The organism is Planktotalea sp. (assembly GCF_049680325.1).
Classification (GTDB): domain Bacteria; phylum Pseudomonadota; class Alphaproteobacteria; order Rhodobacterales; family Rhodobacteraceae; genus Planktotalea.
The window spans coordinates 1-42329 of record NZ_JBAUHO010000270.1 but is presented as its reverse complement, the minus strand read 5'-3'; the positions used below and the strand labels follow the sequence as shown (position 1 = coordinate 42329).

The following is a 42329-nucleotide window of genomic DNA, read 5'->3' as shown; positions in this document are numbered from 1 at the left end:
GAAGGCTGCGAGCTGAATTGGAAGATCAACACGAAGCAACTTCAATGATTTCATGATGTAAGCAAAACCAGCCCTATCAAAGGCCTTTGCTGCAAGGGCATGCAAACAGGCTTGATCTTGCCGAACTGTCAATGCGTTGCGCGAATTCATGCCGATGCATCCCAATCGAGCAAATCAGGAAAAGCCATTTCGGCAGCGCGTCGGTCAATGATGAGCATTGCCTCGTAGCTGGCAGGATCAAAAGGATCGTCATGGGGCAGCACTTCGCGGCCGAACAACCAGCTTAGGCGACCTGCATCCAGATTACCGCGCTCAAAGGGTTGATCGCCGAAGTTTTCCCACAAAGCCGCCATAAAACCCGCATCAGCACGCCTGTCCGCAGGCCTGCGATCCGCGTTGCGTTCGCGGCGGGTTAGCGGCGTGGCCCCTTTGGGGTTCGCGCGGCGCACAGTGAATTGAAAATCAGTCCCAGGGAGGCGGCCAGGAAAGCCGCGATGTTTCAGCATATACTCTAGCGCCATGATGCACCCCCGGTCCGGTGCGAACGCTGCTGAGATGAGGCAGGCGCGAACGCCTGCCCCGCAAGTAAGTTACTTGTACTTACCTGTGTATGTTGGCTCGATAGAGATCGGCGCGGGATCAACCACGACAAACTCTTCAACCGGTGCTTTACGTGCGCAAGCGGATGCTGCGAACGCGACGCCAAGAACGGCGAGCAATTTGATGCTTTTGGACATAATAATCTCCTGTCACAATTGCGATTCAAGTCTGCAAGACAACCTTGCAGCCCTGTCCCTCTCGAGGTGTAGGTCCATTGGGGGAACCTGTTGCTCACTTTACGGGACCGCGGGTGAAAAAGATATCCACAGGCAAGCAAGTGCGGCGGTTGTGACTCAGAAGCCTCAAAAGGCTCGATGCATGAGCTTTGGCTCGCAACATATTGTGGTTTCATCAAAACATCTCCAACATGCAGGTATCATTTTGGACGCTAAAAGCCTCAAAAACCTGCTCGACATCAGCATTCATGACACCGAAATCCACAGGCTCTGCAGATAACGAGATAACAATTTGTGTGGGCGTCGGCCCGTCCTTGAGCAAGGTTTTCAAGCCGAACTCGCTGCAGAGCATCTCTAGATCTGTTCCCAGCGCTTCAAAACTGGGCCGCGTAAGCGGGCTGGCCAGATCGGGTGCTAGAAAACGTAAGCGCACGATATCACTGTCCAGATCGACACGCTTTTCAAGCAGGGTGATCGCCTGACCGGACGGGACCTCCACACTCAACTGCGCGGCCAACGGCGTCGCACCAAGCACAACAAGCGTGAGTGCGCATATCGCTTTGATCGGCTTGCCCATCACAGACCTTGCCCTTTACTGGCCCAGTTGATCCACCGCGCGCGGCGGCTGGTATCACCCAGAATTTCCGCAATCCTATGCTCGAGCGTGGGAGCGATGGGTTTGCTGGCCTGTCCACCAGCAGTCACAACAAGGCCAACGTCGCCCCGTTCCACACGAACAACAGGCGAAAACCCCCGAACATTCTGTAGCGCGCGCCACATGTCCTGACGGATTTGCCGCGCAAGGCGCGAAGGGGACACCGCTGGAAACTCGGCGCGCGCAGAGACATCAAAACGCGCAGGAAGGCGACGGGCAACTGTCATGCAGTCGCCGTCCTGTTCTGTATGCCAGTTGTTCTGGGTCATGCGCGAACGCCTATCTATGCAACACACTGCGGGATCGTGATTAAAGCGGAATGTTGTCGTGCTTTTTCCACGGGTTTTCCAAACGCTTGCCACGCAAAGACGCAAAGGCACGGCTCACACGCTTGCGCGTGCTTTGCGGTTGGATCACCTCGTCGATAAAGCCGCGCTCGGCCGCGACAAACGGGTTGGCAAAGCGCGCTTCATAATTCGCCGTATGCTGGGCAATCTTGTCTGCATCGCCCAAATCTGCACGGTGAATAATCTCTGTTGCGCCTTTGGCACCCATCACAGCAATCTCCGCTGTTGGCCATGCATAGTTGAAATCACCGCGCAGGTGCTTGGACGCCATCACATCATAAGCACCGCCATAGGCTTTGCGGGTAATGACAGTGACCTTCGGAACTGTCGCCTCACCATAAGCAAAGAGCAGCTTCGCACCGTGCTTGATAACGCCGCCGTACTCTTGGGATGTGCCAGGCAGAAAGCCGGGAACGTCGACCAGCGTCAGGATCGGAATTTCAAACGCATCACAGAAGCGCACAAAACGCGCGGCCTTGCGCGAGCTGTCGATATCAAGGCATCCCGCCAGAACCATCGGCTGGTTGGCCACAACGCCCACTGTCTGCCCCTCAAGGCGAATAAAGCAGGTGATGATGTTCTTGGCGAAGTCTTCCTGAATTTCGTAGAAATCGCCTTCGTCCGCAACCTTGGTGATAAGTTCTTTCATATCGTAGGGCGCGTTCGCATTGTCGGGAATCAAGGTATCCAAGGACTGCTCGATCCGGCCCGGCTCATCAAAGAAGGGGCGCACAGGTGGCTTTTCGCGGTTATTGAGCGGAAGGAAGTCGACGAGGCGGCGCACTTCTGCCAGCGCTTCGACGTCATTTTCGAACGCGCCATCTGCGACAGAGGATTTCTTGGTGTGCGTAGAAGCACCGCCAAGTTCCTCAGCGGTCACGACCTCGTTGGTGACGGTTTTTACGACGTCTGGACCAGTGACAAACATGTAAGAGCTGTCTTTGACCATGAAGATAAAATCGGTGATCGCTGGTGAGTACACAGCGCCGCCCGCGCAGGGGCCCATAATGACGCTGATCTGTGGAACAACGCCCGAAGCCATGATGTTGCGCTGGAAAATGTCGGCATAGCCTGCAAGCGCATCAACGCCTTCCTGAATACGCGCGCCGCCTGAATCGTTCAGGCCAATGATCGGTGCACCGTTCTGGATCGCCATATCCTGGATCTTGCAGATCTTTTGCGCATGCGTCGCGGAGACTGATCCACCCAGAACCGTGAAATCCTGCGAGAACACATAGACCATACGGCCATTGATTGTGCCCCACCCAGTAATGACACCGTCGCCTGCTGGCTTGTTCTGCTCCATCCCGAAATCGGTGCAGCGGTGCGCGACGAACATGTCGAATTCTTCAAAACTGCCCTCATCCAAAAGCAGCTCGATCCGCTCGCGCGCGGTAAGTTTGCCCTTCGCGTGCTGCGCGTCGATACGCTTTTGACCACCACCAAGACGCGCCGTTTCACGGCGACCTTCGAGTTCGTGCAGAATGTCTTTCATCGCAGGTCCCTTCATTGCGCTCTTCAAGCGCTCTTATGTGCTGTCAGCTTTACACCTGCGATATCCTTTGCACGTGGAGAAAAAAAGCGAATTTTGGCAAATTTGCAAAGTCTGTGACAACACAAGCTTGCGAATAGCAAATCTGCTAACATCACTCCATTCAGCGCCGTGCCGTCACGTCGCATTCAGCCACCCTGTGCTAAGCGGGCTTCACAGGTTATAGAAGACCCTATGAGCACGAAGTATACGTCGCGGTTCCTGGATCGCAGCACCCCACCACATGTCTTAACCCTTATTTTACTGGCTGGCCTCTCCGCCTTGGCCATGAACGTGTTCCTGCCCTCGCTCCCGAATATGGCCGCTTACTTCGAGACCGAATACTGGGTATTGCAGATGTCGGTGGCTGTTTATTTCACTGTAAATGCAGTGCTGCAGATCATTGTTGGACCTATTTCGGACAACCTTGGCCGCAGGCCGGTGATCCTTTGGGGCCTTGGCCTGTTCGTCGTTGCGACGATTGGTTGCATCTATTCCCCCAATGCGACGGTCTTTTTGGCCTTTCGCATGTGTCAGGCGGTGATTGTCACCGCAATGGTGCTAAGCCGTGCAATCGTTCGCGACGTTGTGCCCGCAAATGAAGCCGCTTCGCTTATCGGATATGTGGCGATGGGCATGGCCATCGTGCCGATGATTGGCCCGATGCTTGGCGGCGTGCTCGAGCAACACTTCGGCTGGCAGGCCTCGTTTGTCCTTATGCTTGTCTGCGGAATTGGTCTGTTCTGGATCTGCTATCTGGATTTAGGAGAAACCAAACGCGCAACAGGCGAGACATTGAAAGAGCAGTTCGGCCATTATCCGGAACTTTTTTCATCGCCGCGGTTCTGGGGATATTCACTCGCATCGGGCCTGTCTTCGGGCGCATTCTTTGCCTATCTGGGCGGCGCACCCTATGTGGGCACCGAAATCTTCAAGCTGTCGCCATCGACGCTTGGCCTCTACTTCGGCGCGCCCGCGCTTGGATATTTTTTCGGGAACTTCTTTTCCGGACGATATTCGACAAGCGTTGGCATCAATAACATGGTCCTCATCGGCTCGATCCTTTGCACGATCGGAACGCTTGTTTCACTACTGGTCTTCGGGCTTGGCCTTGGCAGCCCCCTTACCTTTTTTGGCATCATGACCATTGTTGGCACCGGTAACGGCATGACAATTCCTAACGCGACCTCTGGCATGTTGTCGGTTCGCCCGCATCTGGCGGGCACGGCGTCCGGCCTTGGCGGTGCGATCATGATCGGCCTTGGCGCTGTCTTTTCCGGGTTGGCTGGCATCATCCTAACCGGCAGTGACAGCGCAATCCCGCTGCTTTGGTTGATGGTGTTTTGCGCCTTTGGCGGCCTTGTTGCGTCCCTGCTGGTTATTCGCCGCGCAAGGATGCTTGGCGTATAATCCTTGCCCGACCAGCTTTGCAAAGCTAGCATGAAGTAAATGCAAAGCTGCAAAGGGGCGCGCCGTGGCACTTCAGAAAATCTATGCTGGCTCGAAGCTGCGAGAGCTGCGCGGTCAAGTTGCTCTGACGCAAAAAGATTTCTCGGCCAAGCTCGGTGTTTCTTTGCCCTATCTGAACCAGATGGAAAACAACAAGCGACCGTTGTCGACCACGGTTGTTTTGGCTTTGGCGCAGGAATTCGGCTTTGACGTCACCGAACTTAGTTCTGGCGACGCAGAACGCTTGGTCACCGATATGCGCGAAGCGCTTGCCGACCCTGTCCTGGACGCGGTCGAGCCACCGCTCGCCGATCTGCGCCTTACGGCCTCCAACGCCCCAGCGCTTGCCCGCGCGTTTCTGGAACTCCACCGCGCCTATCGTCAAACCCATGAACGCCTTGCCTCGCTTGACGAGGCATTGGGGCGCGAGGACGGGCAATTGCAGCCCAGCCCTTGGGAGGACGTGCGCGACTTTTTTCACTATTGCGACAATTACATAGACGCGGTGGACCGCGCCGCAGAACACTTTGCCCAAACGGGCCCTGCCGAGGCCTCTATCCGCGAACGTGCGTTGGCGACGTTTCGCAAACACGGCATCGAAGTGCGCTTTGCACCCGTGGACGCATTGCGCCATTATGACCCTGAAACCAATATCTTAACCATATCGGCCCATGCGGCCCCGGCCACCCAATGCTTTCAAATGCTCATGCAGCTTGCGCTGATAACGCAAGAAAAGCTGTTAGAGGCCACATTGGATCTGGCCCGCTTTCAAACTGTGGAAGCGCGCGGCATCGCCAAGATCGGGCTGGCCAATTATTATGCGGGCGCTGCGCTTATGCCCTACGGATCGTTTCTGGAGGCCGCGCGCGAGACGCGGCACGATCTGGAACGGCTTTCGATCCTGTTTGGTGCCTCGATCGAGCAGGTCGCGCATCGCCTATCAACGCTGCAACGATCCGGTGCAAAGGGCATTCCTTTCTTCTTTGTGCGCGTCGATCAGGCAGGCTCTATCACCAAGCGCCACAGTGCAACACGTTTGCAATTCGCCCGTTTCGGCGGTGCTTGCCCACTTTGGAATGTACACCGCGCCTTTGAAACACCGGGTCGCTTTGTGCGCCAACTGGCAGAAACACCAGACGGTGTGCGCTACATTTCGCTTGCGCGTGATGTGCTCAAACCCGGCGGTTCCTTCGGTGCTCCAGTGCGTCGTTTTGCTATCGCTTTGGGATGCGAAGTCACCCACGCCAGCCAGTTGGTTTATGCCGATAGTCTGGACGTCTCCAATGCCTCCGCCTACGAGCCTATTGGCATTTCATGCCGCATTTGCGAGCGCACAAGCTGTCATCAACGCTCGGTTCCACCGCTTGAGAGGCGCCTGCGCATCGACAGCAATCGACGCGGTATACTGCCTTATGAGGTCGGTTAATGCGTGCGTTTTTATTGGCCTTTGCACTTTGTTTACCGCTTCCCAGCCACGCAGGCTTGCTTGATCTTCTCCCCCTGAAGCGGATCGAGCGGAAAATGATCTATCCGCTGTCTGCTGTGGAAGTTGATCCAGCCGCGCTCGGGCTTTTGCACAGTCGCGCGCATTCTGTGGATCGCGATGGGCGCAAGCTGGTGGTTTGGAGCATTGAGGCGACGCGTAGCAATGCGCCGACAGTGCTTTATTTTCATGGCAATGCTGGAAATCTGGCGAACCGCGCAAGTCGCTTCGCGATGATACAGGCACAGGGTTTCAATGTCATTGCCATGTCCTATCCCGGCTCGTCTGGCAGCGAAGGCGTGCCGTCAGAGGCGATGATAACGAGCGATGCCTTGCACGTTTATCAAAACGCGGCCAGCCTGCTGAAAGGCACCCAACCGCGTAGATTGATTGTTTACGGTGAAAGCCTTGGTAGCGCGCTTGCAGTGGCATTGCTGGCAAACCTAGCGCCAAGTGAACGTCCGGGCGGCATCATTCTAGAGGCACCTTTCACCTCTACCCCAGATATGGCACGCGCCATGACGGACGTTCCCGACAACCTTATTTCGCGCATACAGGATCGCTGGGACACGCTGGCGCGCGCATCGGCCCTGACCGTTCCGCTTTTGGTGATCCATGGCAGCGCCGATGAGGTCACCCCGCCCGCAATGGGCCGCGCGGTTTTTGCGGCGGCCCCCGTTGGCGATAAAGATTTCCTATTTGTGCAGGGCGCGTCCCATAGCGGGACATGGCGTACTGACACGACGTCGCGGATATGGCGCTTTATCGGCGCTTACGCAGCGCCCTAGGAATTCAGATAGCTGGCGATCTCGTCCTTCAGCACCGAACGCTTTTTGCGCATCTCGACCTCTGCAAGTTGCTCGATCGGCTCCACATTGGTTTCGGCGCGATGAACGGCGCGGTTGACCTCGTGATAGGCTTCAAACAGTTTAGCAAAATGGGCGTCGGATACTTTCAGCTCGCTCATTTTTGCAACGTGCTCTGGAAACTCCTCGGCCAGTTCATGGGGGGTATGGGACATGTCAGATTCTCCTGTTGATCGTTGTCACAGGCACTCTGCACAGATCCACGCCCCGTCCGCATTGACACGCATCAAGTCCGCCGGATTATCTGCGCGCTTTTCGCCATCCCTGCGCGCGCGCTTCCTGTTCTGAGCAAAACCAGCGCTCGCCTTTGGCTATGTTGATCCCCGTGCGTTCATAGTCGCGCTGGCCCGGAACGTGGAAAATTTGGCCACTCTTGGTGATATTCCCTTTGATGACGCAGTTCTTGTTTACCGGAATGCGCCCCTTTGCACTGGTTGCGCGATATTGTGCAGGGTTCTGAACACGGCCCGAATGCAGGCCACGATCATTGATCGCAGCGCCCTTTTCATCCAGATCGTAGGCCATCGAATATTCGCGGTAAGCGAATGCCAAGCCGCGCGAAACGATCTGCTGGCCCACATCGCGCCCCTCGACCTCGCAGCGCGCCACGACACGATCATAACGATCGACATCAACCTCACGGCACCGCGCGCGTTTGCCATCATACATCACCGCAACTTGCGCTGTCACCCATGCCCCGCAGGCCCAATTTGCGCCCTGTTCCGTCTCGCAGGTTTGTTTGCCTTCCGGCGCGTCGATCCCGTGCAGTCGCACACGCACACCAGCGACATCAAATGTATCGCCATCAATGACCCTGACACGCCCACTGACATCCGCCGCAACAGGCACCGCAACGGCAAGCATCGATACAAGTAAACAAAACCTTAACATAGGTCCGAATATGAGCGCCTGCCGACTGCCCTTCAATCCAATTCGTTAACAAAGGTTAACAAAAAGCATCGCCTGCCCTTCTTTGGTCCGAAAATGCCAGCGGCGTGCGGCGCAGGTTTTATCGCTGGGACGTTTCCCAATCAGGATGCAGCCACGGGCGATCATTGCTTCGTGCCAGCATATCGCGCCCAAGAATATGATCCGAGGCCTTTTCGCCGACCATAATGGAGGGCGCATTCAGATTGCCGTTGGTGATACGTGGAAAGATCGAACTGTCCGCCACCCGAAGCCCCTCAACGCCGATGACACGGCACTCGGGATCGACCACTGCCATCGGATCGCTCGCCTTGCCCATCTTGCACGTCCCGCAAGGGTGATAAGCGCTTTCGGCATGTTCGGCGATAAACGCATCAAGCTCGGCATCGCTTTGCACATCTGCGCCGGGTTGGATTTCGTGCTTCACAAAAGGCTTGAAAACCTTTTGCGCAAATATCTCGCGGGTGAGACGAATACAGGTGCGAAAATCTTCCCAATCTTCTGGCGTGCTCATGTAATTGAACACAATCTTGGGGGGCACCGCAGGGTCCGCGCTGCGCAGGCTGACAGAGCCACGCGAGGGGCTGCGCATGGGGCCGACATGCGCTTGGAAACCGTGCCCTTCTGCTGCGGCTTTTCCGTCATAGCGCACCGCAATGGGTAAGAAATGATACTGGATATCAGGGTATTCCACCCCTGCTTTGGAGCGAATAAATGCAGCGCTTTCAAACTGGTTAGACGCGCCAAGGCCCGTTTTAGTAAAGAGCCACTGCGCCCCGATCCGCGCTTTGGAAAGCAGGTTCCAGTACCGATACAGCGTGATCGGCTTGGCCGCGGCCATCTGGATATAAAGCTCCAGATGATCTTGCAGGTTCTGCCCGACGCCCGCGCGATCCGCGATGACTTCGATACCATGCTGAGCAAGATGCGCGGCAGGGCCGATGCCCGACAGCATCAACAGTTTGGGCGAATTGATCGAACTGGCCGCAACGATCACTTCGCGCGCCGCGTTTATTACAGTGCCGCCCGCAATTTGCACGCCCGTCGCGCGCCCGTCTTCGATGACAATTTTTTCTGCCAAACCACTGACGAGTTTGCATTTTCCCGTCTTCTGCGCAGGCCTTAGATAAGCGTTGGCCGCCGACCATCGCCGGCCGTTGTAAACGGTCTGCTCCATCGGGCCGAAGCCTTCCTGCTTTTCTCCGTTGTAATCATCGGTGGTTTCATAGCCCGCTTGCTTGCCTGCTTTGACAAAGGCTTTGAACAACGGATTGGCGCGCGGGCCACGGCCAACATGCAAAGGCCCCGAGCGCCCGCGCCACGCCTTGTCTCCGCCATGCCCGCCGCTGCGCCAGTTTTCCATGCGTTTGTAATAGGGCAGCACATCCGCATAGGACCACCCTTCCGCACCGCTTTCGGCCCAATGATCGAAATCCTTGGCATGACCGCGCACATAAACCATTCCGTTGATCGAAGATGATCCGCCAATCACTTTGCCGCGCGGCGTCGCAAGGCGGCGATTGTTCAAATGCGGTTCTGGTTCGGACGAAAACCCCCAATCGTAACGCGACATGTTCATCGGGTAACTCAAGGCCGCTGGCATCTGGATGAACGGCCCCGCATCGGTGCCGCCGAATTCAATGACGATCACCGAATGACCCGCCTCAGAAAGACGGTAAGCCATGGCGCAGCCCGCAGAGCCCGCACCGACAATAACGTAGTCAGCTTGCATCAACGTAGCCCAAATCTTCTTGAAAGGGCCTCACAAAGAGGCATCTAGAAAGGGGCATCGACTGCTCCCATACGCACGTAAACGGATTTCAACTGGCTATAGTGGTTGATTGCGGCCTTTGAGTTTTCGCGCCCCACGCCAGATTGTTTGGAACCGCCAAAGGGGGCTTCCACGGGCGCGTCATTATAGGAGTTGATGAAGCATGATCCCGCCTCCATCTGCGCGATCACGCGGTGGCCACGCGCAAGGTCTTGGGTGAAGACACCCGCAGACAGGCCGAACTCGGTCGCATTGGCGCGGGTGATTGCGTCTTCTTCAGTGTCGAAATCAAGGACTGACATGACAGGGCCGAAAATTTCTTCCTGCGCGACTGTCATGCCATCGGTAACATCTGCGAAAACAGTTGGTTCCAGGAAAAAACCGTCACGATCAAGGCGCTTGCCGCCACAGACGAGACGCGCACCTTCGGCCTGACCCTTTTCGATATAGCCCTGCACAATCTTCATCTGGTTTTCGGACACCATAGGACCGAAATTCGTCGCCTCATCCAACGGATCGCCCATGACAACGGTTTGCAACCGTTCGTGCAATCGTTTCAAGAAGGCTTCTTTGATGCCCTTTTGCACAAACACGCGGGTGCCGTTCGAGCAGACCTGACCGGAGCTGTAGAAATTCGCAAGGATCGCGCCGCCAACGGCGTCTTCCAGGCTGGCGTCATCAAAGATAATCAGCGGAGACTTTCCGCCAAGTTCCATCGTGACGTGCTTGATCCCTTGCGCCGCTGCCGCATAAACCTTGCGGCCCGTAGGAACAGAACCGGTAAGCGAAACCTTATCCACACGCGGATCAGTGACCAAGGGCGCGCCAACGGCACCGGTACCCTGGATGACATTATATAGACCGGCCGGAAGACCCGCCTCATGCAGGATTTCCGCGATTTTCAATGCGCAAAGCGGCGTGGTTTCGGAGGGTTTGAACACCATCGCATTGCCGCAGGCCAGTGCGGGCGCGCCCTTCCAACAGGCAATTTGCGTCGGATAATTCCACGCACCGATACCGACGCACAGGCCCAACGCCTCGCGGCGGGTGTAGACCCAATCCTCGCCCAACTGGATGTGTTCGCCCGTCAAGCTGCCCGCAAGGCCACCGAAATACTCCAATGCATCCGCGCCAGAGGTCGCATCGACATAAAGCGTTTCAGACAAAGGTTTGCCTGTGTCATAGGTTTCCAGAACCGAAAGGTCATGGTTTCGCTCACGGATGATATCCGCCGCACGGCGCAGAATACGACCACGTTCGGTGCCAGACTTTGCCGCCCATGCCTTTTGCGCGGCTTTGGCTGTGGTGATCGCCAGTTCGATGATCGCGGGCGTGGCTTCATGCACAAGCGCGATTTGCGCGCCTGTCGCAGGGTAGATCACGGGGATTTCTGCGCCTGCCGTGTCTTCGACATACTGTCCGTTGATAAAGTGGCTGGCGGTCGGCTGTGTTGGATAGGGCATATTCGCCTCCGGCGGGAGTTTAAGGGCAAAATGAAGTTAGCTTACTCCCCTCGCGGGAAACGCTGGCTTTCTTCGAGAATGTTCAGATCCATATGATTGCGCATGTAGCGCTCGGATGCTTTTTGTAGCGGTTGGTAGTCCCATGGAAAATAATCGCCATTGCGCAGCGCCTCATAAACAACCCAGCGGCGCGCTTGCGAGCGGCGAACGTCTGCGTCGAAACGCTCAAGATCCCAACGGGCCTCGGATTTTGCGCGCAGGGTTTGCACGGTGCCTTGGTGATCGGGGTGATCTGCCAGATTGTCCAGTTCATGCGGGTCGGTTGCCAGATCGAAAAGCTGATCGGGATCAAGCGCACAGCGCGTGTATTTCCATTTACCATAACGCAGGCAGACAAGCGGTGCATAGGAGGCCTCGGCAGCATATTCCATCGCAACTGGCGCAGTGCGCTCTACACCCTGCCCCATAGGTTTCAAAGACATGCCTTCGGTCCACGGCATGACCTCGTCCATGCTTACCCCTGCTAAATCACAGAGCGTCGGGCAGACGTCGATATTGCTTACAGGTGTTTCAATCAGACCCGGGGCCATGTCGGGACTTGCGATCATCAAAGGCACGCGCGCAGAGCCCTCGTAGAAGGACATTTTGAACCACAAGCCGCGCTCGCCCAACATATCGCCGTGATCGGACACGAAGAGGATCGTGGCTTCCTGGCGGGTCGTTTCCAGCGCCTCAAGCACCTCGCCCACCTTGTCATCAAGGTAGGAGATATTGGCAAAATAGGCGCGGCGCGAACGGCGGATATCCTCATCAGCAATGTTGAAATTATCGCGATCATTGGCATCAAGGATGCGCTTGGAATGGGCGTCTTGCTGCGCGTAGGGGATCGGGCCAATCTCTGGCATCAGATGATCGCAATCCTCGTAAAGATCCCAATATTTGCGCCGCGCGACATAGGGGTCATGCGGGTGCGTAAAGCTGATCGTAACGCACCAGGGGCGGTCGTCCTTGCCGCGTGCCAGATCATAGATCTTGCGGGTCGCATTATAGGCAACTTCATCATCATATTCGAGCTGGTTGGTGATCTCGGCCACCCCAGCGCCCGTGACAGACCCCATGTTGTGATACCACCAGTCGATCCGCTCACCCGGCTTGCGGTAGTCCGGGGTCCAGCCGAAATCGGGCGGGTAGATATCTGTGGTCAACCGTTCCTCAAACCCGTGCAACTGGTCCGGTCCGACGAAGTGCATCTTGCCAGACAGGCACGTGTGATAGCCCGCGCGGCGCAGGTGATGTGCATAGGTCGGGATCGACGATGCAAACTCTGCCGCGTTATCATAAACCCCGGTGGCGGACGGCAACTGACCGGACATGTAAGCAGCCCGCCCCGGCGCGCATAGCGGGCTGGCGGTATAAGCATTCTTGAAACGGGTCGAACGCGCGGCCAGCTTTTTCAGGTTGGGGGCATGGAGCCAATCAGCAGGACCATCAGGAAAGAAGGTGCCATTCAACTGATCGACCATGAAGATAAGAATATTCGGCCTGCTCATGTGACGTAACTTTCCAATTCGAGGGCGAGATAGCTCAAAACCTGACGGGCCGCTTCGCTTTGGTCTGGCACGGATTTGACCAAACTCTGTCGCAAATAGACCCCATCGATAAGCGCTGCGATCCGCGAAGACACTTCGCCTGCGCGCGAACCGATCAGGGGGCGTAATGCAAAAACAAGATTGGAACGCAAACGCGCCTGATAAATGCCAAGCAATCGCTTGGCTTCGGGGACTGTTTGGGCCAAGACATAGAAATTCAACCAAGCCGCGATCACTTCGGGGCGAAAATTAGAGCTGGAAAAAGACGCGCGTACAATCGCCTCGACCCTACTCTCGGAGCTAACGGCCATGACAAGTGCACCGCGGACCTCTGCGCTATAGACTGTTAATGTATGGCGCATCGCCGCGAGAAAAATCTGCTCTTTGCCGCCAAAATAATGATGAGCCAAAGCAGACGACATGCCTGCCCGCTTGGCAATCGCGCCAACGGTGACATCTAATGTCCCATGTGCGCCGATCTCCGCAATCGTGGCTTTCACCAAAGCGGCGCGGCGTATAGGCTCCATACCAAGCTTTGGCATTGCGACTCCGATATTCTTCTTGCCGAGCGACGCTAATTCGTTTTTTATTGATCCGTCAATCAATAAAAACACCACCAACTGGGAGAAGACTCCGATGAGCTTCAAAACAACGATTTCAGCGCTGGCCCTTCTGGCCGCATCCCCCGCATTCGCTGATTGCGGCAAAGTCACATTTGCGGACGTCGGCTGGACCGACATCACCGCAACGACCGCTGCGACCTCCACTATCCTGCAAGCATTGGGATATGAGACAGACACCAAACTTCTGTCTGTACCCGTAACATACACCTCCATGGCGCAGGGCGACATCGATGTTTTCCTTGGCAACTGGATGCCAACCATGGAGGCCGACATCGCCCCCTACCGCGAAGCGGGCACAGTGGACACCGTGCGCGAAAACCTTGAGGGCGCGAAATACACGTTGGCCGTGAACAAAGCCGCCATGGACCTTGGCATCAAAAGCTTTGCAGACATCGCCGCGCATAAAGACGCACTTGATGGCAAGATCTACGGCATTGAGCCGGGCAATGATGGCAACCGTTTGATCCAGTCGATGATTGACGGCAACTCTTTCGGGCTTGAGGGCTTTGAAGTTGCAGAAAGCTCAGAGCAAGGCATGCTTGCGCAGGTCGCGCGTTTGACCAAGAAAGAAGAACCGATTGTCTTCCTTGGCTGGGAACCCCACCCGATGAACGCCAATTTCGACATGGGTTACCTGACGGGCGGCGATGAGTTCTTCGGCCCCGACCTTGGCGGCGCGACGATCTACACCAACACCCGCGCAGGCTATGTGGCTGAATGCGGCAATGTTGGCACGTTTCTTGGCAACCTCAAGTTCTCGCTCGCGATGGAGAACGAAATCATGGGCGCGATCCTGAATGACGGGGACGACGCCGATGACGCTGCGGCGGCATGGCTCAAGGCCAACCCGGACGCCTATATGGCATGGCTGGACGGCGTGACCACCAAAGACGGCGGCGATGCCATTGCGGCGGTCAAGGCTGCGCTGGGCATGTAAGCTCGAAATCTTGAGCGCCCCAAAGCTAAATTGGGGCGCTTTTCTATTTCGGGAGGCCCCTAATGCTTGACTGGCTTACAGATCATAAAATCCCCATTGGCAAGACAGCAAAGACAGTCTTTGACTGGCTGCAAGAGGTGGGCGAGCCGTTCTTTGACTGGCTCGCAACCGTTCTTGAGGGGTTGATCGACGCTATTCTCTGGGTGCTGCAAACCCCCCATCCGCTGATCGTGATCGCCGCCTTTGCGGGCCTGACCTACGCGCTGCAACGCTCGTGGAAGACCGCATTGTTTATCGCGCTCGGCTTTCTGTTCATCCTCAATCAGGACTACTGGGAAGAAACCACCGAAAGCCTCACGCTCGTTTTGTCGGCCTGCGTCGTCTGTATGGCTGTGGGCGTCCCCATCGGGATCGCCGCCGCGCACCGCCCACGCCTGTTCCGCGCGATGCGCCCTGTGCTGGATCTGATGCAAACGCTGCCCACCTTCGTCTATCTTATCCCGGCCATTGTCTTCTTTGGCATCGGCATGGTGCCGGGTCTCATCGCGACTGTGATCTTCGTTCTGCCTGCGCCGATCCGCCTGACACATCTTGGCGTTTCTTCGACCCCGACGCCGCTACTCGAAGCGGCCCAAGCCTTTGGCGCAACGCCGCGCCAAACGCTACTCAAAGTCGAACTCCCCTACGCACTGCCGCAGATCATGGCAGGGCTGAACCAAACCATCATGCTCTCGCTTTCAATGGTCGTCATCGCCGCGCTTGTCGGTGCGGATGGTCTTGGCGTTCCAGTTGTGCGCGCCCTTAACCAGGTAAACACGGCGCTTGGATTTGAAAGCGGGTTTGTCATCGTCGTGGTCGCCATCATGCTTGATCGCATGCTGCGCGTGGAGCGTTAAAAATGGGTACAGCAGTCACCTTCGATGCCGTCAATATCGTGTTCGGCGACAAACCCGAAGCCGCGCTACCGCTAATGGACGCGGGACAGGACCGCGCGGACATTCAACAAAGCACCGGTCAGGTGCTCGGCGTGCATGACTGCTCGCTTGAGGTGCTGGAAGGCGAAATCCTTGTTCTCATGGGCCTCTCGGGTTCGGGCAAATCCACGCTTTTGCGCGCAGTGAACGGGCTAAACCCGGTCTGTCGCGGCACGGTACATGTGCGCGGTAAAGACGGCATGCTCGATGTCACCAACGCCAGTGCGGCCGATCTGCGCCGCATCCGCCAGGAAAGCGTTGCGATGGTCTTTCAACAATTCGGCCTACTGCCATGGCGCACAGTGCGAGAGAATGTCGGACTGGGTCTTGAGCTGTCAGGAATGGGCAAAAAAGAACGCCGGATCAAAGTTGATGCACAACTTGAACTGGTGGGCTTAAGCGACTGGTCTGAAAGGAAAGTTGGCGATCTTTCCGGTGGAATGCAACAGCGTGTCGGCCTTGCGCGCGCCTTCGCAACCGAGGCTCCGATCCTGCTGATGGACGAGCCGTTCTCGGCGCTTGATCCTCTGATCCGCACCCACCTTCAGGACGAGCTGCTCGAACTTCAAGCCAAGCTTGGCCGCACGATCATTTTCGTTTCCCATGACCTTGATGAAGCGTTCAAAATTGGCGGGCGCATCGCCATTATGGAAGGCGGACGCATCGTGCAATGCGGCACTCCGCAAGAAATTTTCACCAACCCAGCAACCGATTACGTGGCCGAATTCGTTGCACACATGAACCCGCTTGGCGTGCTTTGCGCGCGTGATGTCATGGAAACCGACCCTGTGGGTAAACCGAAAATATCTGTAACATCAGATGCTTCAATTCAGGAAGTCATGCAACACTTTGAGAATGGCGAATCCATTGTCGGCGTCACCCATAAGGCTAGCGCCATAGGCCAGATCACTTCGGCTTCAGTTATGAAAAAGCTTCTTGATCCAAGGGCCTAACGCCTTCGCTTCATTTTGCCAGTAAACTCATCCGGCCCGTCAAAACGCGCTAGACTTTGGTTTCATTCGCAGTCGGGGTAATCACGCCGCGTTTCAGCATCGCTTCGCGCCATGTGATGAAAGAAACGGACCCAAGGATCACGAAGCCCCCTACGACCACCCAGATATCCACATCTTCGCCGAATGCGAAATAACCCAGCGACACCGCCCAAACCAGTTGCAGGAAAGTGACCGGTTGCGTCACGGTCAAGGGCGCAGAGGCAAATGCCAGCGTCATCGTGTAATGCCCCGCCGTCGCAAAGCAGGCGACCGCGAAAAGCATTGCAACCTCATGCCATGTCGGCGGTATCCATACTGCATAGGCCAATGGCGCAAGTCCAATAGTGACGGTGATCGACAACATCGCAACGACGATGGAGGCAGGCACAGCATCCGCCAGCAGCTTTGCAGTCAGGTAGGACACGCAAAACACCAAAGCAGCGGCGAGCATGGCAAAATGCCCGACGCTCAATTCGCGAAAGCCGGGGCGCAGAATAATGACGGCCCCAACCAGCGCACAGAGCACCGCAATCAAACGGCGCATCGCCAGCTTTTCACCAAGGAACAATGCGGCTGCAATGGTTACGTAGACAGGCGTCAGGTAGTTCATCGCAGTGACTTCCGCGATGGAAATTTGCGTCATGGAAAAGAACCAAAGCGTGACGCCGAAGGTATGAAATCCACCACGCACTGCAAACAACCGCCAAACGCGCGGCTCTAGACGCGTCCGTCTCAACGCGCCGAAAATAGGTATCAGAAAAATCAGGCCAAGAGAGTAGCGCAGAAATGCAGCCTCCGCCGCGGGAATGCGTGGCCCGTTAATCTTGACCAAAGCTGTCACAGCGACAAAACAAAGCCCCGTTACAACCATCCAAAAGACGCCGACGATCGGGCGCTGCGCTGTTTTTTCCATGTTCCTGTCAGATCAAACCCTTAGGCGTAGCGCAAGCCTCAGAATAGAAGTGACGCAGCGATGGCCCACATGGTGAGGGCAATTATTGCATCCAGCACGCGCCAAGCCATAGGCATCGCAAAGAACGGGCTAAGCAATCTCGCGCCAAATCCGAGCAGAGCAAAGAACGCAAAACTTGCCAGTGCGGCACCCGCTCCGAAGGCGAGCCGATCTTCGTATTGCGCAGAGATGGAGCCGATCAGGACGACCGTATCGAGATAGACATGCGGGTTTAACCACGTGATTGCGAGCAATGTCAGAAGCGTTTTGGATAAGGGTGCCGCGCCTTGCCCTTCGCCCTCTAACGCGTTCCCGCCGCGCCATGCTGAAAGCGCATTTTGCAAACCGTACCACAGCAAGAATGCCGCCCCGCCATAGCGCATCGCGGTTTCGAACCATGGGACAGCCTGCGCCAGAGCCCCGAAACCAGCCACCCCGCAAATAATCAATATCGCATCCGAGATCGCGCAGGTGAGCACGATAGGCAAAACATGTTCGCGGCGCAGGCCGTGTTTGAGCACGAACGCATTCTGCGCGCCTATGGCAAGGATCAGCGAAAAGCTAAGGGCAAAGCCGGGCAGAAAGGATGCAAAGAAAGGGGACATTTGTATTTCCTAGTCATGAAGTCCCATTGCTTTAAAGCTACGTTTCGAACAAGGCTAGTTAAAGAAGCCAAGCTGGCATAAGTATTGCCTATGCATACAGTGGCCGATCACACACGCGCGCTTGGCGCAGACCTAAAAACAGGCAGTCCAGATTGCGTAGCCCGGTTCCTGAGCAACGCAGATTGCTCAAGGCCATTGCGATCAAACACAGCAAGACCGGTTGATGCCGTGCAAGCGTCATTTACCGTCCCGATCTACCAGATTGATTTCAGCATGAGTCCCACTTGATATGACCCAGTTCACACTCAATCCACTTGTGCTGCCGAATGGAAGTTCAATCCAGCGCGCGCACGTTGTTCCGGCCAAGTATCGTTTAGATGGCTTTGACCAGACTTATGATTTTCATACAATTGCCTATGATGTGATCTGGATGGAACGCCAGAAATCGTTGCTATTGATCTGTCCAAAACTTCTAAATCTTGAACGGCTTTTAACCACCTCTAAAATAACAGCTTCTGGTCAAGTCATTAAGAGCATACGTATTCGTCGTTATCGACGTCACGATGAAGTGTGGCTAAGCCTGCCGACACGCCCCGAGCAGATCTCGATTGAGTTGGATCAGTTCACAATTCGCGCTAATGTCAGTAATCAAGAAACTGATTTTAATAATAAAAACGTTCTCATGACCAAATCGAAAGACAACGATCTGGTTTGGGTAAAAGATTGGATGCAACATCATAACGTTGCCCAATCGGCAACCGCCGCACTGATCTTCGACAACGGATCGACGCGATATTCCCTATCAGAATTAGAACAATCGATGGTTTCTGTGCCGGGCTTTGATGTTGCAGGCGCTGTCGCCTCCAGCTTTCCTTTTGGAAGCTGGAAAGCGAGCAAGTTGATCCATCGCTCGATGTTCTATCAGGCGGGTATGCTTAACATCGCACGGCATCGTTTCTTGCACGCTGCCCGCGCGGTTTTGCCCATAGATGTGGATGAGCTGGTCGTCGGGGCCAGCATGTTCGATGCCGCGGTTCATTCGCGCATCGGGTATGTGACAATTCCCGGCGTTTGGCGCTATTCTAATCTTCCGCCTGAACAGCGCCCTCGCCATAGCGATCACGTCTGGCGACGTGACCCCGACGCCGTGAGTAAGGAAAAATATTGCCTGACGCCCGGGAGATGGTTCACAGATACGGTTTGGGACATCCACGGGCTGCGCCGCTATATGTTTAATAAGCTGGCGATGCGCGACGACGCGCGGTTTGTGCATTGCGAGCACGTCTCGAACGGTTGGAAACGCAAACGCGATGCTGCGGCGGGCGAAACGCTTGTGCGTGACCCACAGACCGAGCAGGAGCTAGCAACGCTTCGTCAAATGTAAAACGGCCCCCAAATAGGTTGGAGGCCGCTCAAACACTTCATGCTATACTTTAAAGCTGCTCCATAACCTCGTCGGAGGCTTCAAAGTTTGCCGTTACGCGCTGGATGTCATCATCATCCTCGAGCGCGTCGATCAGTTTCATTAGCTTGGTCATGCCTTCCAGATCCATCTCTGTGGAAATGTTGGGTTGCCAGATCAATTTTGCACTGTCGCTTTCACCAAGCGCGGCTTCGAGCGCCGTGGAAACCTCGTTCAGATCGGTGTCTGCGCAGATTATCATGTGACCATCCTCAGAGCTTTCACAGTCTTCCGCGCCAGCTTCAATCGCGGCCATCATCACTGTGTCAGCATCGCCAGCATCGGCAGAATAAGTGATCTCGCCCTTACGATCGAACATGAATCCGACAGAGCCGGTTTCGCCCAGATTGCCGCCATTCTTGGTGAACGTCGAGCGCACTGTAGACGCTGTGCGATTGCGGTTATCTGTCATCGCCTCGACGATGATAGCGACGCCATTGGGGCCGTAACCTTCGTAACGGATTTCCTCATAGTCTTCGCCCTCGCCGCCCGTGGCCTTTTTGATCGCGCGGTCGATGTTGTCTTTCGGCATCGATTGGGACTTGGCTTCCTTGATCGCCAATCGCAAGCGCGGGTTTTTGTCCGGATCGGGGTCACCCATTTTCGCGGCAACCGTAATCTCCTTGGAAAACTTGGAAAACAGTTTCGAGCGCAGTTTGTCCTGACGCCCTTTGCGGTGTTGGATATTTGCCCATTTTGAGTGGCCGGCCATGTCTCTCTCCAGATGAGAATACTAATAATCCCGCCCATATAGGCCAGCACAGGACGCGCCCGCAAGTCGGTTGCATATCCCGCGAAACTGAGGTGAAGCTGACGACAACCTGAAAGGCCTGTTATGACCCAAGATCAAATCATTCTGTTTTCCTTGTTCGGCGCTGTTTTCGCCCTCTTGCTATGGGGCCGCTTTCGCTATGATCTTGTTGCTTTCACAGCGCTTTTGGCGGGTGTGCTGCTGGGCGTTGTTGACAGCAAGGACGCGTTTTCCGGCTTTGGCCACCCCGCAACTTTGGTGGTTGCGCTTGTGCTGGTTGTCTCTGCTGGTCTGGTGCGTTCCGGGGCGGTTTTCCTTATCACGCGCACGCTTGTAGACAGTTCTCGCTCGCTTGGTGGGCACATCGCGTTGATGGGTGGAATCGGCGGCGTTCTATCGGCCTTTATGAATAACGTTGCTGCACTTGGGCTGCTTATGCCCGTAGACATCCAGACCGCGCGCAAAGCCGGGCGCGCGCCGGGGCTATCGCTGATGCCCCTTAGCTTTGCGACGATCCTTGGCGGGATGGTCACGTTGATCGGAACACCGCCCAACATCATTATCGCCGCAATCCGCGAAGAAAGTCTTGGCGAGCCGTTCAAGATGTTCGACTTTGCCCCTGTTGGCGGCATTACCGCGATTGCCGGCCTGGCCTTTGTTGCGCTGATTGGTTGGCGTTTTATTCCTGCACGTGGAAATGATGCGGGCGTTGGTGGTGATCTATCTGATTATATTGCCGAATTGACCGTCCCGAAGGAAAGCAAACTTATCGGCAAGCGCCTTTCGGAAATAGAAGGCGACGCTGAAAAGGCTGATGTGGCGGTTCTTGGCCTGATCCGCGATGGCAAGCGGCGCTATGGGCGCGCGCGCAATTCGGTATTGCAAGGCGGCGATACGCTGGTTTTGGAAGCTTCGCCCGATGCTTTGGACGAATTTCGCGCCGCGCTTTCACTGGCTTTCGCAGATGACAAACGTGAAGAGCACCTCAAAGCTGCGGGCGACGGGCTGGATATTATCGAAGTCGTCGTAAGTGAAAACGCGCGTATCGCAGGCAAGACGGCGCAGGCTATCGGCCTTGCTTGGCGTCAACGAACCGTTCTGATGGGGATTTCGCGACAGGGTAAAGCGATCCGCGATCACGTGCGCCGTACCGAAGTACGTGCCGGTGACATTCTGTTGCTGCTGGTTCCAAAGGACCGCGGCCCCGACGTGACGGAATGGCTTGGCTGTTTACCCCTAGCTGCGCGCGGCCTGTCAGTGACCCAAGACAGCAAAGTATGGCTTGCGATTGGCCTGTTCGCCGCAGCGGTTGCTGCTGCCAGTTTTGGGCTGGTTTATCTGCCGATTGCACTAGGCCTTGTGGTTGTTGCCTATGTGCTGGCAAAGATTGTGCCGCTTTCGGAACTCTACACCCACATCGAGTGGCCCGTTGTGGTCTTGCTTGGCTCCATGATCCCACTTGGCGCGGCCTTGGAAAAGGCGGGCGGCACAGAGCTCATCGCTGGCGCATTGGTCGGCGCGACCGAGGGCATGCCTGCTTGGGCGATCCTCACCGTTCTGATGGTTGTGACGATGACGCTTTCAGATGTGCTGAACAACACGGCGACAACCATTGTTGCCGCGCCCGTCGGCATCCAGATGGCGCAGTCCTTGAACGTTTCTCCGGATCCGTTCCTGATGGCCGTCGCGATTGCGGCCTCATCGGCCTTCCTCACGCCAATCGGGCATAAGAACAACACGCTTATCCTGGGTCCCGGCGGGTATCAGTTTGGCGATTATTGGAAAATCGGGCTGCCCTTGGAAGTCGTCGTTGTCGCTGTTTCTATTCCCGCGATCCTTGTGTTCTGGCCACTTTAGTCACCCTCCAACAAGGCGCGTATCCACCGATAGAGCCGCATCTGCGGCTTTATCGGCGCTGGCGTGCGAAGCAAAAGCGACTGGCCCGTTGCCACCTGCCCTTGCAAAGGCGCGACCAGCGTTCCCTGTGCTAGGTCGCGCGCAACCAGCCAGGAATGGCCCATCATCACCCCTGCCCCATTGCGCGCCTCTTCCAATGCAATGCTATAGAGCGAGAAATGCGCGCCTGAAAACCTGCGCTCGTCCAACCCCATCCGCGCACGCCATAGTGGCCAATCCCCGCTCCAAGCGGTGTCCTGAATCAGCGGCACATTATCCAGATCCTTTGCAGCGGCGATCCGTGCGGCTATCTCGGGTGCACAGACAGGAAAAATCATATCCTGCGCAATTTCGAATTCGGCGGGGTCATTACACGGCGTGCCTAGAAACAGACTGACATCGAAAAGGTCGCGCGCAAGGTTTGGTGCGAGTTCCAGCGCAGTGACAGAAACGGTTTGGTTCGGGAAAGCTCTGCGCAGGTGTGGCAAACGGGGTGACAACCAAAGCTGGGCAATGGCAGGTAGTGCTGCAATGTTGATCGCCGCTTCGGGTGCCTGGGCGCGCAAACGATGTAAAGCGCCGCCAAGGGCATCAAAGGCCTGCGAAAAATCACCCGCCACTTGCCTGCCCAGCTCTGTCAGACGAACGCCTTGACTGCGCCGCTCAAACAGCGGCGCGCCGACCCAATCCTCAAGCGCTTTGATTTGCTGGGAAATCGCGCCGGAGGTTACGCAAAGCTCTTCAGCTGCGGCTGCAAAACCGCCCAGACGCGCTGCGGCTTCAAAGCTGCGCATTGCATTCAGGTGTGGCCCACGCGGACGGGAAGGATGGACTGGCATTTACTACCCTTAGTTTTTCTACGGCTAATTTCAGAAAAACTCATTTGCAAAGTTTCCTCAAGTGCCGTGATAAGCAATCAATCTTTTGGAGTTATCAAATGCTAGAAAATCGTCCTTGGGTGCCTGCGGATTGCGAAAGCCGTGTAAGCCTGATTGCCAAAGAAACCGCTGGCCGCAGCAGCGCCGACAATGCCGCACGCCTTGATGCATTGATCGAAGAAAATCGCGATATTCACGAGCGCGAGTGCTTTAACCTTAATCCCGCGACCAACGTGATGAACCCGCGCGCAGAGGCGATGTTGGCCTGCGGCATCGGATCACGCCCGTCCTTGGGATATCCCGGTGACAAATACGAAATGGGCCTGGAGGCCATTGAGGAAATCGAAGTCATCACAGCCGAGCTGTGCGCACAGGTGTTTGATGCCAAATACGCAGAAATTCGTGTGCCATCTGGCGCAATTGCCAATCTCTATGGCTTTATGGCGACCTGCAAAGCGGGCGATACAATCATCGCGCCGCCCGCTTCGATTGGCGGGCATGTCACCCACCATAGCGCGGGCTGTGCGGGCTTGTTCGGGTTGAACACCATTCCTGCCCCTGTAAACGCAGACGGCTATACCATTGATATTGATGGGCTTCGCAAACTGGCCCATGACGTCCGGCCAAAGCTGATTACGATTGGCAGTTCGCTTAACCTGTTCGAGCATCCCGTTGCCGACGTGCGTATGATCGCGGATGAAATCGGAGCGAAAGTTCTCTTCGATGCGGCCCATCAATGCGGGATCATCGCAGGCAAATCATGGAAAAACCCTCTGAGCGAGGGCGCGCATTTGATGACAATGAGCACCTACAAAAGCCTCGGCGGCCCCGCGAGCGGGTTGATTGTCTCGAATGATGCAGAAATCATGGAACGTATTGACGCGATTGCCTTTCCGGGGATGACCGCCAATTTCGATGCGGCAAAGTCAGCGGCGCTGGCGATTACAATGCTCGATTGGATCGAGCACGGCGCGGCCTATAGCACGCAAATGATCGACACCTCGCGCGCGATGGCCGCCGCGCTAGAGGCTGAAGGACTTCCTGTCTTTGCCAAGGCGCACGGCTTTACCAATTCGCACCAGTTCGCGGTTGAGGCGGCAGGTTTCGGCGGCGGACAAGCGGCGTCAAAGACCCTGCGCAAGGCTGGATTTCTTGCTTGTGGCATTGGCCTGCCCATTGCCGAGGTCGCGGGCGACATGAACGGTTTGCGCATTGGAACGCCCGAACTGGTGCGCTGGGGCATCACGGCGGATCACGCGCCAGAGCTGGCGGCACTTATCGCAAAAGCCCTTCGATCAAACGCACCAGAGGCTTTGGCTCCTGAGGTGCGCGCACTGCGGGAAACCTTTGATAAGCTGCATTATGTAAATGCCTGAAAGCAGGTTTGGGGATAGAGCGATCTATTCCCACTCCATTTCTTCAAAAACGCGCTGCGCATTGCGCCCTGCAAGCGCATCAAACTGCGCGAGGCGGGCGAAGGCAGATTGATCCACATTTACCGCGTCGATGATGTCCCCGCCTTCGTCGATATGCGACGCCATCCCTGTGCGCAGATTGACCAGATAGTCATAGGTATCAGCCTTCGCCGCCGCGAGTGTCGTCGCTGGCCCATGACCCGGAACAAGATGCGCAGGCTCTAGCGCTGCCACCGCCTCGAATGCCGCAATCCAATTGCGCGAGCTGGAAAACTCCATAACGCCCAAAACGCGCCCAACATAGACGATATCCCCCGTGAAAACGGTTTTGCTTTGCGCGAGCCAAACAAAACTATCGCCCGGCGTATGCGCTGGTGCGACGTGACGCACTGCGATTTCGACCCCGCCCAATGACAGATCATAAGCGGTATCAAATCTGATGTCCGCGCTTGAAGGCTTTGTATTTTCCAAGCCTTGCGCGCCGATAAGTTGTGATAGAACAGTCAGTTGCATGGATGCGCGATCGTTCTGATCCGCAATGGCTGCATTCGAGCTTACAATCTTTGCGCCCTTTGCCTGCCAATAGCTGTTCCCAAGCCAGCGATGATCCTGCCCGCCTGTGTTGATAACATATTTCACAGGCTGCTTGGTGAGCGTGGCGATCACTGCATCTATCGCGGCTGCCCCTTTGTAACTGCCACCGGGATCAACCAAGACCGCACCTTCGCTGGTTTCAATCAAGCCAAATGTCGCGTTGTTGGCAAGGTTGTCAGCGTTTCGGTTTTCGGCAGGGCCTTCAAGCGCCCAGATATGATCCGCAACCTGTTGGACCTCGAACATCCCCGCGCACAGCGCGTTCGTCGTCAGGAAAACCGCAATAGTGCCCAGAATAGTGGCTCGAATCATATCTTCGCTTTCATTCAAGTTATCGAATATGAGTAACACCCTTCAAAGCAATATCAAATCAGCTGAAAAGGATTGAAGTGGCTTCACGGCTTGCGCCGCGCGCAATGCATGATAATCGGATTACATGAGAACTTTATTTTTAGGCGATGTGATGGGCCGCGCTGGTCGGCGCGCAATCACGGAACAGCTGCCCAAGCTGCGCGAGGAACTGCGCGCTGACTTTGTTGTCGTGAATGGCGAAAATGCCTCTAACGGTATGGGGCTGAATGCAGAGCACGCGAACGCTATTTTCGCGGCAGGCGCGGATTGCGTGACTTTGGGCGATCATGCGTTTGACCAAAAAGATATGCTTCAGCATATCGAAAAAGATAACCGAATTTTGCGGCCTTTGAACTTTGCCAAGACTGCCCCCGGGCGCGGGCACAGGTTGTTCAAGGCGGCAGGCGGGCAGAAGGTTCTGGTGCTTCAGGTGCTTGGTCAGGTCTTTATGAAGCGCGCTTTTGATGATCCTTTCTCTGCTGTGGACGCCGTTCTGCGTGCGCATCCGCTTGGTGGCCTTGCGCAGATGATCCTCGTGGACGTCCATTGCGAAGCAACGTCGGAAAAGATGGGCATGGGGCATTATTGCGATGGTCGGGCAACGATTGTTGTTGGCACGCATACCCATGTTCCCACCGCTGATGCACAGATTCTTCCTGGCGGAACCGCCTTCCAGAGCGATGCAGGCATGTGCGGTGATTATAATTCTGTGATCGGAATGGAAAAAGAAGAACCCATGCGCCGCTTTATCACAGGCATGGCGAAGTCGCGTTTCACCCCTGCCAATGGCGATGCTACTTTGTCCGGCCTCTTTGTGGTTAGCGATGATCGCACAGGTAAAGCGAGTTCTGTTTCGATGATCCGCCGCGGCGGCGGCCTTGAGCAAAGCGCACCATGAAAGAAAACCTGCCGCTGTTTGGCGTGTTGATTCTGCTGGGCGCGGGCTGGGGCATAACCATGCCGCTCACCAAGATCACGGTTAGTGCAGGCTATCAACAATTCGGACTTATTTTCTGGCAGTTTGCCATCGCAGCGGTGCTTTTGGGGGCTGTGCTGACACTGCGTGGCAAACTGTTGCTGCCAAACGGGCGGCAATGGAAATTTGCAGCATTGATCGCGCTGATTGGCACGCTTTTGCCCAATTCAGCCAGCTATCAGGCGGCGGTTCATCTGCCGAGCGGCGTGATTTCGATTTTGCTCTCCTTGATCCCGATGATCGCTTTTCCTATTGCCTTGGCGCTAGGCAATGACCGTTTTTCTACGCGCAAGCTCGTTGGTTTAACCTTGGGCTTTGCCGCTGTAGCGCTGATCGCGGCCAATGGGGACAGCTTTGCGGGGGATGTTTCACTCTGGTGGATTGCGATCGCACTGATCGCGCCCAGCTTCTATGCGTTAGAGGGCAATGTCGTCGCCAAATGGGGCACACACGGGTTTGATGCGATGCAGACCTTGTTTTGGGCCAGCATTGTCGGCCTTTTACCTGCGCTTTTCCTTGCGCTGCAAACGGGGCAATTCATTGCTATTCCAACAGTTTGGGGCGTCGCTGAATTTGCTTTTGTGATTGCCTCTGTCGCACATGCGATTGTCTACGCTGGCTATGTCTGGCTGGTCGGACGCGCAGGGCCCGTTTTTACTGCGCAGGTCAGCTACCTCGTCACGGTTTTCGGCGTGTTCTGGGCGGTTATCCTGCTTGGTGAAGTTTATGCCAGTGATATATGGGCGGCGCTTGCGCTTATGCTAGGCGGGCTTTTTCTGGTGCAGCCACGACGCGCTGAGGCACCTATCGAAGGACTTACCGATGCTGTTTGAACTAACACAAACACAAGGCGCCATTGCGGCGATGTTGACCGTATTAGGCATGTTCGTCTTGTTCGTGCGCGAAAGCTATCCCACAGAAGTCGTTGCGATAGCCGGTGTCGCCCTGTTGCTGGTGCTTGGCGTGCTGCCCTATGAAAACGCGCTGGCGGTGCTGTCCAACCCCGCGCCCTGGACCATCGCAGCGATGTTCATCGTGATGGGGGCCTTGGTGCGCACGGGCGCGCTGGAGGCCTTTACCAAGCTCGCTGACAGGCAGGCCAAGACGCGGCCTGCGGTTGCTATCGCGATGTTACTGGCCTTTGTTATCCTTGCCTCTGCGGTTGTGTCCAACACGCCCGTCGTTGTGGTAATGATCCCTGTTTTTGTACAGCTCTCCAAAACCTTAGGCACCAAAGCCTCAAAGCTGCTGATCCCGCTTAGCTATGCTGCCATCCTTGGCGGCACGCTGACGCTGATCGGGACATCAACCAACCTTTTGGTTGACGGCGTAGCCCGGCAGAACGGTATGGACGCGTTTTCTATCTTTGAAGTCACACCGCTAGGGATTGTTCTGGTGATTTGGGGCATGCTTTACCTGCGTTTTGTTGGTCCCTATTTGTTGCCGGAACGTGACAGCATGGCCAACCTTCTGTCCGACAAAAGCCAGATGAAGTTCTTTACCGAAGCGGTCATCCCCCCCGATAGCAACCTTATTGACCGCGAAGTCACGGGCGTGCAGCTTTTCAAACGCGAAGGCGTGCGATTGATCGACGTTGTACGCGGGGATACCTCGCTGCGGCGTAATTTGAAGGAGGTAAAGTTAATGGTCGGCGACCGCGTGGTTTTGCGCAGCCGGATTTCAGAGCTTTTAAGCCTGCAAACCAATAAAGAACTGAAGCGGATCGATCAGGTTTCGGCGGTCGAAACCCACACGGTCGAAGTCCTGATTACCCCGGGATGCAAAATGGTCGGGCGCACCTTGGGCGCGCTGCGACTGCGCCGCCGGTTTGGTGTCTACCCTCTTGCCGTGCATCGTCGGAACCAGAATATCAGCGGACAACTGGATGCTGTAAATGTGCGCATTGGCGACACCCTGCTTCTGGAAGGCTCGCCAGAGGACATTCAACGCCTTGCGCTTGAAATGGGCCTTGTTGATGTCTCGACCCCATCTGACCGCGCCTATCGTCGTCGTCATGCCCCCATCGCCTTGCTTGCGCTTGTGGGTATTGTTGCGCTTGCGGGCTTTGGTCTTGCTCCGATCTTTTTCTTGTCGATCATCGCGGTTGCGCTGGTACTTATCGCGCGCTGCATTGATGCGGATGAAGCGTTCAGCTTTGTGGACGGGCGTTTGCTTACCCTGATTTTTGCAATGCTGGCGATTGGTGCGGCGCTTGAAAGCTCTGGTGCGGTCACGCTGATCGTGAACGCCCTTGCGCCTTATATATCGATCCTTCCGCCCTTTATGATCGTTTGGGCGATCTACCTGCTGACATCCGTTCTGACCGAGCTTGTGTCCAACAACGCAGTCGCTGTGGTTGTCACACCAATTGCGATTGGTTTGGCCGACGCACTTGGCATCGATGCGCGGCCTTTGGTGGTTGCTGTGATGGTCGCGGCTTCCGCCAGCTTTGCCACGCCTATCGGGTATCAAACCAACATGCTGGTTTACGGCCCCGGCGGGTATAAGTTCACCGACTTTATGAAGGTTGGTATCCCGCTCAATCTGACAATCGGGATTTTGGCCTCTGCTATGATTCCGTTTCTTTGGCCGCTCTAAAAAACAAAGCGGCCCTTCGGGGAGAGTTTAAGGGCAAAATGAAGCGCCTAGCGCGGGGTGATGACCCCCGCTTCGGTGACGATCATATCAAGGGGCTGATCGGTCAGCTCCAGCGGGAGATCATCGGCCTCTTGCGAGGCAAAGGCAAAGCCGATGGCGAGCGTGGCGCGGCGGGCGCGTAACCGCTCTAATGTGCGATCATAAAAGCCGCCCCCATAGCCCAGCCGCCCGCCTTTGCGATCAAATGCGACGAGCGGGACAATCACGATCTCTGGCTCGATCCATTCTCCGGTGGCAGGAATCCACGCGCCGAAAGTGCCCTCTTGCATCGCGCATTCGGGTGTCCATTCGCGAAAATCCAAAGGGGTTGCTTTGGCTTTGATAACAGGCATGCCTACGAGGCCGTGCGCCGCCGCTTCGCCCAGCGCAGGAAGCGGGTCAATTTCCGTGCGCATCGGCACATAGCCCGACAGCGGCACACCGCGATAGCCTGCAAGAACTTCGCTCAGATAGCTGGATTGCGCAGGGTGCGCTGTCTCAAAGGCCTGCTTGCGGCGCTCGAACCCGGCCTTGCGAGCGGCAGTTTTTATCGCAGCGAGATCGCTCACAACAGCACCGCAGCGGCAAGCCCAAGGAAGGCGAAAAAGCCGACGACATCCGTCACCGTTGTCACAAAAGCGCCCGAGGCAAGCGCCGGATCGACGCCAAGCTTATCCAAGAGGATTGGAATGACTGTCCCAGCCAGCCCCGCCACAACCATGTTGATGACCATCGCAGTGGCAATGATGTAACCAAGCGCAGGCGAGCCAAACCAGAGCAACCCGACCACGCCCATAATAAGCGCAAAGACCAAGCCGTTAATCAGGCCGACAAGGACCTCTCGGCGGATAACCCGCCACACGTTTGAACCGGTAAGGTCTTTCGTTGCGATGGCGCGCACGGCAACCGTCAAGGATTGCGTCCCTGCGTTACCGCCCATGGAGGCCACGATTGGCATCAGAACCGCGAGCGCCACGATTTGCGAGATCGCCACCTCGAACTGCGCGATCACAAGGCTGGCCGCGATTGTGGTTACAAGGTTAACCGCAAGCCATGGAAGGCGTTGCTTTGTTGTGCTGATAACACGGTCGGTCAAAGACCCTTCGCCGACACCCGCAAGGCGCAGGATATCTTCTTCGTGCTCTTCATCCAGAACGATCATCGCATCATCAATGGTAATCACACCAACAAGACGTTCGTCTTCATCAACGACGGGTGCAGAAATCAGGTGATACTGGTTGAAGGCATAGGCGACCTCGCCCTCGGCCTGCATTGCGGGGATGACGCGAAAGACGTCTTCGGTAAGTTCCCAAAGCAGAACATCGCGGCGCGAGCCCATGAGTTTGCCGAGGGTGACATTGCCGACCGGCTTGAGGCGCGGATCGACCAGAATGATATGATAGAATTGTTCAGGCAGGCTTTCATGCCCGCGCAGAAAGTCGATTGCCTGACCCACGTTCCAATGTTCCGGGGCCATGACGACCTCGCGCTGCATCAAACGGCCAGCAGAGTTTTCCGGATAGGTCAGCGATTGTTCGACTGCGACACGATCGCTGTCCTCAAGAACATCCAGAATGGCATCCTGTTGATGCTCTGTCATATCCTCGATCAGATCGACGACGTCATCGCTTTCAAGCTCGCGTACAGCGTCGGCCAGAACCTCTGGGCGCAGCGTGGCGATCACATCATCGCGGATGCTTTCGTCCAGTTCCGACAGGATTTCACCGTCGAATTCGCGATCATAAAGATGGATCAACTTGCGCCGTTCGGAGGTGCTGATTTGCTCCAGAAGGTCAGCGATATCCGCCGCGTGAAGCGGCTCCATCCGGGCGATCAGAGCGGCCTGATCGCCACGTTCGACCGCGTCTAGAATGGCCGCAACGTCCGAGCGTTCCAGCTCATAGCTGCTTTCTTCGGCGTCATGACGATGTTCATTCAACAGATCGGGTTCGGTCATAGGTTTTGCCTTTCTGTTGCAACGTATGGCGGATGTGCGGACCATACCCATAGCGCGGGCCAAGCAACAGAGGCAGATGCAAATTTCCCATGGTATTGGGCAATGTTTCTGATAGTGAGAACGGATGACACAAAAGCATATTCTTTCGGGTGATCTGTTGGTCTTTGCTGGCGACCCCTTTCAGATGGCGCCCGAGCAAGCCGTGCAAATTCAAAGCGATGGCGCGTTGCTGATCGAGGATGGTATTATCACCGATCGGGGCCCTCGCGACAGCCTTGTGCGCACCCATCCCGGTGCGCGCCATCATGCGCACCCTGGCAAACTGATCTGCCCCGGCTTTATTGACGCCCATGTACATTATCCCCAGACCGCCATGATTGCGTCATGGGGTAAACGGCTGATTGACTGGTTGAACACCTACACATTCCCGGAAGAAATGCGATTTGCCGATCCCGAATATGCTGCCGAAATTTCAGCGCGTTATCTGGACCTGAGCGCCGCGCATGGCACGACCAGCATGGCCAGTTTCTGCACGATTCATCCCGCCTCGGTAGATGCGTTCTTCCGCGAAGCGACCAAGCGGGGACAAAGGGTTGTAGCGGGCAAAACATGTATGGATCGCAATGCGCCTGCGGGCCTGCAAGACACTGCACAAAGCGCATATGAAGACAGCAAGGCCCTGTTGGAAAAATGGCATGGCAGAGGGCGCATATCCTATGCGATTACACCCCGTTTCTCGCCGACCTCCACGCCAGAGCAGCTTGAAGCGATGGGTGCTTTATGGGCCGAGTTTCCCGACTGTTTGATGCAAACCCATCTGAGCGAGCAGCTCGATGAAATCGAATGGGTCCGCGAATTATTCCCCGACGCGCGTGACTATCTCGATACCTATGAACACTTCGGATTGCTTGGTGAACGCGGGCTATATGGGCATGCAATTCACCTGGACCCGCGCGAGATTGATCGCATCGCCGAGGTCGGTGCCGCACTGGTGCATTGCCCCACATCGAACACCTTTATAGGCTCTGGCCTGTTTGACATGGCAGGGCTGACAACGCGCGGTATTTCTGTCGGCCTTGCAACGGATACAGGCGGCGGATCCAGTTTTTCCATGTTGCGCACGATGGCGGCAGCCTATGAGATCGGTCAGCTGAATGGATATGTTCTGCATGCCGCGCAATTGTTATGGCTGGCAACCCGTGGTTCAGCCAAAGCGCTGCATCTACAGGATAAAATCGGTGCGCTGGAGGTCGGGATGGAGGCGGATATCGCCGTGCTTGATCTGGCGTCCACCCCTGCAATTGCCCAGCGCCACGCAAATGCAGAGCATCACTGGGACGCAATTTTTCCGACCCTTATGATGGGCGATGATCGTGCAATCGAAGAGGTCTGGATTGGCGGCAAGAAGCAGGGGCTGGTTTAGGCCCCATAGGTCGCTAGCAACCTGTCTTGCCCAGCACCATCACCCAATATCCATTTGCTTCAGCCATGCCGAAATGGATCGCATTTCCACTAAGAAGGTTCTTGCGGTGGCCTTCGGATTTCTGCCAGCCTGCAAGCGCCTGCGTCGCACCGCTTTGACCTTGGGCAATGTTTTCCGCGACAAAACAGAAGCCATAGCCTTGGCGTTTCACCCGATCCCCGACGCTGGAGCCATCTTTGCCGGTGTGATTAAAGTATCCCTTGCGCGCCATATCGCTGGCATGTGCCTGCGCCGCGCGCGCAAGGCGTGCATCCGCTGCAAGCGGCGCTTTGCCATTTGCTGCGCGAAAGGCATTCACTTCAGGCGCAATGCTCGCACTTAGGCCGCCCACAGGCTGCGCAGCGGCCACCGCGCCCTTAGGCGTTACGTTTGCACCAGAGCGCACGCAGCCAACAAGAAGGGCCGCGCAACACAGGGAAACCAAGACGACGCGCATGATGAATTCCTTTTCGGTCTACATCTATGCTTGCGACAATACCCGAGCCAACTGGTTTTGTCGCGCAATGGTTTTGGGAAGATCAATCGAGGTCACCTGACCAGAGGCAACGACGCGGCGGCCCTCGATGAACAAATCGCGCACTTGGCTCGGCCCTGCTAGCAAGAGCGCACCAGCGTCCCAATTTCCTGCGGCTTCGATCCCGCTCATATCCCAGATCGCTATGTCTGCGCGTTTTCCAACGGCGATCTGGCCACAGTCTGATCGCCCAAGAACCTCTGCACCGCCGCGTGTGGCGATACGCAGGGCTTCGCGCGCGCTCATCGCATCTGCGCCCAGATTGACCCGCTGCAACAGCATGGATTGACGCGCTTCCAGCACAAGGTTGCCGGCATCGTTGGATGCTGAACCATCAACGCCCAGCCCGACCTTTACACCCGCATCGCGCATTGCACGCACGGGCGCGATGCCAGATCCCAGACGGCAGTTCGAACACGGGCAATGCGCAACGCCTGTGCCTGATCGCGCGAATAGATCAATCTCCTGCCCGTCCAGTTTGACGCAATGCGCATGCCAGACATCATCCCCGGTCCAGCCCAGATCTTCGGCGTATTGCCCGGGGCGGCAGCCGAATTTCTCAAGGGAATAGGCGATGTCTTCATCGTTCTCGGCCAGATGGGTGTGCAACATCACGCCCTTGTCGCGCGCCAAAATCGCAGCGTCGCGCATCAGATCACGGCTAACTGAAAAGGGCGAGCACGGCGCAACACCGACGCGGCACATTGAGCCGTCCGAGGCATCATGATGGGCGTCGATCACGCGAATGCAGTCTTCCAGAATTGCGCGTTCGTTTTCAACCAATGCATCGGGCGGCAAACCCCCATCGCTTTCCCCGATCGACATGGAGCCACGCGTCGGATGGAAGCGCATGCCAATGTCTGCCGCCGCCGCGATGGTGTCATCAAGCCGCGCGCCATTCGGATAAAGATAAAGATGATCCGAGGTCAGCGTACAGCCAGATAGCATCAGCTCTGCCAAGCCAACCTGCGCAGAGACATACATTTCCTCTGGCCCAAAGCGCGACCAGATCGGATAAAGCGTTTGCAACCACCCAAAGAGCAGCGCATCTTGCCCGCCCGGAACCGCCCGGGTCAGCGATTGATAAAGATGGTGGTGCGTATTTACGAGGCCGGGCGTAATCAAACACCCCTTCGCATCCAGCACAGCGCCCTGCCCGATCAGACCGTGCCCCACTTCAGCAATAACACCGTCTTTTATACGGATGTCACAGGCGGCGTGCTCGTCTGCGGCATCGTTCATCGTCAGAACAAGTTGTGCGTTTCGGATAATGGTTTCGTTTGATTGGCTCACTTGGCATTCCTTCTACGTGCAATCACGCTCTCCTCGGGCTAGGGCCAAACCATTCCGGTTCGGGGCTGCAACAGAAGAGAGCGAAGGACTTGCAGCCAGTGTTGTGAAGTTTAAGCCGAGGCCTGTGCCTCGATCAAGCCGCGTTGCAACAATTCCAAAGCCTGCGCATGAAGTTGCGGCGTCGCTGCGGCCAGCGCGCGACCACCATCATGCACTTTGCCGCCGCTCCAGTCGGTGACAATGCCGCCCGCCGCCTCGATCACGCCGATAGGTGCTGCGATATCATAGGCGTTCAGGCCCGCCTCGATCACCAAATCGATTTGTCCGGCCGCCAAAAGTGCATAGGCATAGCAATCACAGCCGAAACGCGTCAATTTCGCTTGCGCGGCGACGGTTTCAAATGCCGCGCGCTCGACTGGGCTGCCGACTTCAGGGAATGTAGAGAATAAAGTAGCGTCCTTTAGCTGCGCGGTGCTGCTGGCCTTTAGCCGCGCGCCCCCGTGTGGGCCCGTCATGTCAGAACGCCCGAAACCGCCGCAAAACCGCTCGCCTATATAAGGTTGGTCAATGACCCCCAAACGCGGCCCGCTGGCATCGTTCAATGCAATCAAAACGCCCCACGTCGGTGTGCCGCTGATAAAGCCGCGCGTGCCATCAATGGGATCAAGCACCCATGTCAGACCGCTGGTTCCGTCAAGAGTTCCGAATTCTTCGCCCAAGATACCATCATCAGGGCGCCGGCGCGCCAATACAGCGCGCATTGCTTGCTCGGCCCCTTTGTCTGCCAATGTGACAGGATCAAAACCGCCTTCAACTTTGTTTTCGGCTCTTAGCCCGGCAGAGCGGAAGTATGGCAAGATCGCCGCGCGCGCGGCTTCGGCCAGTTCTTCGGCGACGGACCAAAGCTCGGCCTGTACTTCTGGGTTTTCAATATCTTGCATGAGATCCTGCTTGGGTTGGCACCGTGTCAAATAGCACGAAATGCCAACCTATTGCAGCAAGATGCTGCCTTCAAGCAACGTCGCTTAAAACGCGCGCCAGATCAAACAGGCGACGGCGTTGTTCTTCTGGGATCGAATAGTAGGAGCGCACCAGATCCAGCGCCTCTTTGTCATTTAGAATATCTTACGGCACAGGATTTTGCGGCGCGTCTTGCCCCGAAGCTTCAGCCTGATCCATGCCCGAGAAAAAGAAGCTGACGTCAACTTCCAGCGCTTCTGCGATATCCCAAAGCCGCGATGCGCTGACCCTGTTTGCACCTGTTTCGTACTTTTGGATCTGTTGAAATTTTATGCCGACCTTCTCGGCCAGTTGTTGCTGTGTGACACCAACAAGCCATCGGCGGTGCCGAATCCTCTTGCCGACATGCACGTCCACAGGATGTGCCATGGAGTGGTTCCCTTCCAGGTTTGGCGCGACTTGCTCTGAGTGGCAGAGCAATAAAATCAACACCGTTTTCTTTGCGCCAAGAGAGTTTGACTCAACGCTAGGTAGCGCAACCTTACGATAATACCTTTTTCGAGCAAGTATGAAATTTCATATTTCTTCACGATTGTAACCTGTCGGCTCGGCTTTCGCGTGATTGTTAGACGGCTCTGCCGACGCGGCCAATTGGCGCTTTTTCGGTATGTGGTTTTCAGTTAACTTGCGCAAAACTTGCCTAAACATCAGAGAACACGGGGTTTTTCATGCGCGCATTTCAGGTTTCGGAAATTGGATCACCGCCAAAGTTGCTGGATACAGAAAGGCCTGAACCCGCCAGCGGAGAAGTGCGAATTAAGATTGCAACCTGTGGGCTGAATTTCGCCGATATACTGATGCAGTCGGGTCAGTATCAGGATACCCCACCGGCACCCTTCACTTTGGGCATGGAAATTGCGGGCACAATCGACTCACTTGGTGAAGACGTGACTGCCCCAGCCATAGGCACACGGGTTGCTGTTTTCGGCGGTCAGGGTGGGCTGGCCGAATATGGCTGCTATGATGCGCGCCTCGCGCTCGCGATTCCGGATAGCATGAGCATGACAGAGGCTGCCGCGTTTCAAATTGCCTATGGGACCAGTCATGTCGCCCTTGGCTACCGCGCGAACCTGCAAGCAGGAGAGACTTTGCTTGTCCTTGGGGCAGCTGGCGGCGTTGGTTTGACGGCTGTCGAGATTGGCAAGTTAATGGGCGCACATGTGATCGCTGTCGCGCGCGGCGCGGACAAGCTTGAGGTCGCGCGCAAGGCTGGCGCAGATCATTTGATAGACGCAGGTGTTAAGGATTTGCGCGGCGCGCTCAAGGCGCTTGGCGGTGTTGATGTGGTCTATGATCCCGTTGGCGGCGATCTATTCAAGGCGGCCTTTCGCGCCTGTAATCCAGAGGCGCGCATCCTATCCATCGGCTTTGCCAGCGGCGACGTGCCAAAAGTCCAGACGAACCACTTGTTGGTAAAGAACATTGATGTGATGGGCTTTTACTGGGGCGGCTATATGAAATTCAAACCCTCGGTAATCACAGACTCACTGCGCCAATTGTTCAAATGGTTCGAAGCAGGCAAGCTACGCCCCCACGTAAGCCACGTTCTGCCACTTGAACAGGCAAGCGAAGGCATCGAATTGCTGAGAAGTCGGAAATCTACAGGCAAAGTGGTGATCGAAATCTCGGCGGGATAAGCAGTTGCCTACCCTGCCCCATGCGACAGAATATTGAGAAGTGTTCCAGCGGGGTCGCGCAAATAAAAGCGCCGCACGCCCCATGGTTCATCCGTCAATTCATATTCCACGCTCATGCCCAGCTCTTTGGCACGCGTGTAAAGCGCATCCACGTCCTCGACTTCAATCGAAAGACCAGGCAGGGACGTGCCTGAGCCACCCTCGCTGGCAATGCTTAGTTGAACAGGCGCCGTGTTGCCGTTTGCCAAGGTGGAAATCCAGTCAAACTCCATCACCACATCAAGTTCGAACAGCGCAACATAGAATGCCCTAACCGCTTCAATGTCTTGCGCCGCAATATTCGCGACGATGCGCTTGATCGCCATTAACTCGCTTCCTTAAGCTGCTGGGCAAGCGCTGTGCGGCTGCCGCCCTTAAGATCGCTATAGCCCTGACGCAGTAATTCAGCCAAGGCAGATACGACCTGTGACTGCGCCTGATCTGCGCCATACAAGTTAATCAGGGACGCGGGCATTTCGGGCAGCGCGCCACCGTGCTGAATAGGCACCATATGCGGCGGTTCGGTTCCTTCGATCACAACGCATATCGCAAGGTCCGCACCAATCGTTGCTTCGATGGTACGATCTGAATCAGTCTCGGTCGCCATTTCCCAAGCGATTCCTTCGCGATCCAGAACCTTTTGCACCAAGGGGCGGAACATGCAGTGACGACTGAATCCCAGTTTCAAAGGGCGCTGGCGCCAGACATTTCCGTTTTCGGCCCCTGTCCAGCTCAGACGCGCTTGGCTAAGCGTTTCCCCGCCGGGCATCACGCCTTCTTCAGTGGTCAGGATGAGATCATATTCACCGCGCGAAAGCCCTTCCTGCAACTGGCGTGAGAACGAGGCGTTCAGGTTCACATGCACACGGGGGAACTGCGTGCGGAATTGCTGAAGCACTTTGGAAACCACTGGATAAACAATGTCATGCGGCACGCCTAGCGACACTTCACCTTCGAAACCCTTGTCCGTCAGCTTCATGATTATGTCGTCATTCAACGTCACCATTTGACGGGCAGAGGTCAACAATTGCTCACCTTGGGGGCTAAGAACCACCTGACGTCCCGAACGCTCTAACAGTTTCAGATCAAGACTTTCTTCAAGACGTTTGATCTGCATCGAGACCGCCGATTGCGTCAGGTTTAACAAGCCCGCTGCGCGGGTGACCCCGCCAGTTTCAGCAATGGCAACAAAAGATCGAAGCGCGGTCAGGTCGAGATTTCTCATGTATCAAAATTCGTGATGTGTAAGGTCAAAACAATTCGTTTTTAATATGAAGCACGAAAGGGCACATACATCAACATAAAGAATTGATCACAACAAACCCATCACAAAACGAAAGGTAAAGACCATGACACAGTCCATCACACGTAACGTTGCCCTGAACTGCGCACCTACAGCGCGCCCTATAAGCCCCTTGGCGAAAATTTTTCATATGATCCGTGTTGCACGTTCACGGCGCGCGCTTGCGCAACTTAGCGCCGAGCAACTTTGCGATATCGGCCTTACAAGGCAGGCAGCAAAGCGTGAAGCCACACGTCCCTTTTGGGATGCGCCGACAACATGGATGAAGTAAAATCGGGGCCTTCGGAGCGAATGTGACGAAAACGGTAAGGTTTTCTATATCTTCGCTCCGAAAACCCTTGAATTTGATTGCCAGGCTCACGATATTCTCTTCAAGACCGCTAAAATAGCGGACTGCTTAACCAATGGAGAGTATTCATGGCTGAATATGGTACAATTCGCAGCGGCGTAGGAACAACGGCCGCGAATATCGACGCGGGCCTGCGCGCCCATATGAACAAGGTCTACGGCACAATGTCCGTGGGTATGTTCATCACATTTCTTGCAGCTTGGGCGATCGCTGGCCTTGCGGTCACAACTGATCCGTCCCAGGCAGTCGCACAAATCGGTGCTGATAAATATCTGACGTCACTGGGCTCTGCTCTGTATCTGTCCCCGCTTAAATGGGTTGTGATGTTTGCCCCCCTCGCCTTCGTCTTCGGCCTTGGCGCTGCGATCAACCGTATGTCTGCCGCAACGGCCCAGACGGTCTTTTACGTCTTTGCAGCCGTCATGGGTGTGTCGATCTCCTCGATCTTCCTGGTCTTCACAGGCTATTCGATCATGCAGATCTTCCTGATTACATCCATCGCCTTCGCGGGTCTGTCGCTTTGGGGCTATACCACTCAGAAAGATATCTCCGGTTGGGGTAGCTTCCTGATTATGGGCGTCATTGGCCTTATCGTTGCATCTATCGTCAACATCTGGCTGGCCTCCCCTGCAATCATGTTCGCGATCTCTGCGATCGGTGTTCTGATCTTCGCTGGCCTTACAGCTTATGACACGCAGCGCATCAAAACAGAGTACCTTGCACACGCACATCACGGTGACACCGAATGGCTGGGCAAGTCCGCTGTGATGGGTTCGCTGAGCCTTTATCTGAACTTCATCAACATGTTCATGATGCTGCTTCAGCTCTTCGGCAACCGCGAATAAGCGGCACCAAAATCTGAATAAATCGGGCCCGTTGAACACCTCGTTCAGCGGGCCTTTTACTGTGCGTTACTAGATTTCAAGAGAGTTGCCCGAATCCGCAAACTGTCACATGCTTATTGCATTCATCGACGACCCTTTCGTTGACTTTGCTCAAACACATAAGGAATGCTCAGATGCCTCTCACAATGAATCGCCGCCATTTTCTTGCAGGAACCGCTGGCCTTGTCGCCATGCATCCGTTTTCCCTATCCGCAGCCAGCAACCAAGCGCACCTGCGTTTGATGGAAACGACTGACCTGCACGTTCATGTCTTTCCTTATGATTACTATGCCGACACCCCCCGCGACACAGTTGGCTTGTCGCGCACCGCGTCAATCATCCAAGGGGTACGCGCGGAATCCACCAACTCGCTGTTGATCGATAATGGTGACTTTTTGCAAGGCAACCCGATGGGCGATTACATCGCCTACGAACGCGGAATGAAAGACGGCGACACCCACCCCGTTATCAATGCCATGAACACGCTTGGTTTTGATGCCTCCACCCTTGGCAATCACGAATTCAACTACGGCATTTCCTTCTTGATGAAATCGCTGGCGGGCGCGAATTTCCCTGTGGTTTCGGCCAACGTGGTCAAGAAAATGGGCGCAGAGCCAACGGCAGATACAACGCTTATCAAGCCCTATGTGATGATCGAGCGCGAGATAAAAGACGGTGCAGGTAATGCCCACCCGATCAAGATCGGCCTTATCGGCTTTGTACCGCCCCAGATCATGAACTGGGACCGCAAGCATCTGGAGGGCAGCGTACAGACCCGCGATATCGTCCAGACCGCCAAAGCCTATGTGCCACAAATGAAAGAGGAAGGCGCGGACCTGATTATTGCGCTTTGCCATTCGGGCATTGGCGCGGCAAATGCAGAAGACGGCATGGAAAATGCAGCGATTCCGCTGGCTATGGTGGACGGAATCGATGCGATTTTGACCGGCCACAGCCACCTTGTGTTCCCCTCGTCCAACTACGCGGAGGTCGCTGGCGTTGATAGCAACGCGGGCACAATCGGCGGCAAGCCCGGCGTCATGGGCGGGTTCTGGGGCAGCCATATGGGCCTTGTTGATCTCTTGATCGAACGCGATGGCAATGGCTGGCGCGTGCTCTCGCATACGTCTGAAGCGCGTCCGATCTCCAAGCGCAACGAGGATCGTTCCTACACAGCACTTGCCGAGGATTACGCGCCAGTGCTTGACGCCGTACGCGCCGATCATGAGGCCACGCTGAAATATGTGCGCACGGCTGTTGGCAAGACCGACGCCCCGCTGCACAGCTACTTTGCGCTCGTGGCTGATGATCCTTCGGTGCAGATCGTTTCCAATGCGCAGACATGGTACATAAAGGAACAGATGCAAGGCACGGCCTATGAAGCCCTACCGATCCTGTCTGCTGCCGCACCATTCAAGGCAGGCGGGCGCGGCGGGCCCGAGTATTATACCGATGTGCCGGTGGGCAATGTGGCGATTAAGAACGTCGCTGACCTTTACCTCTATCCCAACACCATTCGTGCGGTGAAGGTGACGGGCCAGCAGGTCAAGGATTGGCTGGAGCGTTCCGCAGGCATGTTCAACCAGATCGAGGCGGGTGCGCAGGACGCGCCCCTGCTTAATCCCAGCTTCCCCAGCTACAACTTTGATGTGATGGACGGGGTCAGCTATCAGATCGACCTTTCGCAACCTTCGCGCTTTGATAAGGACGGTGTTGTTGTCAATGCAGAGGCAAGCCGCATCACCAACCTGATGTTCAACGGCGCGCCGGTCGACATGGCGCAGGAATTCATCGTTGCGACCAACAATTATCGCGCCTCTGGCGGCGGCAGTTTTCCGGGTGCAATGGGTGATACGGTGGTGTTCGAAGGTCCGGACACCAACCGCGACATCATCGTGCGCTATCTGGTCGAGCAAGGCACAGTGAACCCCAAAGCCGATGCCAACTGGTCCTTTGCCCCAATGGCAAGCACAAGTGTCATATTCGAAACCGGCCCCGCAGGCGCGGGCTATGCAAGCAGCGTGGAAGGCGTCAGCATCGAACCCGCAGGCATGTCTGACACAGGCTTTGCCAACTTCCGCATCAAGCTATAATCGCTTCAAAAACAGCGCAGCCCTTTGATCCGGGCTGCGCATTTATGTTGATCTACAGTCGCTGCGATGAGATCTATTTGTTCTCAAGAAAATTGTATGCATCAAGTATCGTTGCTGACAGCCCCTCGAAGAATCCCGCAGCCGTGACATCAATCAACCCTGTAGTGTTCTGCGCATCCAGCTCTTCGGGGGCACTGGTAGGCTTGAGAATGAACAGCGGTTGTTTATGCGCCAGCAGCTCACGATAGCTTGCCCCCGTTCCGTGCTTGAGCACATTGATCGCAAGGTAGTGCTGGTGAAGCCTGTCGGCGAGATCGCCCTCGCCTGCGTCCAACAGCTTTGCTTTCAGCTTGCGAGAGAACGGACCACGTTTGAAATGATGCTGCATGCGCGCCTCAAACGCTGAAAAAATATCGACCGCCGTCAATTCCAGCTCGCTCACAGCCGCGTGAAGCTCTTCCGCATTACCTGCGTGCCCTTCTATACGCGCAAGCGATGCTTTTGCGCTTTCTTGCGCCGCAGTCACCAACTCTGGAACGCTCGATGTGGCTTCCATTGATCTATCTCCTCATGGTTCCACATCCCTTACGCTAATTCGTCTGGAAAGACAGGGGTGGATTTCTGGATGTGCATGTTGCACACGTGCGCGAAATTACGCCGTTGGACACGGCGGGGCACGGCAGGCATGCCCATATAACTTGCCCGTGACATCCATCTTCAATACTTTTGCCAAAATCGGTTCATAAGGGGTACGCGCGTGCCAAATCATTCCCGCATCCGCATCACCGCACTCGCGCTTGGCGCCCTTCTTGTATTGACGAACTGCGCAAAGCGAGCCCCCGAACCAACAGCGGCCT

42 protein-coding genes and 1 pseudogene are annotated in these 42329 nt (G+C 55.9%); 17 read left to right on the top strand and 26 right to left on the bottom strand.

The window, feature by feature from the left end; genetic code table 11:
* Positions 1–146 precede the first annotated feature (146 nt).
* From WBC85_RS12580 to WBC85_RS12560, 5 genes are all read right to left on the bottom strand, one after another.
* Entirely contained in the window at positions 147–506 is a 360-nt protein-coding gene (locus WBC85_RS12580) for a hypothetical protein (protein WP_424437630.1), read from the bottom strand.
* A gap of 84 nt (positions 507–590) precedes the next feature.
* Positions 591–737, bottom strand: a complete 147-nt coding sequence (locus WBC85_RS12575; RefSeq protein ID WP_273508137.1) for a hypothetical protein — start codon at positions 735–737, stop codon at positions 591–593.
* 214 nt (positions 738–951) lie between these two features.
* Positions 952–1353, bottom strand: a complete 402-nt coding sequence (locus tag WBC85_RS12570) for a DUF6497 family protein (RefSeq protein WP_424437627.1) — start codon at positions 1351–1353, stop codon at positions 952–954.
* A complete protein-coding gene (locus WBC85_RS12565) occupies positions 1353–1700 on the bottom strand; it encodes a hypothetical protein (protein WP_424437624.1) in 348 nt (115 codons plus the stop codon). Before WBC85_RS12565 ends, WBC85_RS12570 begins: the two co-directional genes overlap by 1 nt.
* 40 nt (positions 1701–1740) lie before the next feature.
* On the bottom strand, positions 1741–3273 hold the full coding sequence (locus WBC85_RS12560) for an acyl-CoA carboxylase subunit beta (protein WP_424437621.1): 1533 nt from the start codon (positions 3271–3273) through the stop codon (positions 1741–1743).
* Between the two features lie 231 nt (positions 3274–3504).
* On the opposite strand from WBC85_RS12560, the gene WBC85_RS12555 reads away from it, so the two are divergent.
* From WBC85_RS12555 to WBC85_RS12545, 3 genes are all read left to right on the top strand, one after another.
* Positions 3505–4719, top strand: coding sequence for a multidrug effflux MFS transporter (locus WBC85_RS12555; RefSeq protein WP_424437618.1), 1215 nt, complete (start codon positions 3505–3507; stop codon positions 4717–4719).
* A 64-nt stretch (positions 4720–4783) separates the two neighbouring features.
* The gene (locus tag WBC85_RS12550) at positions 4784–6184 is read left to right on the top strand and encodes a helix-turn-helix domain-containing protein (RefSeq protein ID WP_424437615.1); all 1401 of its coding nucleotides are present in this window, start codon (positions 4784–4786) and stop codon (positions 6182–6184) included.
* The gene (locus WBC85_RS12545; RefSeq protein WP_424437612.1) at positions 6184–7029 is read left to right on the top strand and encodes an alpha/beta hydrolase; all 846 of its coding nucleotides are present in this window, start codon (positions 6184–6186) and stop codon (positions 7027–7029) included. Before WBC85_RS12550 ends, WBC85_RS12545 begins: the two co-directional genes overlap by 1 nt.
* Here the strand turns inward: WBC85_RS12545 and WBC85_RS12540 are convergent.
* The 6 genes from WBC85_RS12540 to betI form a co-directional block, all read right to left on the bottom strand.
* Positions 7026–7262, bottom strand: a complete 237-nt coding sequence (locus WBC85_RS12540) for a YdcH family protein (RefSeq protein ID WP_424437609.1) — start codon at positions 7260–7262, stop codon at positions 7026–7028. The two genes, WBC85_RS12545 and WBC85_RS12540, sit on opposite strands and share 4 nt — an antisense overlap.
* Positions 7263–7347: 85 nt before the next feature.
* Positions 7348–7998, bottom strand: a complete 651-nt coding sequence (locus tag WBC85_RS12535; protein ID WP_424437606.1) for a thermonuclease family protein — start codon at positions 7996–7998, stop codon at positions 7348–7350.
* A gap of 118 nt (positions 7999–8116) precedes the next feature.
* On the bottom strand, positions 8117–9766 hold the full coding sequence (gene betA / locus WBC85_RS12530; RefSeq protein WP_424437603.1) for a choline dehydrogenase: 1650 nt from the start codon (positions 9764–9766) through the stop codon (positions 8117–8119).
* Between the two features lie 44 nt (positions 9767–9810).
* Positions 9811–11268 carry a betaine-aldehyde dehydrogenase gene (gene betB, locus WBC85_RS12525; RefSeq protein ID WP_424437600.1) on the bottom strand — a complete coding sequence of 486 codons (1458 nt, stop codon included), beginning with the start codon at positions 11266–11268 and terminating at the stop codon, positions 9811–9813.
* 41 nt (positions 11269–11309) lie between these two features.
* Entirely contained in the window at positions 11310–12818 is a 1509-nt protein-coding gene (gene betC / locus WBC85_RS12520; RefSeq protein WP_424437597.1) for a choline-sulfatase, read from the bottom strand.
* Positions 12815–13399 (bottom strand): choline-binding transcriptional repressor BetI, encoded by a 585-nt coding sequence (gene betI, locus WBC85_RS12515; protein ID WP_424437594.1) that lies wholly within the window; start codon positions 13397–13399, stop codon positions 12815–12817. The genes betC and betI overlap by 4 nt, the downstream gene beginning before the upstream one ends.
* A 94-nt stretch (positions 13400–13493) precedes the next feature.
* On the opposite strand from betI, the gene choX reads away from it, so the two are divergent.
* From choX to choV, 3 genes are all read left to right on the top strand, one after another.
* Complete coding sequence (gene choX, locus WBC85_RS12510) at positions 13494–14417, top strand: choline ABC transporter substrate-binding protein (protein WP_424437591.1); 924 nt, start codon at positions 13494–13496, stop codon at positions 14415–14417.
* Positions 14418–14479: 62 nt separating this feature from the next.
* A complete protein-coding gene (gene choW, locus WBC85_RS12505; RefSeq protein WP_424437588.1) occupies positions 14480–15313 on the top strand; it encodes a choline ABC transporter permease subunit in 834 nt (277 codons plus the stop codon).
* Positions 15314–15315: 2 nt separating this feature from the next.
* A complete protein-coding gene (choV, locus tag WBC85_RS12500; protein WP_424437585.1) occupies positions 15316–16344 on the top strand; it encodes a choline ABC transporter ATP-binding protein in 1029 nt (342 codons plus the stop codon).
* A 49-nt stretch (positions 16345–16393) separates the two neighbouring features.
* Here the strand turns inward: choV and WBC85_RS12495 are convergent, their stop codons facing one another.
* A complete protein-coding gene (locus tag WBC85_RS12495) occupies positions 16394–17296 on the bottom strand; it encodes a DMT family transporter (RefSeq protein WP_424437582.1) in 903 nt (300 codons plus the stop codon).
* Positions 17297–17334: 38 nt separating this feature from the next.
* Positions 17335–17940, bottom strand: a complete 606-nt coding sequence (locus WBC85_RS12490; RefSeq protein WP_424437579.1) for a LysE/ArgO family amino acid transporter — start codon at positions 17938–17940, stop codon at positions 17335–17337.
* Between the two features lie 289 nt (positions 17941–18229).
* Here WBC85_RS12490 and WBC85_RS12485 point away from each other — a divergent pair, with 289 nt between their 5' ends.
* Positions 18230–19324 (top strand): hypothetical protein, encoded by a 1095-nt coding sequence (locus WBC85_RS12485; protein WP_424437576.1) that lies wholly within the window; start codon positions 18230–18232, stop codon positions 19322–19324.
* Between the two features lie 49 nt (positions 19325–19373).
* Here WBC85_RS12485 and WBC85_RS12480 read toward each other — a convergent pair whose 3' ends face one another.
* The gene (locus WBC85_RS12480; protein WP_424437573.1) at positions 19374–20114 is read right to left on the bottom strand and encodes a YebC/PmpR family DNA-binding transcriptional regulator; all 741 of its coding nucleotides are present in this window, start codon (positions 20112–20114) and stop codon (positions 19374–19376) included.
* A gap of 123 nt (positions 20115–20237) precedes the next feature.
* Between WBC85_RS12480 and WBC85_RS12475 the strand changes: the two genes are divergently transcribed.
* Entirely contained in the window at positions 20238–22010 is a 1773-nt protein-coding gene (locus WBC85_RS12475; RefSeq protein WP_424437570.1) for an SLC13 family permease, read from the top strand.
* On the opposite strand, the gene WBC85_RS12470 is transcribed toward WBC85_RS12475, so the two are convergent.
* On the bottom strand, positions 22007–22888 hold the full coding sequence (locus WBC85_RS12470; protein WP_424437567.1) for a LysR family transcriptional regulator: 882 nt from the start codon (positions 22886–22888) through the stop codon (positions 22007–22009). The genes WBC85_RS12475 and WBC85_RS12470 overlap by 4 nt on opposite strands.
* A gap of 98 nt (positions 22889–22986) precedes the next feature.
* On the opposite strand from WBC85_RS12470, the gene glyA reads away from it, so the two are divergent.
* Positions 22987–24303 carry a serine hydroxymethyltransferase gene (gene glyA / locus WBC85_RS12465; protein WP_424437564.1) on the top strand — a complete coding sequence of 439 codons (1317 nt, stop codon included), beginning with the start codon at positions 22987–22989 and terminating at the stop codon, positions 24301–24303.
* Between the two features lie 24 nt (positions 24304–24327).
* On the opposite strand, the gene WBC85_RS12460 is transcribed toward glyA, so the two are convergent.
* Positions 24328–25248, bottom strand: coding sequence for an MBL fold metallo-hydrolase (locus tag WBC85_RS12460; RefSeq protein ID WP_424437561.1), 921 nt, complete (start codon positions 25246–25248; stop codon positions 24328–24330).
* A 124-nt stretch (positions 25249–25372) separates the two neighbouring features.
* On the opposite strand from WBC85_RS12460, the gene WBC85_RS12455 reads away from it, so the two are divergent.
* Genes WBC85_RS12455 through WBC85_RS12445 form a run of 3 tightly spaced genes read left to right on the top strand, consistent with a single transcriptional unit; the run spans position 25373 to position 28861 of the window.
* The gene (locus WBC85_RS12455) at positions 25373–26185 is read left to right on the top strand and encodes a TIGR00282 family metallophosphoesterase (RefSeq protein ID WP_424437558.1); all 813 of its coding nucleotides are present in this window, start codon (positions 25373–25375) and stop codon (positions 26183–26185) included.
* Positions 26182–27096, top strand: a complete 915-nt coding sequence (locus WBC85_RS12450; protein WP_424437555.1) for a DMT family transporter — start codon at positions 26182–26184, stop codon at positions 27094–27096. Before WBC85_RS12455 ends, WBC85_RS12450 begins: the two co-directional genes overlap by 4 nt.
* Entirely contained in the window at positions 27086–28861 is a 1776-nt protein-coding gene (locus tag WBC85_RS12445; RefSeq protein WP_424437552.1) for an SLC13 family permease, read from the top strand. Before WBC85_RS12450 ends, WBC85_RS12445 begins: the two co-directional genes overlap by 11 nt.
* 47 nt (positions 28862–28908) lie before the next feature.
* Here the strand turns inward: WBC85_RS12445 and WBC85_RS12440 are convergent, their stop codons facing one another.
* On the bottom strand, positions 28909–29469 hold the full coding sequence (locus WBC85_RS12440; protein WP_424437549.1) for a 5-formyltetrahydrofolate cyclo-ligase: 561 nt from the start codon (positions 29467–29469) through the stop codon (positions 28909–28911).
* Positions 29466–30857 carry a magnesium transporter gene (gene mgtE, locus WBC85_RS12435; RefSeq protein ID WP_424437546.1) on the bottom strand — a complete coding sequence of 464 codons (1392 nt, stop codon included), beginning with the start codon at positions 30855–30857 and terminating at the stop codon, positions 29466–29468. Before mgtE ends, WBC85_RS12440 begins: the two co-directional genes overlap by 4 nt.
* Positions 30858–30981: 124 nt before the next feature.
* Between mgtE and guaD the strand changes: the two genes are divergently transcribed.
* The gene (gene guaD, locus WBC85_RS12430) at positions 30982–32280 is read left to right on the top strand and encodes a guanine deaminase (RefSeq protein WP_424437543.1); all 1299 of its coding nucleotides are present in this window, start codon (positions 30982–30984) and stop codon (positions 32278–32280) included.
* Positions 32281–32293: 13 nt separating this feature from the next.
* Here the strand turns inward: guaD and WBC85_RS12425 are convergent, their stop codons facing one another.
* The 4 genes and pseudogenes from WBC85_RS12425 to WBC85_RS12410 all read right to left on the bottom strand — a co-directional run bounded on the left by WBC85_RS12425 (position 32294) and on the right by WBC85_RS12410 (position 35536).
* Positions 32294–32776: a CAP domain-containing protein gene (locus WBC85_RS12425; RefSeq protein WP_424437540.1), complete on the bottom strand. Its 483-nt coding sequence runs from the start codon at positions 32774–32776 to the stop codon at positions 32294–32296.
* A 24-nt stretch (positions 32777–32800) separates the two neighbouring features.
* Positions 32801–34147 (bottom strand): 8-oxoguanine deaminase, encoded by a 1347-nt coding sequence (locus WBC85_RS12420; protein ID WP_424437537.1) that lies wholly within the window; start codon positions 34145–34147, stop codon positions 32801–32803.
* A gap of 110 nt (positions 34148–34257) precedes the next feature.
* The gene (gene hisN / locus WBC85_RS12415; RefSeq protein WP_424437534.1) at positions 34258–35088 is read right to left on the bottom strand and encodes a histidinol-phosphatase; all 831 of its coding nucleotides are present in this window, start codon (positions 35086–35088) and stop codon (positions 34258–34260) included.
* A 70-nt stretch (positions 35089–35158) separates the two neighbouring features.
* Positions 35159–35536, bottom strand: a pseudogene (locus WBC85_RS12410) (helix-turn-helix domain-containing protein).
* A 299-nt stretch (positions 35537–35835) separates the two neighbouring features.
* Here WBC85_RS12410 and WBC85_RS12405 point away from each other — a divergent pair.
* On the top strand, positions 35836–36804 hold the full coding sequence (locus WBC85_RS12405; RefSeq protein ID WP_424437531.1) for an NADPH:quinone oxidoreductase family protein: 969 nt from the start codon (positions 35836–35838) through the stop codon (positions 36802–36804).
* Between the two features lie 8 nt (positions 36805–36812).
* Here WBC85_RS12405 and WBC85_RS12400 read toward each other — a convergent pair whose 3' ends face one another.
* Both WBC85_RS12400 and WBC85_RS12395 read right to left on the bottom strand, forming a co-directional pair.
* Entirely contained in the window at positions 36813–37169 is a 357-nt protein-coding gene (locus WBC85_RS12400; protein WP_424437528.1) for a VOC family protein, read from the bottom strand.
* Positions 37169–38068, bottom strand: a complete 900-nt coding sequence (locus WBC85_RS12395) for a LysR family transcriptional regulator (RefSeq protein ID WP_424437525.1) — start codon at positions 38066–38068, stop codon at positions 37169–37171. The genes WBC85_RS12400 and WBC85_RS12395 overlap by 1 nt, the downstream gene beginning before the upstream one ends.
* A 124-nt stretch (positions 38069–38192) precedes the next feature.
* Here WBC85_RS12395 and WBC85_RS12390 point away from each other — a divergent pair, with 124 nt between their 5' ends.
* The 3 genes from WBC85_RS12390 (at position 38193) to WBC85_RS12380 (ending at position 41472) form a co-directional block, all read left to right on the top strand.
* Positions 38193–38417, top strand: a complete 225-nt coding sequence (locus WBC85_RS12390) for a DUF1127 domain-containing protein (RefSeq protein WP_424437522.1) — start codon at positions 38193–38195, stop codon at positions 38415–38417.
* 146 nt (positions 38418–38563) lie between these two features.
* On the top strand, positions 38564–39340 hold the full coding sequence (locus WBC85_RS12385; protein WP_424437519.1) for a Bax inhibitor-1/YccA family protein: 777 nt from the start codon (positions 38564–38566) through the stop codon (positions 39338–39340).
* A gap of 173 nt (positions 39341–39513) precedes the next feature.
* Positions 39514–41472, top strand: coding sequence for a bifunctional 2',3'-cyclic-nucleotide 2'-phosphodiesterase/3'-nucleotidase (locus WBC85_RS12380; RefSeq protein ID WP_424437516.1), 1959 nt, complete (start codon positions 39514–39516; stop codon positions 41470–41472).
* A 73-nt stretch (positions 41473–41545) separates the two neighbouring features.
* On the opposite strand, the gene WBC85_RS12375 is transcribed toward WBC85_RS12380, so the two are convergent.
* Positions 41546–42028: a hypothetical protein gene (locus WBC85_RS12375; protein ID WP_424437513.1), complete on the bottom strand. Its 483-nt coding sequence runs from the start codon at positions 42026–42028 to the stop codon at positions 41546–41548.
* Positions 42029–42124: 96 nt separating this feature from the next.
* The coding region (locus WBC85_RS12370; protein ID WP_424437510.1) for a hypothetical protein at positions 42125–42329 on the bottom strand (205 nt) is incomplete at its 5' end.

Excerpts from the sequence above, each read along its gene's own strand:
- WBC85_RS12580 (WP_424437630.1), bottom strand. The coding sequence starts at position 506 with ATGCTGAAACATCGCGGCTTTCCTGGCCGCCTCCCTGGGACTGATTTT.
- WBC85_RS12575 (WP_273508137.1), bottom strand. The coding sequence starts at position 737 with ATGTCCAAAAGCATCAAATTGCTCGCCGTTCTTGGCGTCGCGTTCGCA.
- WBC85_RS12570 (WP_424437627.1), bottom strand. The coding sequence starts at position 1,353 with ATGGGCAAGCCGATCAAAGCGATATGCGCACTCACGCTTGTTGTGCTT.
- WBC85_RS12565 (WP_424437624.1), bottom strand. The coding sequence starts at position 1,700 with ATGACCCAGAACAACTGGCATACAGAACAGGACGGCGACTGCATGACA.
- WBC85_RS12560 (WP_424437621.1), bottom strand. The coding sequence starts at position 3,273 with ATGAAAGACATTCTGCACGAACTCGAAGGTCGCCGTGAAACGGCGCGT.
- WBC85_RS12555 (WP_424437618.1), top strand. The coding sequence starts at position 3,505 with ATGAGCACGAAGTATACGTCGCGGTTCCTGGATCGCAGCACCCCACCA.
- WBC85_RS12545 (WP_424437612.1), top strand. The coding sequence starts at position 6,184 with ATGCGTGCGTTTTTATTGGCCTTTGCACTTTGTTTACCGCTTCCCAGC.
- WBC85_RS12540 (WP_424437609.1), bottom strand. The coding sequence starts at position 7,262 with ATGTCCCATACCCCCCATGAACTGGCCGAGGAGTTTCCAGAGCACGTT.
- WBC85_RS12535 (WP_424437606.1), bottom strand. The coding sequence starts at position 7,998 with ATGTTAAGGTTTTGTTTACTTGTATCGATGCTTGCCGTTGCGGTGCCT.
- betA (WP_424437603.1), bottom strand. The coding sequence starts at position 9,766 with ATGCAAGCTGACTACGTTATTGTCGGTGCGGGCTCTGCGGGCTGCGCC.
- betB (WP_424437600.1), bottom strand. The coding sequence starts at position 11,268 with ATGCCCTATCCAACACAGCCGACCGCCAGCCACTTTATCAACGGACAG.
- betC (WP_424437597.1), bottom strand. The coding sequence starts at position 12,818 with ATGAGCAGGCCGAATATTCTTATCTTCATGGTCGATCAGTTGAATGGC.
- betI (WP_424437594.1), bottom strand. The coding sequence starts at position 13,399 with ATGCCAAAGCTTGGTATGGAGCCTATACGCCGCGCCGCTTTGGTGAAA.
- choX (WP_424437591.1), top strand. The coding sequence starts at position 13,494 with ATGAGCTTCAAAACAACGATTTCAGCGCTGGCCCTTCTGGCCGCATCC.
- choW (WP_424437588.1), top strand. The coding sequence starts at position 14,480 with ATGCTTGACTGGCTTACAGATCATAAAATCCCCATTGGCAAGACAGCA.
- choV (WP_424437585.1), top strand. The coding sequence starts at position 15,316 with ATGGGTACAGCAGTCACCTTCGATGCCGTCAATATCGTGTTCGGCGAC.
- WBC85_RS12495 (WP_424437582.1), bottom strand. The coding sequence starts at position 17,296 with ATGGAAAAAACAGCGCAGCGCCCGATCGTCGGCGTCTTTTGGATGGTT.
- WBC85_RS12490 (WP_424437579.1), bottom strand. The coding sequence starts at position 17,940 with ATGTCCCCTTTCTTTGCATCCTTTCTGCCCGGCTTTGCCCTTAGCTTT.
- WBC85_RS12485 (WP_424437576.1), top strand. The coding sequence starts at position 18,230 with ATGACCCAGTTCACACTCAATCCACTTGTGCTGCCGAATGGAAGTTCA.
- WBC85_RS12480 (WP_424437573.1), bottom strand. The coding sequence starts at position 20,114 with ATGGCCGGCCACTCAAAATGGGCAAATATCCAACACCGCAAAGGGCGT.
- WBC85_RS12475 (WP_424437570.1), top strand. The coding sequence starts at position 20,238 with ATGACCCAAGATCAAATCATTCTGTTTTCCTTGTTCGGCGCTGTTTTC.
- WBC85_RS12470 (WP_424437567.1), bottom strand. The coding sequence starts at position 22,888 with ATGCCAGTCCATCCTTCCCGTCCGCGTGGGCCACACCTGAATGCAATG.
- glyA (WP_424437564.1), top strand. The coding sequence starts at position 22,987 with ATGCTAGAAAATCGTCCTTGGGTGCCTGCGGATTGCGAAAGCCGTGTA.
- WBC85_RS12460 (WP_424437561.1), bottom strand. The coding sequence starts at position 25,248 with ATGATTCGAGCCACTATTCTGGGCACTATTGCGGTTTTCCTGACGACG.
- WBC85_RS12455 (WP_424437558.1), top strand. The coding sequence starts at position 25,373 with ATGAGAACTTTATTTTTAGGCGATGTGATGGGCCGCGCTGGTCGGCGC.
- WBC85_RS12450 (WP_424437555.1), top strand. The coding sequence starts at position 26,182 with ATGAAAGAAAACCTGCCGCTGTTTGGCGTGTTGATTCTGCTGGGCGCG.
- WBC85_RS12445 (WP_424437552.1), top strand. The coding sequence starts at position 27,086 with ATGCTGTTTGAACTAACACAAACACAAGGCGCCATTGCGGCGATGTTG.
- mgtE (WP_424437546.1), bottom strand. The coding sequence starts at position 30,857 with ATGACCGAACCCGATCTGTTGAATGAACATCGTCATGACGCCGAAGAA.
- guaD (WP_424437543.1), top strand. The coding sequence starts at position 30,982 with ATGACACAAAAGCATATTCTTTCGGGTGATCTGTTGGTCTTTGCTGGC.
- WBC85_RS12425 (WP_424437540.1), bottom strand. The coding sequence starts at position 32,776 with ATGCGCGTCGTCTTGGTTTCCCTGTGTTGCGCGGCCCTTCTTGTTGGC.
- hisN (WP_424437534.1), bottom strand. The coding sequence starts at position 35,088 with ATGCAAGATATTGAAAACCCAGAAGTACAGGCCGAGCTTTGGTCCGTC.
- WBC85_RS12405 (WP_424437531.1), top strand. The coding sequence starts at position 35,836 with ATGCGCGCATTTCAGGTTTCGGAAATTGGATCACCGCCAAAGTTGCTG.
- WBC85_RS12400 (WP_424437528.1), bottom strand. The coding sequence starts at position 37,169 with ATGGCGATCAAGCGCATCGTCGCGAATATTGCGGCGCAAGACATTGAA.
- WBC85_RS12395 (WP_424437525.1), bottom strand. The coding sequence starts at position 38,068 with ATGAGAAATCTCGACCTGACCGCGCTTCGATCTTTTGTTGCCATTGCT.
- WBC85_RS12390 (WP_424437522.1), top strand. The coding sequence starts at position 38,193 with ATGACACAGTCCATCACACGTAACGTTGCCCTGAACTGCGCACCTACA.
- WBC85_RS12385 (WP_424437519.1), top strand. The coding sequence starts at position 38,564 with ATGGCTGAATATGGTACAATTCGCAGCGGCGTAGGAACAACGGCCGCG.
- WBC85_RS12380 (WP_424437516.1), top strand. The coding sequence starts at position 39,514 with ATGCCTCTCACAATGAATCGCCGCCATTTTCTTGCAGGAACCGCTGGC.
- WBC85_RS12375 (WP_424437513.1), bottom strand. The coding sequence starts at position 42,028 with ATGGAAGCCACATCGAGCGTTCCAGAGTTGGTGACTGCGGCGCAAGAA.